The following is a 55,065-nucleotide window of genomic DNA, read 5'->3' as shown; positions in this document are numbered from 1 at the left end:
CCGTAGTGGACGGAGTGGACAATCTGCGCAAGGCAGTCCGTGAACGGTTCCGCACGGGAAGCCACGCCATCAAGATCATGGCCTCCGGAGGGGTCGTGTCCCTGACGGATCCCATCCGGCTGCCGCAGTATTCAGCGGAAGAAGTCCGGGCGGTGGTGGACGAGGCCACCCGGCGCAAGAGCTACGTGGCGGCCCATGCGTATTCGCCCGAGGCAATCAGGCATGCAGTGGAAAACGGGGTACGTTCCATAGAACACGGGAATCTCCTGGACCGGGACACCGCGCAGCTGATGGCCGAGCGCGGGAGCTTCCTGGTGCCGACGCTTGCCGCCTACGATGCCATGAGCAGAAGGGGAGCAGATCTGGGTCTGAACCCCGTATCCCAGGCCAAGAACGCCGAGGTACTTGAGGCCGGGAAGGTCGCTGTGGAACTGGCCCTGCAGGCCGGAGTCAAAGTCGGCTTCGGATCCGACCTGATGGGGGACCTCGAGGACGATCAGCTCGTCGGCATTCGGCTTCAGATTGAGGCGGCAGGCGTCCTGGAGACGCTGAGGTCACTGACCTCAGTAAACGCGGAACTCCTTCAGGATCCAAGCATCGGGGGCATCAGCTCCGGGATGGCAGGCGATGCCGTGATCCTGGATGGCGACCCCTTTGCGGACCCGGAAGTTCTCTGGGACCAGAACAGGCCGAGGACTGTCATCCACGATGGTCGCATCATCCGGTGACCCCCGTTTCCCGCTGCGGAACGGACGCGGGCGGGGCTACGCGGTGGTGTCCGGAATGATGAGGACCGGCCACTCCCGGCGGCTGACCAGGGCCGCGGCAACCGATCCTTCGAGGAGCCTGTCTATCCACGCCAAGGCACCAGGTCGCTCGGCGCCCACGACCAGCAAGGATGCGCCGACGTTGTCCGCCAGACGGCCAAGGGCCTTGGCGACGTCTCCGTTGAGGACGCGGAAGGACCACGACTCCCCGGGCTGTCCGAGGACCGCTTCAAGGTTCCGCAGCAGCTGCCCGGACGGAAAATCGGTCTCTTCTTTCACCACCGGGTCGAGTGAATGCGCCGTCCGGATGCCGTCCGGCTCCCATTCCGTCAGGAAACTGGAGGGGTCTACAAAGGCGCAGACAAGGTGCTGTCCCAGCCCGCTCGCGAGATCAGCGGCCGTGCGGACCAGATGCTCCGGAAACATCCACTCGACGCAGAGCACGATCGGACCGTCCGGCCAGGCCTCATCCGGCACGGGAATGCACACCCTCGGGGGCCAGTGTGCGGGATAGCGCCGGGACGGGCATGGCCTAGTTCCCAGTGAGCTCCGCATGCAGCTTCCGGACCCGGGCCTTGATATCGTCCCGGACCAGGCGCATGCGGTCCATGCCCTCGATACCGCGCTCGGCGGGTTCGTCCGTTTCCCAGACCTCGAAACGGGTGCCGTCGCGGGGTTCCAGTTTGGCTTCGGTGCCCAGGACGATCACGGCATCCACGGCGTCCAGGACCGCGTCGGTGACCGGTTTGGGGTGTTCACCCGTGATGTCGATCCCAAGTTCGGCCAGGGACTCCGCGGCCTGGGCGTTCAATGACGCACCCGGCTTGGTGCCTGCGGAATGGACGGTGATCCCGTCGCCGGCGAGCTGCTTCATGAGCCCGGCAGCGAGCTGGGACTTGCCGCCGTTCTTGCTGCAGACGAACAGGATGCTGGGCTTTTTCGCGGTTTGGGTCATGTGTCTAATTCTTCCTTGTCTGAGCCTGGGTTGTTGAGCAGTGCTGCTGTCAGTGTCTTGACCCGGTCATGGATCTCATCACCGATGATCCGCACGGCCGCGACGGGCAGGCCGGCCGGGTCTGCCAGCCGCGCACTAATCCGTTGCAGGACCTCGGTATTGTCCTGCAGCTGAACGAGGTCAGTTCTCGCCGGAGCGGCCGTGGGCCAGCCCGGTGGGGAACCCGACGAGCACAGGCTCAGGGGCTCCGCAGCATCCGCCGGAGGTTTCAGCCACGAACCCCGCAGTGGCAGCCGGGACGTCGCAGCTGGTGCCGATGTCCGAGGAGCAGACGCCGGTCTCGGGGAGTTCGAGCTGGACGGCGTCGGCCGCTTCCCGGTCCCCGGCCAAGGCCGCGGCGACGGAGCGGACCTGCTCGTAGCCGGTGGCGAGCAGGAAGGTCGGGGCGCGGCCGTAGGACTTCATGCCGACGATGTAGAAGTCCTGCTCGGGGTGGGCGAGCATCTTGCCTCCGTGCGGTTCCACGGTGCCGCACGAGTGGAATTCGGGGTCGATCAGCGGGCCGAGGTCACGCGGGGCCTCGACGCCCGGGTCCAGTTCCAGCCGGAGTTCCCGGAGGATGCCCAGGTCGGGGCGGAAACCGGTGGCCGGAACGACGACGTCGGCCTCCAGGGTGCGGCCGTCCGTGGAGGTCAAGGTGACGGTGCCGTCGGACACTGCAAGGGAGGCGATCCCGAAGCCGGTGTGAAGTTCCACGGCACCGGACTCGACGAGGCTGCGGAGCCGGCTGCCGAGTTGGCCGCGGGCGGCCAGCCCATCGGCGTCGCCACCGCCGTAGACCTTGGCCGCGGAGGCGCCGCGGATCGCCCAGACGATCTTCGTCCCGGGCACCTGGGCTGCGAGCTCGGCGAGGTTGAGGAGGGTGTTGGCTGCCGAGTGCCCAGCTCCGACGACGACGGCCCGGCGCCGGGCGAACGTCTCACGGTCGCGTCCCAAGACGTCCGGCAGGGGTGAGGAGACGTGGTTGGCCACGGCAGCTTCTCCCACGGCGGGCAGGCCCGAGGTTCCGAGCGGGTTCCGGGTGGACCACGTGCCGGAGGCGTCCATGACAGCTGCGGCCTGGTAGTCGCGGACTTCGCCGTCGGCGTGTTCGACCCGGACCACGAAGGGGGCGGTGTCGCGGTTCCGGCTGTGGGTCTTGTCCATGTCCTGCCGGGTCACTGCCACGACGCGGGCGCCGGTGTGGAGTCGGGACGCGATCGCCGGGAGCGCGGCGAGCGGGGTGAGGTACTGGTCGATGAGGTCCCCTCCGGTGGGCAGCGCCGTCGGCTCAGGTGCTTCCCAGCCGGTACGGGCGAGCAGGCGGACGGCGGCGGCGTCGGTGTTGTACTGCCACGGAGAGAAGAGCCGGATGTGGCGCCACTGCTCGATGGCGGCGCCCGCCGTCGGGCCGGCCTCGAAGATGAGCGGCTGCAGGCCGCGCTCGAGCAGGTGCGCTGCCGCGGCGAGACCGATGGGCCCGGCTCCGATGACAGCTACGGGAAGCGTAGTGGTTACAACCATGGTGTCCTCTTCATCCGGCGGGGTTGCGGTCCGGCACCCAACTAGCTCTCACTTAAGGCCGTTTTGAGGGCTCAAAACGGCCCCTGCTGCGAGCTAGTTGGGCAGGCCGGGAGGCGGGGTGCTGCGTGGTGCAGTTCAAGAGTGGGTGGGGTCCTCCACCAGGGCGGTGGCGATGCTGTCCGCGTCCTCGAGCGCGGCGAGATAGCGTTCCGCGTCGAGGGCGGCGGCGCAACCGGTGCCGGCGGCGGTGATGGCCTGGCGGTAGCGGTGGTCGACGGCGTCCCCGCAGGCGAAGACTCCGGTCAGGTTGGTGACTGTGGTCGGGGAGTCGACCTTGATGTAGCCCTCGGCATCGAGGTCCACCTGGCCGGACAGCAGTTCGGTGCGGGGCACGTGGCCGATCGCGACGAAGATCCCCGTGGCCGCCTGCTCACGTGTCTTCCCGGTGACGGTATCGGTCAGGGTGACGCCGGTGACCTTTCCGTTGCCGTGGATCCCGGTGACGGCGGAGTTCCAGGCGAAGCGGATTTTGGGGTTGTCCTTGGCGCGCTGGGCCATGATCCTGGAGGCCCGCAGCTCGTTTTTGCGCACGACGACGGTCACGGTCTTGCCGAAGCGGGTCAGGAACGTCGCTTCCTCCATCGCCGAGTCGCCGCCGCCGACCACGATGATGTCCTGGTCACGGAAGAAGAAGCCATCACAGGTAGCGCACCAGGAGACGCCGTGGCCACTGAACTTCTTCTCCTCCGGCAGGCCGAGCTCCTTGTAGGCGGACCCGGTGGCGAGGATGACCGCGGGCGCTTCATGGGCCTGCCCCGCAGCGGTGACCACGCGCTTGAGGTGACCGGTGAGCCGGACCTCGGTCACGTCGTCGAACACGACCTGCGCGCCGAATTTCTCGGCCTGCTGCTGGAGCCCGTCCATTAGCTCCGGACCCTGGATGCCGCCCGGGAAGCCGGGGAAGTTCTCCACCTCGGTGGTGTTCATGAGGGCACCGCCGGCGGTGACGGCTCCGGCGATGACCAGCGGCTTGAGGCCGGCGCGGGCGGCGTAGATGGCAGCGGTGTAGCCGGCAGGGCCGGATCCGATGATGATCAGCTGTTCTGTACTAACGATGTCGGCGGTGACGACGTCGGCGCTCATGGCGGTCCTCCTTGGGGGCCGTTTACTTGGCGGGGGCGAGGGAGGCGATCAGGTCCTCGATGCGCCCCTTGATCTCGTCGCGGATCGGCCGGACGGCGGCGACGCCCTGGCCGGCCGGGTCTTCGAGCTCCCAGTCCTCGTAGCGCTTGCCGGGGAAGATCGGGCAGGTGTCGCCGCAGCCCATGGTGATCACGACGTCGGATTCCTTCACGGCCTCGGTGGTGAGGACCTTCGGGATTTCGGCGGACATGTCGATGCCAAGTTCCGCCATGGCCTCGACGGCTGCGGGGTTGACCTTGTCCGCCGGGGCGGAACCGGCGGAGCGGACCTCAATCCGGCCCTGGCCGAGGGCGGTGAGGAACGCTGCGGCCATTTGGGAGCGGCCGGCGTTGTGGACGCAGACGAACAGGACGGAGGGCTTCTTGGCGGTTTCGGTGCTCACGGGGTTTCTCCTGGAATCAGTTGGGTGACGGGTGCGTCGCGGTCCGGTTGAGGTCCTGTGCCCGACACGTGCAGCGCTCGGCAGAACATTGATGATGATCGATGCAGAAAGTATCGGACGATAGATTGATGATTGTCAATATTTGCAAAATCGCCTTCACTGCCCCCGTCGGGCATCCCGGCCGGCGTTGGATGAACCGGCGGGACATGCCCCTTGTCCGCAGCGGGAAGGAGTGGGCGGTCAGGGTCGGGTAATCAGGCGGCGAGCACGCGCGGCGCGAGGTCATTGATCCGGTGGGCGATGTCATTGAAGGCGTTTTCGAAGGCTTCCTCGGTGCCCAGGCGCAGCGGATCCGGCACTGACCAGTGCACGCCGCCCAGTCCGGGCAGCTCCTCATGGGCATTGTCGCAGACCGTCACGACGAAGTCCCCGTCCCCTGCCACCTGCTCCAGGTTGCGGGGAGGAAGGTCGGCGAGGTCCACGCCGTGACGCCGGGCGACTTCGATGGCACCCGGGGCGATGCGGTCCGCGGGATGCGTTCCTGCCGACATGGACGGGATTTCGCTGACCTGCTGCCACAGTGCGGCGGCCAACTGGGACCGTGCACTGTTTTTCGTGCAGACGAACAGGACGCGGCGGGCCCCGTGTTCCGCGCCGGGCACCAGGCCCTCCAGGGCGCCGGCGGCAAGCCGGATGTAGCTGCGGCGCCTGTCGGCCTCGGAGCGGTGGCGGGTTGCCAGTCCGGCATCTTCCAGGGCGCGCAGGTGGTGGGACAGCAGATTTGACGGCATCCCCAGCTCTGCCTGCAGTTCCGTGGGGGAGAAGTCGCCCAGGGTCAGCAGGTCAACGATGCGCAGCCGCGCGGGATCGGCGAGGGCGGCATGTTTGGCTGCCCGCGCCCGAAGATCCTTGATTGCCTCAATATTCATTGATTCAATTTTGACTGAGTTAATTCTTTGGGTCAAGCTGTTGCCATGACTTCCCACCAACCGCCGCTGTGGCGTCGTGCCGTCGCTGAACTGCTCGGCACCAGCTTGCTCGTGATGATCGTCGTCGGTTCCGGAATCGCCGCCCAGCAACTCTCCCCCGGCGACGTTGGCCTGCAGTTGCTCCAGAACAGCACGGCCACGGCGCTGGGCCTGACGGTGCTGATTCTGGTGCTCGGACCCGTGAGCGGCGCGCATTTCAATCCTGTGGTCTCCCTCGCCGACTGGATTCTGGGTCGACGCAGCGGCGCCGGGCTGACCCTTCCCGAGCTTGTCACCTATGCGGTTGCCCAGACCGTGGGTGCGGTCATGGGCAGCGTGCTCGCGAACGCCATGTTCGAGGTGGGCACGTCCATCTCTGCCAAGGAGCGCGCAACCCCAGGTCATCTGCTGGGCGAGGTTATCGCTACCGCGGGTCTGATCCTGCTGATCTTCGCCCTCGCAGCCACCTCGCGCGGCGTGCTCGCCGCGCCGGCGGTGGGCGCCTATATTGGGGCCGCGTACTGGTTCACGTCCTCGACGTCGTTCGCGAACCCGGCGGTCACAGTCGGCCGCATCTTCAGCGACACCTTCGCCGGCATCGCACCGGCCTCCGTTCCCGGCTTCGTCGTGGCGCAGCTGGTCGGCACGGCAGTCGGCCTTGGCCTCCTCCTGATCCTGTTCCCCTCCGCGGCCCGCACCGCGGACGACGCCGTTCTCCCGCGCAGTTCCGAAACGGCCAGATCCTAGCCGTCGCCGCCCCTGGCGGGCCGACCCCCCTGCGTCTCCACCCCAACGCGGCATGCGCCCCAGCCACTCCCGCCCGGGGGCTCCCCTAACATTGATGATTGTCAATATCAAGGCATAATGGGTACATGAACTCCCTGCCTATACTCGAGCCGGCCACAGATGAATCCTGCTGCGCCCCGGCAGGAGTGCCTGCCTTGGGTGCTGAGGAGGCGAAGCAGAAAGCCCTGGTCTTCAAGGCCCTGGCCGATCCGAACCGGCTGCGGCTGCTCTCCATCGTCAAGGCTGCCGGAGCCGGGGAGGCCTGCGTCTGCGATCTCACCGAGCCACTGGACCTGGGGCAGCCCACCGTGTCCCACCACCTGAAGATCCTGGTCGACGCCGGCCTGCTGCACCGCGAGAAGCGCGGCACCTGGGCCTACTACTCCCTGGTTCCCGGCGCCATCGAGCAGACGGCCGGCATCCTGGCCTCCCTGTGAGTCGCAATTCGGAGCCCGACCTCACGATCCGTCCGATGCGGGAATCAGACTGGCCCGCGGCCCAACGGATCTACGGCGAGGGAATCGCGACCGGGCAGGCAACGTTCGAGTCCGCGGCGCCGGACTGGCCCAGTTTCGATGATTCGCGGCTCACCGACCACCGCCTCGTGGCGCAGGCGGTCGACGGCGGCGTCCTCGGCTGGGCGGCGGTCTCCGCCGTTTCCACCCGTCCTGTGTACTCCGGCGTCGTGGAACACTCCATTTACGTGTCCGAGGCCGCCCGCGGCCAACGGATAGGATCAGTCCTCCTCCGGTCCCTGATCGCCTCGACGGAAGAGCGCGGCATCTGGACCATCCAGGCGAGCATCTTTCCGGAGAACGAACCGAGCTTGAAGCTGCACCTCGCGCATGGTTTCAGGGTTGTGGGGCGACGGGAAAAGATTGCCCGCATGGCCCGCGGCCCTGCCGCCGGCCAGTGGCGGGACACGGTCCTGATCGAACGGCGCACACAGGCCCTTTAGTTCTTGCGCTGGGGGCACGGCGGGGGCAAAGGTAGTCCCCAAGAGCTGACATTGCGGCCGCGACCCAGGAGGACACCATGAATGCCAGGACTCCCACCACCGAGGACCGGCTGCGTGCCATGTTGGAGAACATCAAGGCAGCAACCGCCAACACGCGCCAGGCGATGGACGCCCCCGGCGATGAGGACTGGGTGCAGGACGGCGAGTCGGATGCTGAGTACCTGCGGGCGATCCAGCGTGACACGATTGCCAGGCTGGACGCCACCGCCCAGGACATCGAAGCCCTGCTGGCCGAGCGCCTGGGCGGCTAGCCGGGAAGGCAACGGCCCCGCCGCACACGGTGCGGCGGGGTCGTTGCGGCGGGTCAGGCAGGCTGGGTGCTGAGAGCGGTCAGCGCCGACAATCTGTCTTCACCCACAGGCTCTTCGGGCAGCATGGGAATGAGGGCGACCCGGTCTGTCAACGTTTGCACCTTCGCGATCTGTTCGATCTCGCTCGCGGCGCGGGCCCGCAGGAACGGCGACTGCGGGTGTGCGGCTGCGATCGAGTTGTTGATGACCCAAGCCCACGGATGGATGCCCGCCCTTTCCAGATCATCCTGCAGAACCTCGGCTTCGAGCACAGGTGTCGTCTCAGCCAGGGTGACGAGGACAACCTTGGTCTGTGCCGGATCCTGAAGCCGCATGAGCGGTGTCACGAACCCCATCGTGCCGCCGACCTGGCGGGAGATCTCGCGGTGGTACGACCCCGTGGCGTCCAGGAGCAGCAGTGTGTGGCCGGTCGGCGCCGTGTCGATCACCACGAAGTGGCGGCGGGATTCCTGGACCACCCTGGAGAACTGCCGGAACACGGCCACCTCGTCCGTGCACGGGGACATGAGGTCCTCGGCCAGCGCCGCGCGGCCTTCGTCGTCCAGGCTCCGGCCCTTGGTCTCCATCACGTGGCTTCGATATTCCTGGATGGCCGCATCCGGATCAATGCGGGAGACTTTCAGGCCCGGGGTGGATCCCTGCAACGTTTCGGTCAGATGGGCAGCCGGATCTGTCGTGGTCAGGTGGACCGGGTGTCCCCGTTTCGCGAGGGCGACGGCGATGGCGGCAGCGACTGTGGTCTTCCCGACCCCGCCCTTCCCCATGCACATCACGAGACCGTGGCCGTCGAGCTCCACTTCGTTCACCAGGGCAGCCAGCGGGGCATCTTCGACCTCGGCGTCCGCCGCCGCGCCGGGCGGCATGCCGGCCCCGGCGGCCGCGAACAAGGTCTCGAGGGCCGGAATACCGACCATGTTGCCCGGCTTCAGATCCAGAACGTCGCGCGGAAGGGCGGCAACCGAGCCGGGCATGGCGGCGACGGCGGCAGCTTCCCGGGCGCGCAGGGCCTGCGCGAGTTCCTCCTCGCCGGCAGCGGGCGGCAGGACGCCGTTGAGGACGACGTAACCCCCGCCGATGCCGATCTCGCCCAGTTCCCGATAGGTTCGCTCGATCTCCGTCAGGGATGATGTCTGCGCGCGGCTGACCAGGACAAGGCGTGTCCGGGCCGGGTCGGTGAGAGCCTGCAAGGCCTTGGCGTACACCTGCTTGTGCTTCTCGAGCCCTGAGAGGGGGCCCAGGCACGACGGATCTCCCTTTCCCGTCTCGAGGAAGTCGGTCCATGAACCGGGCAGTTGCAGCAGCCGGATCGTGTGGCCCGTCGGGGCGGTGTCGAAGACGATGTGGTCATACTCCGCGTAGGCCAGGTCGTCGGCGAGCAGGTTGGTGAACTCGTCGAACGAGGCGATCTCCGTGGTGCACGAGCCCGACAGGCCTTCAGCAATGCTGGCCAGTTCGGTCTCCGGCAGGAGGCCGCGCACGGGTGCGATGATCCGCTCACGGTAGGCTTCGGCGGCCTGCTCCGGGTCGATTTCCAGTGCGGAGAGTCCCGGCACCTCCTGGATGGGCGTGACGTTATTTCCGATGGTCACACCAAAGACCTGACCCACATTCGACGCGGGGTCGGTGCTGACCAGAAGCACGTGCATTCCCGCTCTTGCCAGGGTCAGGGCGGTCGCGCAGGCCACTGAGGTCTTGCCGACGCCGCCCTTTCCCGTGAAAAACACAAACCGGGGCAGGTTCTCAAGGAACTTCACGCCGGAACTTAGCAGCAGCTCGTGGAGCCGCCGCAGCAGCCGCCGGACTTCTTTTCGGTGAGGCCTAACTCCGGGCGCGGGGTCGGCTCTTCTGCCGCTTCGCCGAGTCCGGCGAACGTCAGCAACTGCGCCCTGCTCGGGTAGGCGCCGGTGGCGACGGTGACGCCGTCTACGACAGTGAGCGGCAGGCCCTTGGATCCGACGGTGTGCATGTAGCCGCGGACCGTCTCATCCGTAGCGAAGGCCGTCGGGTCGCTGGCCAGATTGTGCCGCGCGATGTCGGCGCCGAGGCCCTGAAGGTGGCGCACGTTTGCGGTCACGTCCACCAGGGACTGGTCGACGTCGGGGCCGCAGACGCCGGTGTCGCAGCAGAGAGCGGATTCATAGATTCGGATGGCAGGCATGCAGTTCTCCTTGGCTCTTGCGGTGGTTCGATCCAGTGCCGAAACCCTGTGCCGTCCTCATTGAGGCAGCTGTCCAAGGGGATGCGGCTTGCGAACGAGTGCGTCACATTCATCAGTATATTGATATTCATCGATGCATGCTAGCCGGGCGGCGCGGACCGCCTAGTGAACTCCCTGTCATGCAGACTCCGTCGCTCCGTTCTAGACTCGGATCCACGCTCATCCCCGACGAGGAGGTCACGATGGCCGGCGGCAGCCGCGAACCCGGCAGGACGGTGACCTCGAAGGTCCTCTCCATCCTGGAAGCCTTCGAAAAGTCCCGGGGAGCCCTCAGCCTGACGGACATCGCCGAAAAATCCGGGCTCCCGCTGAGTACGGCGCACCGGCTGGTCAACGAGCTCACTGAATGGGGCTTCCTCTCGCGGGAGCCCAACGGCCGCTACCAGCTCGGCATCCGCCTCTGGGAGCTCGCCCAGAACACCGGCCGCCAGCTCCGCGACGCGGCCCGGCCGTACGTTCAGGACCTCTTCTCGCTCACCGGCGAAACCGCGCACCTGGCGGTCCGGGCCGGCCACGAGGTGCTCTACATCGACCGCGTCTACGGCTCCAAACGGGTGCCGCGGGCCTCCCGCGTCGGCGGCCGCCTGCCCATGCACGCGACCGCCGTCGGCAAAGTCATCCTGGCCTTCGAGGAGGACTGGGTCCGCGACGCCTACCTGAACCGGCAGCTCGAGCGGCACACCGCGCACACCCACGTTGACCCGCAGAAGCTGGCGGCCGAACTCGCCCAGATCCGGGAGCAGGGCTACGCCACCACCCTCGAGGAGGTCCGGCTGGGATCCTGCTCGATCGCCGTCCCGGTCTTCCATACCGGCAGGATCGGCGCCGCGATCGGGCTGGTGCTGCCCACCAACCAGGCCGCCACGATGACCCGCCACCTGCCGGTCCTGAGGGGCATCTCGGCGCAGATCGAGCGCGCCACCGCCCGGATCCCGCTGGAAACGCTGCTGGGCAGCAATGTTGCGGGAACGGACTAGGCCGGGATCCCTGCCAGGAACAGGCCCTGCATCAATTGGCTTCCGCTCAGTGGAAGTGAGCCCTGCCATTCCGGCGTGATCGGGGCCACACTGGTGAATAAGAACCCGCGGCATGCAGTGGCGCTGCCGGCGGGACCGAAAACCAAGGAGCCCAGATGTCATCGTCGACTGAAACGGCCGGCCGCTGTCCCTTCGGGCACGGCGCCGAAGCCCCCGCCGGGCACCACGGCTACGAGCCGTTCCAGATGAAGAATCCCTTCCCCGCCTACGCCGAACTCCGGGCCGAGCAGCCCGTCATGTTCGACGAGCGGATCGGCCTCTATGTCGTCTCCCGCTATGACGACATCAAAGCCGTCTTTGAGGACTGGGAGACCTTCTCCAGTGAAAACGCCCAGGCGCCCGTCCGTGAACGCGGCGCCGCGGCCAAGAAGATCATGGACGACGGCGGCTTCACCGCCTACTCGGGCCTCTCCGCCCGCCGCCCGCCGGAGCACACCCGCATCCGCGCCGTGGTCCAGAAGGCCTTCACCCCCCGCCGCTACAAGGCCCTGGAGCCCTTCATCCGGCAGAACGTCGTCGAGCTGCTCGAAACGATGCTCGCGCGGCCGGAACACCGCGGCGACATGGTCAAGGACCTCGCCTACGACGTCCCCACCATCACCATCCTGACCCTGATCGGCGCCGACGTCTCCCAGGTGGACACCTTCAAGCGCTGGAGCGATTCCCGTGCCGCCATGACCTGGGGCGACCTCAGCGACGAGGAACAGATCCCGCACGCCCACAACCTCGTGGAGTACTGGCAGGAATGCCTTCGCCTGGTCCGGGTGGCCCACGAGTCAGGCGGCGATAACCTCACCGCGGACCTGGTCAAGGCGCAACAGGAAGGCGCCGAAATCTCCGACCACGAGATCGCCTCGGTCCTCTACAGCCTGCTCTTCGCCGGCCACGAGACCACCACCACCCTGATCTCCAACGCCCTCCGCGAACTCCTGGCCCGCCCCGAGCAGTGGCAGCAGCTTGTGGAGGACCCCAAGAAGATCCCCGCCGCCATCGACGAGGTCCTGCGCTACGCGGGCTCGATCGTCGGCTGGCGCCGCAAGGCCCTCAAGGACACCGAAGTCGGCGGCGTCGCGATCAAGGAAGGCGCCCAGCTGCTGCTCCTGATGGGCTCGGCCAACCGGGACGACACGAAGTTTGACGCCGGCGAGGACTTTGACATCACCCGGCCCAACGCCCGCGAGCACCTCTCCTTCGGGTTCGGCATCCACTACTGCCTGGGCAACATGCTCGCCAAGCTCCAGGCCAAAATCGCGCTCGAGGAAGTGGCCCGGCTCGCCCCGGAGCTGCAGCTGGAGAACCCGGAAGCCATCGCCTTCCGCGAGAACCTCTCCTTCCGCGTCCCCGAGACCGTCCCCGTCAGCTGGAAGGCCTGAGAAATATGCACAGCAACGAATACATCCAGTTCTTCGACGGCGGGATTGAACCGAAGCTCGAAAACCTTGGCGGCAAGGGCGCTTCGCTGGTCACCATGACCTCCGCCGGCATGCCCGTCCCGCCCGGCTTCGTGGTCACCACCGCCCAGTTCGACGCGTTCATGGAGGAAGCCGGCATCACCCGGGACATCCACGAGCTCCTCGCCGGCCTGGACCCCGAGGACATGGCCCAGGTGGACAAAGTCGCCGCCGCCATCCGCGAGGACATCCGCTCCCGCCAGGTACCGCAGGCCCTGCGTGAACTCACCGTCACCGCGTACGAGTCCCTGATGGCCCGCTTCGAGGCGCCGGTTCCGGTGGCCGTCCGCTCCAGCGCCACCGCGGAGGACCTCCCGGACGCCTCCTTCGCCGGCCAGCAGGACACCTACCTCTGGCTCGACGGCGTCAAGGCGGTCACCGAGCACATCCGCCAGTGCTGGGCCTCGTTGTTCACCTCCCGCGCCATCATTTACCGGCTTAAGAACAACATTCCCAATGAGGGCCTCTCGATGGCCGTGGTGGTGCAGAAGATGGTCAACGCGCGCGTCTCCGGCGTCGCGATCACCATGGACCCCACCAACGGCGACCGCTCCAAGATCACCATCGACTCCTCCTACGGGGTCGGGGAGATGGTGGTTTCGGGCCAGGTCACGCCGGATAACATCATGCTGGACAAGGTCACCCTGGCCGTCGTCTCCGAACATCTCGGCGACAAACATGCCGAACTCGTCCCGGATGCCGCGGCCGGCCGTCTGGTGGAGCGTGAGGTCGACGCCGAACGCCGCGGCCGCCGCAGCCTCACCGATGCCGAGCTCACCGCCGTCGCGCAGATGGCCAAGCGTGCGGAGAAGCACTACAAGTGCCCGCAGGACATCGAATGGGCCCTCGACGCTGATCTGCCGGACGGCGAAAACCTGCTCCTGCTGCAGTCCCGCCCGGAAACCGTGCACTCTTCCAAGCCAGTTGTCCCGTCCTCGGCCATTGCCGGCGGCTACTTCAGCGGACTCAGCCCCGCACCCGCCGCCTCACCCGCTGCCACGCCGCCGCCGGCCGGCAACGCGCCGTCGTCCGCCACGCCGTCGTCCGCCACGCCGTCGTCCGCTTCAGGATTCAGCCTCGGCAGCATCACCGCTTCGCTGCTCAAGCCCTCCTTCTAGACGTTTTGACCCGCTAGTCCGCTCCGTCACCCAGGCTCAATGCTGAGCCCGTATTGAAAGGACCGCCATGTCCCTGAAGTCCTTCCCCAAGCCCTCCGAGCTCCCGGTTCCCGCCGGCGCCGAGGGCTGGGAAAAGATCTACCCGTACTATCTGGTCTTCCAGGACAAGCTAAAGGAGCAGGAGGACGCCAAGTTCTGGTTCTGCGACAGCCAGCACTGGCCTACCGTGTTCAAGCCCTTCGAGACGATCGGCGGCGAGTTCGCGGTTAAGTGCCTGGGCCAGTACAACGCCCGGCACCTGATGATCCCCAACGCCAACGGCATCGAGTTCCGCATCCACCTGGGCTACCTCTACATGTCGCCCATCCCGGTCCCGGCGGACCAGATCGCCGCCCGCGTGCCCCTGTTCGAGCAGCGCGTGGGCCACTACTTCCAGAACTGGGAGCAGCTCCTCAAGCAGTGGCACGTCAAGGTCAAGGGCACCATCGATGAGATGGAAACCATCTCCTTCCCCAGGCTCCCGGACATGGTCCCCATGGAAGACATCCTCTCCGGCAAGGGCAAGGACGGCTCTGAGAAGCTGCTGGAAAGCTACGACCGGCTGATCCAGTTGGCCTACCAGAACTGGCAGTACCACTTCGAGTTCCTCAACCTCGGCTACATCGCCTACCTGGACTTCTTCAACTTCTGCAAGCAGGTGTTCCCCAACATCCCGGACCAGTCCATCGCCACAATGGTGCAGGGCGTGGACATGGAGCTCTTCCGCCCGGATGACGAGCTCAAGCAGCTCGCCAAGCTCGCCGTCGAACTCGGGCTGCAGTCCCACTTTGGTAACACCGACGACGTCGACGCCACCCTGGGAGCCGTCGCCGCCGCCCCCGGCGGGGACCGCTGGATGGCCCAGTACGAGGGCGCGAAGGACCCGTGGTTCAACTTCACCGTGGGCAACGGCTTCTACGGCCACGACAAGTACTGGAACGAACACCAGGAAATCCCGCTCGGCTACATCGCGGACTACATCCGCCGGGTGGACGACGGCCAGGAAATCATGCGCCCGGTCGAGGCTCTGATCACCGAACGCGACCGCATCATCGAGGAATACCGGGACCTCCTGGAAGGCGAAAACCAGGCCCTCTTCGACGCCAAGCGCGGGCTCGCCGCCACCGCCTACCCGTACGTGGAGAACCACAACTTCTACATCGAGCACTGGACCATGGGCGTCTTCTGGCGCAAGATCCGTGAACTCAGCCGCATGATGCAGGCCGAGGGCTTCTGGACCGAACCGGACGACCTCCTCTATCTGGGCCGCAACGAGGTCCGTGACGCCCTGTTCGACCTCGTCACCGGCTGGGGCGTCGGCGCCAAGCCGATCGGCCCCGACTACTGGCCGGAGGAGATCGAGCGACGCCGCGGAATCGTGGACGCGCTCAAGACCGCCCGGCCGGCCCCGGCGCTGAACACCCCGCCGGAATCCATCACCGAACCCTTCACCCGGATGCTCTGGGGCATCACCACCGAGCAGGTCCAGCAGTGGCTGGGCGCCGGAGAAGCGGTCGAAGGCGGCGGCCTGCGCGGCATGGCGGCCTCGCCCGGCGTCGTGGAAGGCCTGGCCCGCGTTGTCACCGACGCGGACCAGCTCTCCGAGGTGCAGCAGGGAGAAATCCTCGTCGCCACCGTCACCGCGCCGTCCTGGGGCCCGATCTTCGGCAAGATCAAGGCCACCGTCACGGACATCGGCGGCATGATGAGCCACGCGGCCATCGTCTGCCGCGAATACGGCCTCCCGGCCGTGACCGGGACCGGATCGGCGTCCACCACCATCAAGACCGGCCAGCGGCTGCGGGTGGACGGGACCAAGGGCACAGTCCAGATCCTCGACGCGCTGATTCCCGATACCGGGGAACCGGAGCTCCAGGTCGCCGGGCCCGGGGCCCACAGCCACAGCCATGTCTGACCAGCGGATGAATGACTCGAACATGCCTGCTGCGGAATATGACGGTGCGGGCCGGCCTGCCCGCACCGTCCTGATCACCGGCGCCGCCGGCGGCCTGGGCCGGGCGTTCGCGCTCGGCTTCGGCCGCCGCGGCTACCGCGTGGCGGTGGCGGACGTGAACCTCGACGGCGCGGAGGAAACGGCCAAGCTGGTCCTGGACACCGGGGCCGAGGCGGCCGCCTTCCTCGCCGACGTCACCAGCCTCGACTCCACGGAGGCCCTCGCGAAAAGCTGCGCGGACTTCGGCAACGGGAGCATCGACGTCGTGCTGAACAACGCCGCCGTGTATGCGGGGGTGACCCGCAGCCCGTTCGAGGACATCGATCCGGCCGAGTGGGACCTGGTAATGAACGTGAACCTCAAGGGGCCCTGGCTCGTGACCCGGGCGGCCAGCCCGTACCTGCCCGAGGGCGGCCGCGTCATCAACCTCTCCAGCGCCACGATCTTCAGCGGCTCGGAACAGTGGCTCCACTACGTCGCCTCCAAGGGCGGCGTGGTGGCCCTGACCCGGGTGATGGCCAAGGAACTGGGCCGCCGGGGGATCACGGTCAACGCGATCGCCCCCGGCTTCACCCTCACCGAGGCCAGCTACGGGCTAATGGAGAATGCCGAGAACTACGGGGTGGACCGGGGCGCCATCAAGCGGGCCAGCCAGCCGGAGGACATCGTTGGCGCGGCGCTCTTCCTGGCCGGGCCGGACAGCTCCTACTACACGGGCCAGACCATGGTGGTCGACGGCGGCCGCCAGTTCATCTGACTCTGCCCTTTTTTGCCAACTTCCCGACTTCAACCCCAAGTTCGTCCCCAAGGAGGACCAATGCCAACGGTTCATTTCACCGACGCCGAGGGCGCCGTCCGCGACGTCCAGGGCAACGCCGGCGACTCCGTCATGGAGACCGCGGTGCGCAACGGCGTCCCCGGCATCGTCGCCGAATGCGGCGGCTCGCTGTCCTGCGCCACCTGCCACGTCTTCGTCCGCGAGGACTGCCTCTCGCAGCTCCCGGCGATGGAGGACATGGAGGACGAGATGCTCTACGGCACCGCCGTGGACCGCGAGGACAACTCGCGGCTGTCCTGCCAGCTTCGCCTCACCGATGAGTTCGAACTGTTCGTCACCACCCCGGAAACCCAGGTATAGCCGTGGGCACCAACGCGGTTGAGCAGGCCGCCCCCGCGGCGGCAGCTGAGGACGCAACGCCGTCGGGCACCCCGGCCCGCACCGGGTTGCTCATCATCGGGGCGAGCCAGTCCGGCGTTCAGCTCGCGGTATCGCTGCGGGCCCTCGGCTTCGACGAGCACATCACCCTGCTCGGCGACGAGGACCACCGCCCCTACCAGCGCCCGGCCCTGTCCAAGGAGTTCCTGCAGGGCACGGTGGAGAGCGAATCGCTGATCTTCCGGTCCAACGAATACTGGGCCGAACACAACGTGGACCTGATCAAGGGCGAATACATCGTCAAGATCGATAAGGAAGCGGACGGTTCCGGCGTTGCCTATTCCTCCTCGGGCGGGCAGTTCCCCTTCAAACGCCTGGCCCTTACCGTGGGCGCCCGGGCCCGGAAGTTGGAAATCGAGGGCGGGGACCTCGACGGCGTGCTGTACCTGCGCAACGCCGACGACGCCCTGGCCCTCAAGGCCCGGGTAGGGGACGCGCAGGATGTCGTGGTGATCGGTGGCGGTTTCATCGGCCTCGAAGCCGCGTCCAGCCTGCAGAAGATGGGCAAGAACGTCACCGTGCTCGAATTCGGCCCGCGGCTGGTGGGCCGCGCCGTCGGCGAGGAAACCGCCGAGTACTTCCTGCAGGCACACCGCGCCCGCGGCCTGGACATTCGGCTCGCCACGAGCGCCAAACGCTTCACCGCGAACGACGCCCCGGGAGGCGCTGGCCGGACGGTGTCCGGCGTCGAACTCCAGGACGGCACCGTGCTGCCCGCACAGATCGTGCTGATCGGGATCGGCGTCATCCCCAACACCCAGCTGGCCGAACAGCTCGGCCTGGCCGTGGACAACGGGATCGTCGTGGACCGCTTCGCGCTGGCCTCGGACGGCACCACGGTGGCGATCGGCGACTGCGCCAACATGCCCAATCCGGTGCCCGGCTCGGCGCCGGGGGAGCGGATCCGGCTGGAAAGCGTCAACAACGCGATCGAACACGCCAAGGTGGCGGCCTACTCGCTCACCGGCCGGCGCGAGGAATACGCCGGCATCCCGTGGTTCTGGTCCAATCAGGCCGACCTCAAACTCCAGATCGCCGGCCTCTGCAATGGCTACGACCAGACCGTGCTGCGGCGCGACGCGGAGCGCGGGAAATTCAGCGTCCTCTACTACCGCCAGGGCCGGATCATCGCCGCGGACTGCGTCAATGCGCCGCTGGACTTCATGGCCGTCAAGAACGCCCTGGCCAAGGGCCAGAATATCCCCGCCGAGGCTGCCGCCGATCCGGCCACACCCCTCAAGACGATCACGACGGACAGCTAGCCCTGCGGCTGGCCGCCCCCGAAGGAGCATTATGACCACCCCCAAGACCCCGGTTGCCGACGCCGGCCGCGCAGCCGGGACTGCCGCCGCCCACCGGGCCGACGCCAATCCCGCGGCTGTTGATTCCGCGACTGCGGATTTTGCCGCCGCCTACCCGGTCCGGCCCGTCCCTGCGCCGGGACCGGTGGACACCGCCCCGATCGCCACGACGCCGGCCGCGCTGGAGGAACTCGACCCGCTGTGGCGTGCCGTGGTGCACGAGACCCGCACCCGCGGCAACGACATCCACCTACCGATCTCCCTCGCCTTCGCCGAGCGGCTCTGCCGGGCCTACCCCGATGCCGACGCCGAGCTCGTACGCGTGGCCACGCTGCTGCACGACACCGGCTGGGCCCACGTGGACGAATCGCGGATCATCTCCGAAGGCTTCGCCGGCGACTGGCGCAAGGCCGCGATCCGCTATGAACACGAAAAACAGGGCTGCGACGTCGCCCGCCGCGTCCTCCCGGGCCTGGGCTACTCCGCCGAGTTCGTGGAGCGGGTCTGCGACATCATCGACGGCCACGACACCCGCCCCGCGGCCCACTCGCTGGAGGACGCGCTGATGCGCGACGCGGACAGGCTGTGGCGCTTCGACCACGCCGGGATCGCCCTGGCATCCTCCTGGTTCGGGATGGACCCGGCCACCTACACGGACAGGCTGGCCACAGAAATCGTGCCCGAACTCATTACCCAGGCGGCGCACGACATGGCCGTCGCGGACCTGGCCCGCTCCACCGCCCTGCTCAAGACGGCGGTGATCCGATGACTGCGGCTACCCATGACGCTCCCGCACTGGCCGCACGCGCTGCACTGACCTTGCCGCACACCCACGTGGACAGCATCTTCATTGACGGGGCCTGGACGCCGGCCCGGGGCACCGGCCGCAACCCGGTCACCGACCCGGCCACCGGCGAAGTATGGGGCTCCGTCCCGGACGGCACTCCGGAGGACGTGGACGCCGCCGTCGGCTCCGCCCAACGCGCCTTCCAGGGCGAGTGGCCGCGGCTCGCGCCCTCCGAGCGGGCCGCCTATCTGGTGCGCATCGCCGAGGAAGTGGAGAAACGCGCCGACGAGCTCTCGCTCACCAACACCCGGGAGAACGGCTCGCCCGTCTCCGAATCCTCCGGCGCGGCAGCGAACGCCGCGGGCATCTTCCGGTACTTCGCGACCCTCGCCGGCTATCTTGAGCGTGATGACGTGCGCGCCTTCCCGCGCGGCGGTGGCGAATCCGTGGTCCGGCGCGATCCCATCGGTGTGTGCGCGCTGATCGCGCCCTGGAACTTCCCCATCAACCTCGTGGTCATCAAGCTGGCCCCCGCACTGCTGGCCGGTTGCACCGTGGTGATCAAACCGGCGTCGCCCACCCCGTTGTCCCTCCGGGTGATCATCGACGCCGTGGCCGCCGCCGGAGTTCCGGCCGGCGTGGTCAACCTCGTCACCGGTTCCGGCCGGCTGGGCGACGCGCTGGTCAAACACCCTGGCGTGGACAAGGTGGCCTTCACGGGCTCCACGCCGGTGGGCCGGAAGATCGCCGCCGCCTGCGGGGAGCTGCTGCGTCCCGTCACCCTGGAACTCGGGGGGAAGTCGAGTGCGGTTGTGATGCCGGACGCGGATCTGGACGCCATGTCCAAGGTCCTGATCCGCTCCTCCATGCGCAACACCGGGCAGACCTGCTATATCTCCACCCGGATCCTTGCCCCGGCCAGCCGATACGAGGAAGTGGTGGACATGGTCACCGCCACGATCGCCGCCGGCAAGCAGGGGGACCCGCTGGATCCCGGGACCGTCTTCGGGCCGTGCGCCACGGAATCGCAGTACCGGACCGTGCTGGAGTACGTGGAGTCGGGGCTGGCCGAAGGCGCCCGGGCCACCACCGGAGGCCGGGCGGCGACCCTCGGCGGCGGCCTCGAAGGCGGGTATTTCGTGGAGCCCACCGTGTTTGCCGACGTCACGCCGGACATGCGGATCTCCCGCGAGGAGATCTTCGGCCCGGTGATCTGCATCCTGCAGTACGACGACGCCGACGGCAGTGTCGATGAGGCGGTTGAGCTGGCCAACAACACCGAGTTCGGCCTGGGCGGCCTGGTGTTCGGGACGGATCCGGAGGCTGCGCTGGCCGTCGCGGACCGGATGGACACAGGATCGGTGGGCATCAACTTCTTCGCCTCCAACCATGCCGCACCCTTCGGCGGACGGCACGACTCCGGCCTCGGCACCGAATACGGCGTCGAGGGCTTGAACGCCTATCTGAGCTATAAGTCGATCCACCGGAAGGCCTGACGCCCGCGCCCACGGGAGGCTTCCCGGGCCACGGGAGCCTCAATCCACGGGACATGCCCTCCCCTGACGCCCAGCGATGGACATAAGCCCACTGTGTCCATTGCTCAGGCCTAGCGCGGGGCATGTCCCAAGTTGGCCGCGGGACATGTCCGTTCCGGGTGCGCGGCGAGGAACCTGTTCATTGCTTGGCAAAGCAGGAAGTCTGGGTAGCGCCGGAGGACATGTCCCCTTTAGGCAGGCGCCAGGGCGGCCCCGGCCATGCACCGTTGCGGTCCGCCACGCGCACCGGGCCGCATAGCCTTGGCGCACGAGGGCCGGGCCTAGAATGGTCACGATGATGTCAGGACATATAGCCGCTGCTAATGGGAAGAACGTGCTGAGCGTCAGCGCGGGCATCATCACATCGGTCTGGTTGCCCGGCTCCATTGTTGACGTCCACGACGCCAGGGACGCCATGCGGGCCGTCGAGCAGATCAGCGGGGGAATCCCGATGCCGATGCTCTCTGAAATGACCGACGTGGAGATCAGCGCGGCGGCCAGGTATGAGTTCGCGCAGACTGCGGGTGTTGTGGCGATTGCGGTGCTCGGATCCAGCACTGTAGACCGAGTAGTCGCGGCGGCAATGAGCCGGCACACCCGGTATCCCCACGAGTTCTTCACGTCCCGGGACGACGCCATGGCCTGGCTGAGCAACTTCGCCGCCAGCGTCAGCCGGCCCGACGGATACACGGACGGCATTTCGGCCCTGACGTGACAGCCGCGGCCGGGTCGTGGTTAGCGTTCGTCAGCAGTGTCCGGGCCGCTAAGCCTTGTCCGCACCTACGCTTTGTCTACAGCGGCGGCGGCCTCGGCTTCCTTGACCTGCCGGTTGGTCGAGGCCCAGCTGGCCAGGAGCCGCAATGCATCCTCTGACGGCGAGCCTGGCTCGGCCGTGTAGATCAGCAGGGACAGCCCGGCGTCGGCCGAGACATCCATCGCCTCATACATCAGATGGAGGTCCCCGACCACCGGGTGGTGCAGGTTCTTGACCCCGGTGTAGTGCTCGCGCACATTGTGCGCTGCCCACAGGGTGCGGAATTCCTCGCTCCTGGTCGAGAGCTCGCCGACGAGGTCGGTCAGCCCGCGGTCATAGGGGTCCCGGCCGGCCTCGGTCCGCAGGATAGCGACGGTGTCATTCGCCGCACGCTCCCAGTCCGGGTAGAAGCTGTGCGAGCGGGCGTCCAGGAAGATGAACCGGGCATGGTTGGCCGGGCGGGCGGCGCCCGCATACATCTCCGAATACAGGGCGTAGCCCAGCGGATTGGCCGCGAGGATGTCCATGCGCCCGTTCCGCACAAAGGCGGGCGCGCTGGTGATGGCGTTCAGCGACAGCTGAACGCTCCGGCGCACGGACTCGGCAGGCCGGGGACGACGTCGGGCCCGGCTCCCCGGGGCCGCCGCCCGGGCCAGATCGAAGAGGTGGGACCGTTCGGCGTCGTCGAGCTGCAGAGCCCTGGCCACGGCTTCCAGCACACCCTCCGACACCCCGGACAGGTTTCCCCGCTCCAAACGGGTGTAATACTCGACGCTGACGCCGGCCAGCATGGCGACTTCCCCGCGGCGCAGCCCAGGCACCCGGCGTTTGGCCCCGTAGACCGGCAGCCCCGACTGCTCGGGCGTGATCTTCGCCCGGCGCGAGGCAAGGAACTCGCGGACCGCGTCTCGATTATCCATGCCATCAACGTTAGGCGCTACGGGCCTCTAAGGGAGACCCTGCCAGTACCCCTATCAGCAGGGACTCCCTTGGGGGCGCGATCCACGGTTTGATGGATGGTGTTCCGTTGAACAACCCCCAACGACGGAACCACCCCCCAAAGACCAACAAGCAGGAGATTCATTGCTCACCGTCAACGCTTACGCATCACCCTCCGCGACCGAGCCGCTCGTCCCCACCACGATTGAGCGCCGCGATGTGGGCCCGCATGATGTCCTGATCGAGATCAAGTTCGCCGGGATCTGCCACTCGGACATCCACACTGTCCGCGGCGACTGGGGACCCCAGTCCTACCCGCTGGTCCCGGGCCACGAAATCGCCGGAATTGTCGCCGAGATCGGCTCCGCCGTCACCAAGCACGCTGTCGGAGACCGGGTCGGCGTCGGCTGCATGGTCAATTCCTGCGGCGAGTGCGTCAACTGCCAGGCCGGCGAGGAGCAGTACTGCCTCTCCGGCAACACCGGCACCTACGGCGCCGTCGACCGCGACGGCACCATCACCCAGGGCGGCTACTCCACCCACGTCGTCGTGACCGAAGACTTCGTGGTCACCATCCCCGAGGGCATCGAGCTCGACGTCGCCGCGCCGCTTCTGTGCGCCGGGATCACCACCTACTCGCCGCTGCACCACTGGGGCGCCGGCCCCGGCAAGAAGGTCGCGGTCGTCGGCCTGGGCGGGCTTGGCCACATGGCCGTCAAGATCGCCCACGCCATGGGCGCCGAGGTCACGGTCCTCTCCCAGTCGCTGAAGAAGCAGGAAGACGGGTTGCGCCTGGGCGCCGACCACTACTACGCCACGAGCGACGAGAACACCTTCACCGAGCTCGCCGGCAGCTTCGACCTGATCATCAACACGGTCAGCGCCTCGATCGACATCAGCTCCTACCTGCAGCTTCTGGCCCTCGACGGCGCCCTGGTCAACGTCGGCGCCCCCGCTGAGCCGCTCCCGGTGAACGCATTCGCCCTCATCGGCGGCCGCCGTTCCTTCGCCGGCTCGATGATCGGCGGCATCCGTGAAACCCAGGAGATGCTCAACTTCTGCGCCGAGCACGGCCTGGGTGCCGAGATCGAGGTGATCCCGGCCGGCAAGATCAACGACGCCTACGAGCGCGTCCTCGCCTCGGACGTCCGCTACCGCTTCGTGATCGATACCGCCACCCTGAACTAGAGGAAGTGCCAGTGGAAATCCAAGCCAAGAAGCCGAGCGTCAAGGGTCCGGGGCACATGTTCAACGGCGACGTCTGGTTTGACGTCATCGCGGCCCCGCAGCCCGAGCCGTCCCGCATGCGCGTCAACGCGGTTCACTTTTCCCCTTGCGCCCGCACGGCCTGGCACTCGCACGCCGTCGGGCAGACCCTGCACGTCACCGAAGGCATCGGCCTGGTCCAGGCCCGCGGCGGCGAAGTGACCGTGATACGGCCCGGCGACACCATCTACACCCCGCCAGGCGAATGGCACTGGCACGGCGCCGCACCGGATCATTTCATGACGCACCTTGCCATGTGGGAAGGCGTCGGTCCCGACAGCGACCAGCCGGAGTCCGAATGGGGCGACCTCGTCACCGACGAGGAATACAACAGCGCCACGTAGCACCCAGTTCCAAACACCGGCGCTGCCATTGCGGGGTCCCTCCACCCACCCGAGGGGCCCCGCAACTGCACGCCCAATCATCGGTGGTTTTGAGCCGGTGGTTTTGAGTAAATGGTCTTGTCGCGGACGACGTGACGCGGATGGTCCCGGCCGGGATCCAGCTACGATCCCGGGGTGGCCGGGACCATCCAGAAACCTGCCACTTCGCCGGCGCCGGGCCCGGTCGTGCGCCGATAGGCCTGGGCGTAGACCGGCCCCGCGGCGAGGTCCACCTGTGCCTGCGTCGCCTTTCCGCAGTCGAGAGCCAGCTCGAGCTTCCCGCCGTCCCGGAGGCCGTCCTGGGTAATCGAAATGTTGCCGGTGGGCGCGCCGACGCAGGCGGCCGTCACCGTGTACGTCCCCTTCGGTAAAGCCTTGACCGCCTTGCGCACCCCGGCGCCGCCGAGCCCGCCGGCGCCTTCCAGGACGATCCCGTCCGGCCGGGCGCCGAGGACGGCCCCGAGGTCGTGAAGGTTGCGGGTCTCCGCCATGGCGAGTTCCGGACCCGCAGGGGACGGCGGCGGAGGCGCCGCGCGGCGCGTCCTGGTGGGCGCCGCCGTCGTATCTCCCACGTCGTCCGAGTACTCACACGCCGCCAGAGCCGTTGCCGCGCCGGCCACAGCCAACAGCAGCGCCACGCCCCGCATCCAATGTCTTCCCCCGCCGCGCAGCTTGCCCAGTGACCTGCTCAGTGACATGCCCCGAGCCTACTGGACCTGGGACCCGCAACGCCGCGGGCGGGTCCCGGGGTGGCCGCGGCGGGACCGCAGTGCTGATCTACTGCCCCGGCGGCCGGTACGACGGCGTCTTGCTGGCTGCTGCGTCAAGATCCTCCAGCGTCATGAGCGGCTTGAGGGTCAGGCTCACGGCACCGGTGGAATTGATCATAAGCGACAGGGCGGCGGCGCTGGCCTGATCGGGGATGTCGAAGACCCCGAGGACGTCGGTGTCCCCGAAGGCGTAGTAGAAGCATTCGAGGGTGCCGCCCACCGACTTGAGGGCTTCGACCACCGCATCACGCCGCTTCGTGCCGCCTTCACGCATGAGGCCCTTGATGCCGTCGCCCACGTAGTTTGCTTCGAACAGATATTTGCTCATGGTTTTCCCTATCCTGTGATGCCCAGGATCTTGGCCTCCGCAGGTGTGCCCGCTACCCGACGATGGATGGTCCGAGGCTGGCCCCAGAGCGGGGCTCTGCCCACATGCTAGGCCTTCCGCCCCCACCCATACAACGGTTCGTTGACGGGCGGCAGCGACGCCTCGGGCAATCCGGCCCTACCGCCGTGCGGGGGACGGGAACATAATCGCCGTATCAACCCTGTACGGAGCATGGAGGTGGTCGACGTGTCTGTTTACACGCTCGGAATTTGGCTGGTGCATCCCGGCCGCGAGAACGATTTTGTGCAGGCCTGGCGGGATCTGGCCCGGAAAACCAAGGAAGATTTTCCCAACGCCAAAGCCGTGCTCATGCACGACCGTGACGTCAAGAACCGGTTCATCAGCACCGGTCCCTGGGATTCCCTGGAACAGATTGAGCAGTGGCGGGATTCTGCCCTGTTCAAGCAGAGCGTCGAGGCAATGAAGGACATGCTGGAACATTTCGAGGCGCGCACCCTGGACGAGGCAGCCAGCATCGGCTGGGATGCCGCCGACATGTAACCTCTCCCGCACGGAAGCCGGCCCGCACGGAAGCCGGCCCGCACGGAAGCCGGCACGCACGGACGCCGGCTGGCGGGCGGCGGGTGGCCGCGCCGGGTGGCTGCGCAGCGACGCCCGTTCCGGCGGACTATTCGGACTGCAGCGCCTCAAACACGGCGGGCAGCAGGACATCGTTCCTGCCCCAGAAGGGGTCGAAAATTTCCACGTACCAGGCATCCGCCAGGACGAGGGCCAGGGTCTCGTTGGTCTCGGCCGCCCAGTCCCTGAGCTGGTCTTCGCCCACCGGCTCTTCGCTGCTACCGAGCACGGTCACGACGGCGTCGTCCTGCACGGTCACGGGGATGGAAGCGGTGCTCGCCTCCCCGGGGGCGTGGACGACCGTCACCAGTTCGGTCCGGGTGGACAACGCCAGCAAAGCCGACGCCGTCTCCGGGGTGCAGAACGCCGTCACGTAGGCCCGCTGCGCGAGTCCTTCGACCTCCACACCCGGCTGTGATTCCTTGGTGAAGAGCCCGTTCCGGTTGAGGCGGGCGAGCTCGCCGGCGATGGCCGTGGTCTCGTCGTCGAACCCGGGCGAGAAGACCCCCGGCTGGTACTGGCTGTTGCCCTCGAGCCAGCGGGCGGTCAGTTCGCCGGCGGCCGCGATGCTGGTGGCCTGCCGCCAGACTTCACGATCAGCGAGGAGCCGGCCGAAGCTGTCCCGTTCGGTCGTAAACCTATCCTCTGCCATTCAGGCCTCCCCTGTCGCGAATTGGGCTGTGAATTGGGGCGCGGGCTGCTCTGCGGGATGTGTTTCGGGCTGTATCGCGGGCTGTCCCTGCGGGGCGTGGTGCTGCAGCAGGAGCGACAGCCGTTCGCAGCTGACCCGGAGAGCCTCGAGTTCGCGTCGGCCGTAGTCCTCGATAATCCCGTTGATCCGCTCGGCGAGGTGCTCGTCGTCGACCTCGAACGCGTGATTGAGCGTGACCATCGTGAGCCCGTCCGCCTGCCGGATCTCCCAGTCGCCGCCGAGCTGCTGGAGCGGTGCTTCCAGATTCAGTTGCTGGAACTCCGCGCGGTTGCGGGCGGCATTAAAGACGCGCCAGCAGTGGCTTGAACTGAGCGAGCCGTTGGACACCACCGACGTTCGGAGCTCGTGCGTGGTGTCGTCGCCGCTGACGCGCTCCGAATAGACCGTCAGTCCGTCGAGGTACGGCCAGTGCGAGGCGTCCCGCAGCATGCTGAAGACCAGGTCCGCCGGGGCGTTGATGCTGAGCCGGTGCGTGGTCCGGTGCGCAATGCGCGGCGTGCTCACTGACAAGTTCACCCCTCCTGCGTCGCGTTGTCTTTCTGCCGGTCTTCTATGCAGGCTAGGCCAGTTGAGCCCCGCCGTGAACAATTCCGTCCCGCCGCGTCACGAAGTGCAATGTGCGGTAACACTGGGCCCTTCCAGGCCCCGCCAGCGGACTCCGGATGAACGGCTGTTACCGCCTGTATCCCTTGGTTTCACCCGGTTTCACGGCGCTTTGACCGGCTTTCGTGGGCCCCGGATAGTTGCTGGCACCAGCACCACCGACAATTACTCTCAAGGGGAAAACATGTCCAGTCTTGCATTCAAATCGGGTGTCACTGTCGCCCTAGCGGCCAGCACCCTCCTGGGTCTTGCGGCCTGCTCCGATCCCGGTGCCGCAGCTGCCAGCGGCACCACGGCGGCGCCGTCGTCCTCCTCCGGTGTCAAGCAGTTCAACCTCTCGCCGCAGCAGGACCGCATCAAGGTCACAGTGGACGCCGCGGCAGCCAAGCTTGTCCCGGACGCCATCAAGAAGGACGGGAAGCTGACCGTGGCCGTGAGCCCGTTCGCGGCGCCGCTGGCCGTCTACGCGACCGACAACAAGACGCCGGTGGGCAACGAGGTGGACATCGCCGTCGCACTGGCCGAGTCCCTGGGGCTGGAGGCGGACATCGTTCCGACCGCGTGGGCCGACTGGCCGCTCGGCGTCGAATCCGGGAAGTACGAGGCCGTGCTCTCCAACGTCACCGTCACGGAGGAGCGCAAGCTCAAGTTCGACTTCGCCAGCTATCGCGAGGACAAACTGGGCTTCTACGCCAAGGCGGACAGTGGCATCACCAAGGTCGAGTCGGCGTCGGATGTCGCGGGCAAACGCGTGATCGTCGGCTCCGGCACCAACCAGGAAGCGATCCTCCTGCGCTGGGATGAGGAGAACAAGAAGAACGGCCTCAAGCCCGTGGACTTCCAGTATTACGACGACGACTCCGCCTCCCAGTTGGCGCTCCAGTCCGGCCGCGCGGACCTAACCTTCGGTCCCAACGCCACGGCAGCCTACAAAGCCGCCACGGACGCCAAGACCAAGCTGGTGGGGCTCGTGGACGGCGGCTGGCCGCTGAAGGCAAGCATCGCCGTCACCACCAAGAAGGACAACGGCTTCGCCGCCGCGGCCCAGGCCGGACTGAACCACCTGATCCAGGACGGCAGCTACGCCAAGATCCTGGACCGCTGGGGGCTCTCCGCCGAGGCCGTCACGACGTCGGAGCTGAACCCGGCGGGCCTGCCGAAGAAGTAAGCCCGCCCCAAGCGTCGATTGCTCCGTAACCGCCCTTCTGCGGGCTGAAAACGGCGGCTACGGAGCAATCGATGGTGACAAGTAATCCCCGCCGGGAACGTCTCCGGCGGGGATTACTTGTGTCTGCCTGATGGTTGGGGCGCGGGCCCTTAGGCCGTGACCGGGCTGGCCTCGACGGCGGCGTCCGTGCGGAGCGGCGTGGCCAGGCCCAGGTTTTCCCGCAGCGTGCCGCCAGCGTACTGCGTCGGGTACACCCCGCGCTCCTGCAGTTCCGGGACGAGGTGGTTGACGATGTCATCGAGTCCGGTGGGAATGAGCCACGGGGAGATGTTGAAGCCGTCGACGGCGCCGGTCCGGGCGTACTCGGCCAGCCGGTCCGCCACCTCGGTGTAGGAGCCGGTGAAGGTCGAGTCGCCCCGGCTGGTTTTGGCCGACACGAACTGGCGGATGGACAGGCCCTTCTCCTTGGCCTCGGCCCGCCACTGGTCCGCGAGCTGGCGGGCCTTGGCGCCGTGGAAGCCGCTGCCGCGGGTTTCCGAGGTTTCCTCCACCACGGGGTCGATCTCCGGCAGCGGGCCGTCGGGGTCGTAGCCCTGCAGCTCCCGGCCCCAGAACTGCTCGAGGTAGGCGATGGCCTGCTGCGGGCCGATCTGCAGGCTGCGGACCCAGGCTTTCTTCTCGAGGGCTTCCTGAGGCGTGGCGGCGAGAATGAACTCGCTGGCGGGCATGATCTTTACGTCATTGGCGCCCCGGCCGGCCCGGAGTGTGCGCTCCACGATGTCGCGACGGAAGTCCAAGGCGTCCTCGAGCTGCGGGTGCGCGGAGAAGATGACGTCCGCCTGGCGGGCGGCGAAGTCCCGGCCCTCCGGGGAATCCCCGGCCTGGAACAGCACCGGCCGGTATTGGGCGCTGCGCGGCAGCCGCGGGGTGACGTCCACGGAGTAGTGCCGGCCGGTGTGGCGCACGCGCCGGACCGCGCCCTCCGCCGACCAGCGGGCCGAGGAAGCCGAGGCCGCGATGGCGGCGTCGTCCCACGCGTCCCAGATCCGTTTGGCGGTTTCGACGAAGGCCTCGGCGTGCGTGTACCGGTCCGCGTGGTCCAGATAGCCGCCGCGCCGGAAGTTGGCGCCGGTCCAGGCATTGTCCGTGGTCACGATGTTCCAGGCCGCGCGGCCGCCCGAGAGCAGGTCCAGGGTGGAGAGCCGGTGTGCCAGGTCTGCGGGGTCGTTGTACGTGGTGTTCTGGGTTGCGACCAGGCCGATGTTTGTGGTCACGGCGGCGAGGGCGGCCAGGGCCGTCTGCGCGTCGGGCCGGCCGGCGACGTCGAGTGCGTGCGGGCGGCCGAGGTGCTCGCGCAGCCGCAGGCCCTCGCCGAGGAAGAACGCCGCGAACAGGCCGCGCTCGGCGGTCTGGGCGATGCGACGGAACGATTCGAAGTCCGTCTGGGACCCGGATTCGGCTGTTTTCCAGACGGTTCCGGAGTTAACGCCCTGGAAGAAGACGCCCAGCCGGAGCTGCCCGGACGGGGTGAATTCGGTGACGATGCTGTGGCTCATGATGGGCTCCTTAGTTTTCCGCGCCGGCGGCGGTCGTTGAGATGCTGCCCGCGGCGCCCGCCGGAGTGCTGGTGGCGGCGTATCGGCTGGCGGGCCGGGCCAGCCCGAGCTGCTCGCGGAAGGTGGCGTCCGGAGTGTTGGGCGCCAGGAGCCCGCGGCGGCGCAGCTCCGGCAGGACCAGGCGCGAGAGTTCCTCAAGATCCGTGTCCAGCACGGCGGGGTGCAGTCGGACGCCGTCGGCCCACGCCAGCACCTCAGTGAGCAGCTCGGTCAGCTCGGCGGCCGTCCCGACGAACCACGCCCGCGGGCTCTCCCACGCGGTGTGGCCGTTCAGTACGGCAAGCCTGTCCGCGGCGGCCTGGCCGCGGGAGTCCAGCACGACGTCGAGCTCGGCAATCAGCGCAGGCTCACTCCTGCCCCGGGCCAGTCCTGCCCGCGTCTCCGCGAGCTCGGCGGCGAGGAGCTCGGGTGCCGGGGCCGAGACGAGGAGCGCATCGGCCGCCCCGGCCGCGACGGCCTCCGGGGTGAGAAGTCCGGCCGGTGCCAACACGGGCAGCTGGCCCTGAAGCGGCCGCGGAATGATCGACGGACCCTTCACGGAATAATTGCCGTTGTCGACGTCGATGTAGTGCAGCTTGTCGACGTCGAGGTAGCGCCCGGTGGAGACGTCACGGATCACGGCGTCGTCCTCCCAGGAGTCCCAGAGCCGGCGGCTGACCTCGATCGAATCGGCGGCCTCCCGGGAGAGACCCGCCCCGCGCACCGTGTCCCGTCCGACGGCGGCGGCATCGGCCGCGCTCGGCGACGCCGCCACGAGCCAGCCGGCCCGTCCGCCTGAGACGTAGTCCAGGCTGGCCAGCTGGGTGGCGATGTGGAACGGCTCGGTGTAGACAGTGTCCACTTCCGGAATGAGCGCGAGGGACCGCGTCACGGGACCGGCGAACGCGGCACGCTGCAGGGCGTTGAGCCGGGCGGTATCATCCGGGCCGGGCTGCCCTGGCAGGGCGGAGTCGGGCAGGCCGGGGTCGGAAAGCGTCGCGGCGTGGAACCCGGCAGACTCGGCGGCGAGCACGGCGCCGCGGAGGCGGTCCGGGGACAGCACGGCGCCGGGCACCGTGCGGGAAGCCCGCCACGCGGCCGGGTGGCTGCCGGCGCCGTCGAGCTCCAGCAGCAGGAGGCCGCGGCCCCGCGGCTGGTCATTGGGGGGAAGAGTGCTCATCATGCGTCCTGACGTTCGTAGGGGATCTGTTCGCCGGCTTCAACCGCTACCGCCAGGCGGTTCTCGGCCGGGGGCAGCGGGCACGTGGCGAGGTCGGTGTAGGCGCACGGCAGGTTCACGGCCCGGTTAAAGTCCAGAGAAACTGTCCCGTCGGGGCCCGGCGCCGCCACGGTGAGCGAGCGGTTGGCAGCGTAGGTGGACTTGCCCGACGTTGCGTCCGTGAACAGCACGGACAGCGTGCCCGGGGCGTGGCCGTTGAAGGCGGTGAGGCTTAGGTCCTCACCGTGCAGCCGGAAGCGGATCTCGCCCGGTGCCGCATAGACGTGGTGGATTCCCTCGACCGCCGCGCCCACCGTAGTGGGGCGCGGTTCGGCGAACGGGACGAATATTCCTTGAATGGAATATTTTGGATCGGGTGCGTAGGCAGGCGTGCCGCGGTAACCCGTGAGCAGCGGATTGAGGGGATGCCGCGGCCGCACCACATAGCGGCCACCGCGCTTGGCGAGCTCGATCACCGTGTGTCCGGCTCCGGCATCCTCCACCCGCAGGTTAAGCCCTTCGCGCTCGGAGATCGGGCCGAGGAACAGGGTGGCGCCGGTGGCGTCCGGGTTCAGCTCCTGCCCGTCCCGGAGGACGCGTTCGCCTGCCCCCAAAACCAGGCGGACGACGTCGTCCTCGATGCTCCACGTGCCGGGCGCGCCGTCCAGGCGGGCGGGCGAGGCGTCGAGCCAGTGCAGATGGGTGACGGCGAGGAAGCCGTGGGGATCGGCGCGGTGACGTTCGTGCGCCCCATGCCAGTCAGCCCACGCGGCCTCGAATGCCCGGTCGGGCGTGCTTCCGGCGTCTGTGGTGCCGGCGTCCCGGGAGCGGCCGGCGGTTTCAGCGTGCGCTGACGTATCAGCGGGTGTAGACATGCGAGCTCCTGTGGGTGTTGTGGTCGGCTGCGACGCGGGCCGCGGCATCGGGTTCGGCACCTGTTGTGCCGGCGGGGCCGGACTCGGGACGCCCCGCGTAGGGGTCCCCGGAGCCCCAGAGTGTGGTGGGCGCGGCGGCACGCACGACCGGAATGACCTCGAGCGCGAACCGCTCCAGAATCTCCAGCTGCTGGTCGAAGGGCAGCGTGGTGGGCAGGGAGATGGACTGGAGGTCATGGCCGTAGAGCGAGTGGTAGCTGAGGATCTTGTCGATCACCTGCTCCGGGCTGCCCACCAGGGCCGGTCCCTCGGCCACGGCGTGGTCGATGTCGCGGTACGGGGAGTTGTTCCCGGGAACGTTCCGGCCGGTCGTAAGGGCCTCGTAGACCGGGCCGAACTGCCGCTTGGCCTCCTGCGTGGTGTCCGCGATGAACACCCCGCCCGCGCCGGAGCCGGAGCCCAGGTACTGGTGGCGGGGATCGTGGCCGTGGCGTTCGTATTCCTCGCGATAGTGGTCGATCAACACCTTGTAGTTTTCGCGCGGCTGGATCGCGTTGGCCGTGAACAGCGGGTCGCCCCACTGCGCCGCCAGGGCCGCAGTGGTCAGGCTGGTGGCCGAACCGTGCCACACCCGCGGCGCGCCGGCGAACGGACGGGGCGTCGTCGTGGTGGGCTCGGTCAGGGCGGGCCGGAAGCGGCCGGACCATGTGACGTTCTCCTCGGTCCACAGCCGGTGCAACAGGCCGTATTTCTCGGCGAGGAGCTCCCACTGATCCGCGAGGTCCAGGCCGAATAAGGGATACTGCAGCACTTCATTGCCCTTGCCGATCACGAGTTCCAGCCGGCCGCGGCTGAGCTGATCGATCGTGGCATAGTCCTCGGCGACCCGTACCGGATCCAGTACGGAGAGCACGGTCACGCCGCTTTGCAGCCGGATCCTGGAAGTGACTGCGGCGATGGCGGCGAGCACCGTGGTGGGGGAGGAGGAGATGAACTCGCCCGCATGTCGTTCGCCGACCGAGAAGCTGTCGTAGCCGAGTTCCTCGGCCCGGCGCGCCGTTTCCACCACCTGGTTGAGCCGGTCCGCGGTGGAGACGATCTCCCCGGTGACGGGGTTTTTCAGGTGCGGGATGATGTCGAGGACCTGGAACCTCACTGTGTCTTCCCTGTCTCTGTTTTCCCTGCGGGGCCCGTCCCGAAGTTTGCCTCGGTGAAGGTCCTGGACTCGGGAAGGGCTTCCTCGGAGAGTCCCCAGCGGTCCAGGACCTTGGCGTAGGAGCCGTCCTTGATCGCGGAGTTCAGTGCGTCCGTGATGGCCGGGGCCAGGCCGTTGCCCTTGAGCGTGGTGGCCGCGACCAGCGTCTCGGACGGCCAGCCGGCGTTGACCTTGCCCACCACTTTGAGGTCGTCGCGGGTGTTTTCCCGGTAGGTGACGGACGGATAGGGCGCCAGGTTCAGATCCGTGCGTCCGGAGGACAGGGCCAGGATGGTGTCGGCATCGGAGGAATAGTACTGCAGCACCGCCGGGGCCTTGCCCTTGGCCTCCAGCTCCTTGTTCCAGGCGATCAGGATCTTCTCCTGGTTGGTGCCGGAGCCCACGGAGATCTTGAGGCCGGAGATGTCATCGGAACCCTTGATGTTGTAGGTGGAGCTCTTCTTGGCCTCGAAGCCCATGTACGCGGCGCGGTAGCTGGAGAAGTCGAAGAGCTTCACGCGGGCGGCGTTGATGCCCACATTGGAGAACACGGCCTCGAAGTCGCCGGACTGCGTCTTCAGGGGCCAGTTCTCCCAGGAAGTGACCTGCACATCCAGCTCCAGGCCCAGCTTGTCGGCGACCAGTTGGGCCAGGTCCACCTCCACCCCGATCGGGGTCTTGTCGTCGGTGGCGTGGAAGGACAGCGGGATCGCGCCCGCCGTCGTGGCGACGGTGAGCTTGCCGTCCTTGCCGATCAGCGCGGGGACCTCCGCGGCCGCGGCCGCGTCCTTCCCGACCCGGACACGCTGCTGGTCCGGCGAGGTGTTGTAGACGACGCCGTTGCGCGCCGCCGTCGTCGCGGGCTGCCCGCCTGACGCGGCGGAAGCGCCGGGATCGGAGCAGGAGGTCAGGGCCAGCGTGCCGGACAGGGCTCCGAGGAGGACGACGGCGGGAAGCGCCGCGGGCTTTCGACGGCGGACGGTGCGGAGGGCGGGACGGATTGCCATGGGTTTCCTTAGATGTTGAAAGCGGGCTCGATCACCTTGGAGAAGAAACTCCGGGTGCGGTCTTCCTGCGGGTTGGTGAAAATCTGTTCGGGTGTGCCTTGCTCCACGATCTGGCCCTGGTCCATGAACACGACCGTGTCGGCAACGTCGCGGGCGAAGCCCATCTCATGCGTGACGATGATCAGCGTGGTGCCGGAGTTGGCGAGCTCGCGAATGACGTCCAGCACCTCGTTGACCAGTTCCGGGTCCAGCGCCGAGGTGGGCTCGTCGAAGAGCAGGATCTTCGGGTCCAGGGCCAGCGCCCGGGCGATCGCGACGCGCTGCTGCTGGCCGCCGGACAGCTGGCGGGGGTAGGCGCCGGCGCGGTCCTTCAACCCCACCCGGTCCAGCAGTTCCAGCCCCCGTTCGCGGGCCTCGGCTTTGGAGAGCCGGGGTTTTCCGGCACGGGGTGCGACGACGGGCGCCTCGGTGACGTTCTCCAGCGCGGTCAGGTGCGGGAACAGGTTGAAGTTCTGGAACACCATGCCGATTTCGGTGCGCTGCCTGAGGATCTCCTTCTCGCGGAGCTCGTGCAGCCTCCGGCCCCGGACCTCGTAGCCCACCAGGGTGCCGTCGATGGCGATGAACCCGGCGTCGACCTTTTCCAGGTGGTTGATGGTGCGCAGGAGGGTGGACTTGCCGGACCCGGAGGGGCCGACGATTACGGCGACTCCGCCGGGCTCGACCGTCAGCGAGATGCCCTCGAGGACTTCCGTGGCGCCGAAGGACTTGCGGACCTTCGTGATCTCAACGAGGCCCCGGGTGGCTTCCCGGGCTGCGGTGGTTTCCAGGGCTTCGTGGGCTCCGGCGGCCGGAAGGACCGAGGTGCTCATCGGGTGCCTCTTTCCTGGGTAGTTTCCCTTGTTGCGGGTGCATGGGTGGCGAGGAACTTGCGGGCCTTCTGCAGCGGGGTCAGGGGCAGTGTGCGGACGGCGCCCTTGGAGTAGTGGCGCTCGATGTAGTACTGGAAGACGCTCAGGACCGAGGTGATGACGATGTACCAGAGCGTGGCCACGAGCAGCAGCGGCAGGACCTGCTGGGTCCGGTTGTAGATCACCTGGACCGTGTAGAAGAGCTCGGAGTAGGCCAGGACGTAGACGATCGAGGTGCCCTTGACCAGGCCGATGACCTCGTTGAAGGCCGTGGGCAGGATGGCGCGCATGGCCTGCGGCAGGACGATCCTGGTGGAGCGCCGCCATGCCGGAATGCCCAGCGCGGCGGCCGCCTCCAACTGGCCCTGGTCCACGGAGAGGATGCCGCCGCGGATGATCTCGGCCGAATAGGCGGCCTGGTTCAGGGTGAGGCCGAGGACGGCCGCGGCGAACTGGCTGATCAGGGTGGTGGTCTGCGCCTCGAAGAAGCGCACGTCCGTGAAGGGGAGCCCTAAGCTGATTTTCTCGTAGAGGTAGCCCAGGTTGTACCAGAGCAGCATCTGCACCAGCAGCGGCGTCGAGCGGAAAATCCAGGAGAACGTCCAGGACACGGAGACCAGCAACGGGGACGCGGAGAGCCGCATCAGAGCCAGGATGAAGCCCAGGATGAAGCCGAGCGCGCCCGAGATCGCCGTCAGCTTGAGGGTCTCCAGCAGGCCGTTCACGATCGACTGCGCGGTGAACCATTGCGCCACCACGCCCCACTCCCAGCGGGGATTCGTGGCCAGGGACCAGGCGATGCCGGCGACGCCGAAGGCGACGACGGCCGTACCGACCCAGCGCCACGGGTGCCGGGCCGCGACCAGCCGGTAGTCGGCGTAATCGGTGGCGGCCTTGCGGGCCGTTGACCCAGTGCCGGGCTGATCGGCGGGTGTCGGGGCGGCGGGTTCCGGGACGTCGTGTTCCAGGACGGCGGGTCCGGAGGATCCGGCGGGTGTGGTGTCGGGTGTGGTTCCGGCACCGGGGGACGCCGGCTCCGGGGCGGACTGCGCCACCGGGGCTGCTGTTGAACTCATGCGCCACCTCGCTTCTTCCAGTTGGTGTGGGGGTTCGGTTGGCTGCCAATCTAGGGCCGCGCGAAAACGGCGGGCAAGGCGCCAAGTTGCATGCGTTCATGCGGGTTCGCACGGCGTCACACGACGAATTATTGCCTCGATTTGCGCCGCGTTACGCGGGGTGAACGGCCGTGACCGGCGCCTCGACCGGCCCCGTTTCGGGTGCCTAGCATGAGGGCTCCGAACCAGACCCAGGAGGCCCTCATGCCAGCGAATTCCCCGTCCGTGGTCCTCATCGGCGGCGGCCCTCGCACGGCCGGGTTGCTGGAACGCCTGGCCGCCAACCGGCAGGAACTCTTCGCCGGCCCGCTTCACGTCCATGTTGTGGAACCCCACACGCCGGGGTCCGGCCGGATCTGGCGCTACGAGCAGGACGCCGGACTGATGCTCAATTCCACCGCGGCAGACGTCACGATGTTCACGGACGCCTCGGTCCAGTGCGAGGGACCTGCCGTCGATGGTCCGGGACTGGCCGAATGGGCCGCCGGGGTCCTGGACGGCTCGATCGCGGACGTGCCGGAGCTCCCGCAAAAACTCCGGGCCCAGCTCGGTACCCTCACCGGCGCCACCTTCCCCACCCGGCAGCTGCAGAGCGTCTACCTCCAATGGTTCTTCCGCCGCGCCGTTGCTGCCCTCGGACCGGAGACCACCGTGACGGTGCACCGGGACACGGCGTCCGCCGTCGAACCCTCACAGGGGGACCCGGAACGGGTCGACCCGGGACAGTTAGACCCGGAGCAGGGCGACCCTGGCGTGGACGGGTACAGCGTCCGGCTGGCCGGCGGCGCGGCGCTGCACGCCGACGTCGTGGTGGCCTCCCTGGGGCACACCGATTCGCTCCCGGACCGCGAGTCTGCCGCCTGGGCCGGCTTTGCCGCCCGGCACGGCGCGTTCCACGCGGCGCCCAGCTACACCACCGACGTCGACTACTCACCGATCGCCCCCGGCCAGGACGTGATTGTCTCCGGCATGGGCCTGGCGTTCGTGGACCTGCTGGTGCTGCTCATGGAGGGCCGCGGCGGCCGCTTCGAGGAACTGCCCGACGGCGGCCTGCGCTACCTGCCCTCCGGTGGCGAGCCGCGGTTGTGGGCCGGATCCCGCCGCGGCGTGCCCTACCACTCCAAAATCACCTCCACCCTGCGCGGTGACGCTGCGGGAGAGCCCAAGTTCTTCACCGCCGGGGCCGTCGAGGCGCTGCTGGAGGCATCCGGCGAGCTGGACTTCCGCGCCCAGCTCTGGCCTTTGATCGCCAAGGACGCCGGCTATGCGTACTACCGCGAGCTATTCACCGGTTACCCCGAGCGGGTCCGGACCGGCTGGGAGGAATTCGCCGAGCGCTTCTCCGCCGCGGACTGGTACAGCCGGGAGCGCCACCGGCTCGTTGTCGAATCCGTCCCCGACGCGGAGCTCCACCTGGACCTTGAGCGGCTGGACCATCCCTTCGAGGGTCGCGTTTTTGCTGGTCTTGCGGAAGTCCAGGCAGCGGTGGCCGCCCACATCGGCCGCGATCTTGAGCTGCGGACCGGGCCGGACCATTCGGAGACGTTGGCCCTGTTCATCTCCCTGCTCAAGTCCTACATGGACCTTGGCCGGCTGGTTCCGTCCGAGCGGTTGAACGCGCGGTCGCAGCGCGAGGTCCAGAGCTGGTGGCACGGCTTCTTCAGCTTCGTCGATTCCGGGCCACCGCCGCGCAGGCTCCGGGAGATGCTGGCGATCCACCGGGCCGGACTGCTGCAGTTCCTGGGCCCTGGGCTGGAAATCGAGGCCGCGGACTACTCGGGCCGGTTCGTTGCCACCTCGGCGCAGTCCAGGATCACGGTGTCAGCGGCGGCCCTGATCGAGGCCCGGCTTCCGGAGCCGTCGGTGCTCCGCTCCGCAAATCCGCTGCTGCGCCAGCTGCACACCTCCGGGCTCGGCACCGAACAGCAGCTCCTGACCGCGGACGGCACCCACGCGACGGGCCGTCTGCTGGTGTCCGCCCACAACGAGCTCATCAGCCCGGTCGGGGAGCGGCGCGAGAGGCTGTTCGGCGTCGGGCCCGGCACCTCCGGCTGGGGCGCGGGGGCCTTCGCGCGGCCCAGGAGCAACGCCGCGCCGTTCCGCGAAAACGACGCCCTGGCCCGGCGCATCCTGAACCTGCTGGCCGGTCATACGGGCAACCACGGCAGCAACCACCACGCGGTGCCGCAGGCCGCCGCCCGCGGAAAGGACCGGCCATGACTCCGTCACCACCGGACCACTCACCCTTGCGCGACTTGCCTGCGGACAACGCGGACACCCCGCCGACCCCGCCGGAGGAGACTCCGCCGTCGAACAAGTCAGCGCTGACAGTCCTGAACCTGCCCATGAGCGATCCCCGAGTCCGACCCCTCTTGGACGAACTCGCGCTCGAATACGACACCCGTTACGGCAACCTCTTTGGCAAGGGAGCCGCAGCGGAGGAACTGAACCGTTACCCGGCCGAGGAATTCGCTGCGCCCGGCGGGGCCCTTCTCATTGTGCGCGAGAACGGCGAATCCGTGGCCGGCGGCGCCTTCCGCCGGCACGGCACGAACACGGCAGAATTCAAGCGGATCTGGACGCATTCGGCACATCGGCGCCGCGGACTCGCCCGCTTCGTCCTCGCCGAGCTGGAGGCATTGGCCGCCCGCCGCGGCTACCGCAGGGTCTACCTGACCACCGGCCCCCGCCAGCCCGAGGCGAAACACCTCTACCTGAACACCGGCTACGAGGCTCAGTTCGACCTCTCCGCCGATCCCGAAAGCATCGGGCCGCTCGCATTCACCAAGGACCTCCCAACCGAAACCCCAAGGTGAACCCCAACGTGGAGCCACTTAGCGCCCGTCCAAGGCCTCGGGATGGGCACTAAGTGACTCTGCGTTGCTTGCTCGTGGCGCAGCCTGCCATGGGCCGGGGAGCGTTGCTTCGGGCTAGAGTTCCACATGGGGTCTACCCCTAGGACGAAGCATTCAGGAGTCGCCACGAAACGGCGGAGAAGCAGCCGGGAGTCATCAGTGCGGCATGGATCCAAGCCCACCATCCGCGACGTCGCAGAGACGGCCGGGGTCTCGGTCACCACCGTCTCCTACGTGCTGTCCGGCCGGTCCGGCGGCACCACCCGGATCAGCGAGGCCACCCAGGGCCGGGTGCATGCCGCGGTACGCGAACTTGGCTACGTGGCCAACCGGAGCGCCCGCGGCATGCGGCGGGGCCGGACGGAGCTGGTGGCCGTGGCCGTCGCGGACCTCGAGGACCCCCGGGACCGCGCCCTCGCCACGCTGCTGGCCGCCATCCTGCCGGAGCACGGCTACCAGGCGGTCGTCCTGCTGGGCGGGGGCTGGCGGCAGTTCATGCTCGCCGGCGGCGCCGACGGCGTGATCCGCACGGGCGCCTCCGAGACCGCCGAAGACTCCGCAGCCATGGCGGAACTCGCCGCCCGCGGCGTGGCCCAGGTGCTCATCACCGACGACGCCGGCGCCGGCGCCCTTGACGCCAACCGAGACGGCATCCCGGATGTTCCGGCGGGATACGACGTCGTGCCTGCGGGATCCGAAAGCCCGGAGGCCCTGGCCGAGCGCGCCGTCACTGCGCTGCTCGGCCGGCTGCGGAGCTAGCAGTAAAGCTAGCCCCGCCTTTAGGCGTTCAGCGCGGCGGCTTCCGGCACGGTGGTCTCCGGTGCTGCGGCGTCCCGGATGGGGCGCCGGGCCAGCCACGCCGCCACGATGGCGCCGGAGATGTTGTGCCACAGGGAGAAGACAGCGGACGGCAGCGCGGCCAGGGGGCTAAAGTGCGCCGTGGCGAGGGTGGCGGCGAGGCCGGAGTTCTGCATCCCGACCTCAAAGGCGAGGGCCCTGCGCGCCCGGTCGTCAAGGCGCCCCACCTTGCCGGCCAGGTACCCCAGGCCGAGCCCGAAGCCGTTGTGCAGAACCACAGCTAGGAACACGATGCCGCCCGCGGCGACGATCTTGCTGGCGCTTCCGGCCACCACGATCGCCACGATCAGCGAAATCACGACGGCGGACGCCCACGGCAGTGCCGGCAGAACCTTGGCCACGACCTTCTTGAGGAAGAGGCGGGCCAGCAGGCCTGCGACAACGGGCAGGAGGACGGTCTTGAGGATGTCCTGGACCATGCCGCCGGCGTCGATGCTCAGGTACGAGCCGGCCAGGAACAAGACCAGCAGCGGCGTGAAGATCGGGGCAATCAGGGTGGACACGGACGCGACGGCCACGGACAGGGCCACATCGCCCTTGGCGAGGAACGCCATCACATTGGAGGCGGTGCCCGACGGCGCGCAACCCACCAGGATCAGGCCCACAGCCAGCTCCGGTTCGAGGTGCAGGGCGACGGCGATCAGCCAGCCGGCGCCCGGCATGATGACATAGTGGGCCACGATTCCCAGGGCCACCGCCCAGGGACGCTTGGCCACCGAGGCGAAATCGGGCGGGGTCAGGGTCAGGCCCATGCAGAACATGATGATGCCCAGCAGGAACGGCACACTGGGCGCCAGGGGTTTGAAGGCTCCGGGGAGCAGGAAGCCGGCAACGCCGGCCACCACGACGAGGATGGGGAAGATCGTCACCGCGATGCGCGCGATCTTTGCCTCGGCCGCGAGGGCAGGATTGAGGGGGACGTCGGCGGCGGTGCCCGCGTCCCGGGAGGAATTCGGAGTTTTAGTTGCCTCAAGCATCCAAGCATGGTGCCACCGCCGTCCGCGGACTGACTACTTCGTGACCACCTGGTGGACAAATATGTCAGATTTATAGCCATTCCGCCCCCGGCGGGGCTACTTGGGTAGGGTTTCATGAGTGGGTGAGCCCAGGACGGCGAACTCCCCACTCCCTCCGGCGCGGTGCGGCGCCCCACAATCATTGAAATCCGAAGGCTGACTGTGCCTTCTTGACCACGAACGGAGCCAGCAATGGCCGTCAAAACTGCCGCAGATGCCCCGGCCTTCACGCCCGAGCAACTGCAATCCGTCCGGGGCGCCTTGAGGTCCCCGCGCCGGCTCAAAACCGAAGTGCTCGGCGGCCTTGTGGTGGCACTGGCCCTCATCCCGGAGGCGATCGCCTTCTCGATCATCGCCGGAGTGGACCCGCGGATCGGACTCTTCGCCTCCTTCACCATGGCCGTCACCATCTCCTTCGTCGGCGGGCGCCCCGCGATGATCTCGGCGGCCACCGGCGCCGTCGCCCTGGTGATCGCCCCGCTCGTGAAGTCCCACGGGCTGGACTACCTCGTCGCCGCGGTGATCCTGGCCGGCCTTTTCCAGATCATCCTGGGCCTGTCCGGGGTGGCAAAGCTGATGCGCTTCATCCCGCGCTCCGTGATGGTGGGCTTCGTCAACGCCCTGGCGATCCTGATCTTCCTCTCCCAGGTGCCCGAGCTGATCGGCGTCCCGTGGCTGGTCTATCCGCTCACCGCGGCAGGCCTGCTGATCGTCTTCGGCCTGCCCAGGCTGACCAAAGCCGTTCCGGCGCCTCTGGTGGCCATCGTGGTCCTGACACTCATCACCGTCCTGGCCGCCGTCGCCGTTCCCACCGTGGGGGACAAGGGTGCGCTTCCGGACTCGCTGCCCTCCCTGTCCCTTCCCGGTGTGCCGTTCACGTTCGAAACGCTGCAGGTGATCTTCCCCTTCGCGCTGGCCATGGCCTTCGTGGGGCTGCTCGAATCCCTCATGACGGCGAAGCTCGTGGACGACATCACCGACACCCGCTCGCCCAAAACCCGCGAGGCATGGGGCCAGGGCGTGGCCAACATTGTCACCGGCTTCTTTGGCGGCATGGGCGGCTGCGCGATGATCGGCCAGACCATGATCAACGTCAAGGCCTCCGGCGCCCGCACCCGGATCTCCACCTTCCTGGCCGGCGTCTTCCTGCTCATCCTCGTGGTGGCTCTCGGCGGCATCGTGTCGCTGATCCCGATGGCCGCGCTCGTGGCCGTCATGATCTTCGTTTCCGTTGCCACTTTCGACTGGCACAGCATCAGGCCCTCCACGCTCAAGGCGCTGCCCAAGAGCGAAACGCTCGTCATGGTCGCCACTGTCGCCGTCACCGTGGCCACGCACAATCTGGCGATCGGCGTCGGCGTCGGCGTCCTGGTCGCCATGGTCCTGTTTGCCCGGCGGGTGGCGCACTTCGTCACCGTGGAGCGGTCCCTGGCGGAGGGCGATGGCGGCCAACTCGCCACCTACAAGGTGGACGGCGAACTGTTCTTCGCCTCCTCGAACGACCTCTACACCCAGTTCGAGTACGCCCTGGACCCTGACCGCGTGGTTATCGACATGCGCGACTCCCATCTTTGGGATGCCTCCACGATCGCCGCACTGGATGCCATTACTGAGAAGTACCGCCAGCACGGCAAGAGCGTCGAAGTGGTGGGCCTCAACGACGCCAGCCTGGCGATGCGCGAGCGGCTCGCCGGAAAGCTCGGCGCCGGGCACTAGCAGGGCGGCAGTGGCGGCTTGCTGGCGTCGGAGTTTCCCCGCCTTCGGAAGTTCCGGCCGGCGTGTTGCGCCGAACCGCCGGCGATTGGCGGCGTCGTGCGTCCAGAGGTGGGGAGATTCGGCGGCGGGTCAGCTTGGGCGCGCCGGTCCGGTGGTGTTGCGGATCACCAGATGCGGTGTCCTGACCAGGTGAGCCGGGGCGTCGGCTCCTGCCAGCCGCTCGACTGCCCTGTCCACGGCGGCAGTGGCGAGGAGGGGCGCGTCCTGGCTGACAGAAGTCAGTTGCACGTAGCTGAGCCGGGCAAACTGGCTGTCGTCATAGCCGACCACTGACACGTCCGCCGGCACGCGCAGCCCTGCGGTCCGGAGGCCCTCGATCACCCCGAGGGCCGACCTGTCATTGAAGGCGATCACGGCGGACGGGGGGTTGTCCCGGAGCGATGCACAGGCCCTGAGTCCGTCTTCCTCGGTGAGGCCGCCCGGAACCACGAAAGGCTCCAGCCCCCGGCGGAGCATTTCGGTGCGAAAGGCATCCCGGCGCTGGTCGGCCGAGACGGCCGCCCCGCCGTCGACATGGACAATTCTTCGATGACCCAAGGCGGCGAGGTGTTCAACGGCCAGCCGGATGCCTGCGTGGTTGTCGCTGCTGACGGAGTCCACTTGGTCTCCGACGTCGTCGCGCAGGAGGCTCACCACCGGTGCCCGGCGTGCAAACCCGGAGAGCTCCTGGCTGCCCAGCGTCGGAGAGATGAGGATCAGCGCCTCGCATCCCATGTCCAGGAGAGCCTCCGCCGCACGCGTTTCCGGCCGGCCGCTGGCAACCGCGCTCAAGGCGATTTCGTAGCCCCGTTCCGCGGCGCCGGCATAGGCGGCGTCGACGATCTCGGCGTGGAACGGCTCTGACGTGAAGAAGCTCAACCCGAGAAGCCTGGTCCGCGCGCTGCGGAGCAGCCGGGCCCGGCTGTCCGGCCGGTAGCCGAGTTCCCGGGCCGTTTCGAGCACCTTCTTCCGGGTGGACTCGGCCGCGCCCGGGGCGCCGCGCATCACGATGGACACCAGGGCACGTGAGACGCCGGCGGCCTCGGCGACGTCCATGAGCGTGGGGCGGCGCTGCTGTTCGGTCATTCTTGCTCCTTGCTTTCAACCAGTCTATAGAACGTTCTAGACATTCACCGGCAGCAGGTGCATCATGGTTCTACTAGAACGATCTACAACCCAGGCTAGGAGTTTTCATGAGCTATCTGCAGCACCCGGTCAGCGACGACCGGCCCGTCCGCGTCGGACTCATCGGCGCCGGCTGGATTGGCAAGTTCCACGCAGAGTCCGTGGCGCACCGGATTCCGGGTGCCCGTCTGGAGGCCATTGCCGATCCCGCCCTCCCCGCGGTCGAAGCCCTCGCTGGCCGGCTGGGAGTGCGCAAAATCAGCACGGACCCGTCAGACGTGATGAATGATCCGGACATTGACGCGGTCCTCATCGCGGCGCCGGCCCGGTTCCATTCGGACCTGATTGCTGCTGCGGCCCGGGCCGGAAAGGACGTGTTCTGCGAGAAGCCGGGTGGCCGGACTATTGAGGAGTTGGACGGTGCCCTTGATGCAGCCGATGCTGCCGGCGTCATTGTTCAGTTCGGCTTCAACCGGCGCTATGCAAACGACTTCGCAGCGGCACGGAAGCTGATTGACGACGGCGCCGTGGGAGTCCCCCAGCTGCTCCGGTCGCTGACGCGGGATCCGGGCACCGCGGCAGGCCTTGCCGCCCCCGAGCGGATTGCGCCGGGAACCATCTTCCTGGAAACCCTGATCCACGATTTCGACACCCTGAACTGGCTGAACCCGGGCGCCGTTCCGGTCCGTGTCCACGCGGTCGCCGACGCGCTGGTCGCCCCTGAGCGGAAAGCAGGCGGACTGCTGGACACGGCGGTGGTGACGGTGACGTACAGCAACGGTGCCATCGCGGTGGCCGAGGCCAATTTCAACGCCCTGTACGGCTATGACGTGCGCGGCGAAGTCTTTGGCTCGGCGGGCATGGTTACTGCGGGCGGGCCCCAGGCGTCCAGCGCGACGAGCTACACCGCGGCCGGCATCGCCTCCTCCACCGTGCGGCTGAACGTGGATCTTTTCCATGATGCCTACACCGCGGAGCTGGCCCACTTCGTCGACGCCGTCAAGGCGCGCCGCGGGAACCAGGCGGCCCCCGGAACCCCGGGCCCCGGCGGCACCGACGCCCGCAACGCCCTGGCCGTGGCACTCGCGGCGATCCGCTCGAACGAGACCGGGCTTCCCGTGGAGGTTTCCTCGATCGCCGAACTGCGGGCCGCCGAGCCCGCGCTCCACGCCGTAGGGCAGGGAGAATGAGCTTCCGCCTGGCCGTTTGCGCCGAGATGGTCTATGGCGAGCTGGACCTCATCGAGAGGGTGCGGCGGATCCACGGACAAGGCTTCGAGGTGGAACTCTGGGATACGCGCGGGCGGGACATTTCCGCCCTCGCCGCGACTGGTGCACGCTTCTCCTCGATGAGCGGCTACTTCGGCGGCAGCCTGATCGACCCCGAAAGCGCCGACGAGGTGGTGGCTTCGGCCGAAAAGCTGATTCCCACCGCGCTGGAACTCGGAGTCGAGCGGATGGTGGTCCACCCGGCCGAGCTCGGGGAAGGCGGCCGCGCCGTCCGGCCAACGTACCGGTCCACGGGCCAAATGTGGCTGACCGGCCTCCGGACCCTCGAACGCCTGGCAGTCCTGGGCGAGAAGCACGGTGTGACGTTTGCGCTCGAGAACCTCAACACCATCTTGGACCACCCCGGCATCCCGCTGGCCCGGGCCAAGGACACCCTCACCCTGGTCTCGGCGGTCGACCATCCCCACGTGAAGATGATGCTGGATCTGTACCATGCCCAGATCGGGGAAGGGAACCTGATCGAACTCGTCAGGGCCGCGCTGCCGTGGACGGGGGAGATCCAGGTGGCCGACGTCCCGGGCCGGTTCGAACCCGGCACCGGGGAAATCAACTACCGCGCTGTTGCGGCGGCGCTGAGGGAAGCCGGCTACTCCGGCGTCATCGGCCTTGAAGCCGGCGCCGTCGGCGGGCAAGGACTGGCTGCAGGCGATGCCGCCCTGGCCGCGTTCCGGGCCGCGTTCCGGGCGGCGTTCGAGGGCTGAGCGCGGCCTGAGCGCGGCCTGATCGCGTGCACCGGGCCGCCCCGCCCCTGGGTAATGCCGCCGCCCCCGCCCTGCGCGAGGCCGCCACTACCCCTGCGTGAGCCGGTAGCGTTCGATCTGCTTGAGCCGCCGCAGCAGGCTGTCGCGCCGGGGGTGGGGGACGGCGTCGGCCGGCTCGGCGGTGAGCTCGATGTGTTCGGTGCCGTACTGCCACAGCAGCAGGTCATCGAGCAGCCGGTCCGGGCCGGGGGAGTAGCGGTGGTCCAGGGCCTGGCGGACCTCGGTGATCCGGTTGGCGCTGAGAAGACCGGCGAGCTGCATGGTCTGGTTGAGCCCGTGGGCTGCCATGAGTTCCGCAGCCCAGCCCCAGTCGTCGTCGACCTTCCGGTCCACGTGCGGCAGCAGAGTCCGCCAGACGTCGCGGATCCGGTTGGGCGTCAGCGGTGCGGCACCCTCGCCCTCCACATCCCAGTAACTGCGGACCTCCTCATAGCGCTCGTGCAGGTCCGAAAAGGCGCTTTCCACGGTTTCCAGCATGGCTGCCGTGGCGGTGAACTGGCGGTCGAAGTGCGGGGTCCAGGCCCGGGGGTCCTCGGCCTTGAAGCGAATGTCGTGCTCGATCTCGCTCCAGGCGTGGGCGAACACCGTGCGGATCTGGCATTCGAAGAAGTAGCTGCCGTTCGGCGGGACATCCGGGTTGAAGACCTGCTGGTAGTCCTTGACGGCCTCGTTTTGGATGGTCCGCAGGATCAGGTGCCGGCTGGAGTAGCCGTAGGTGCCGGACTCGATCGAGCCGATGTCCTTTTCGCGGTCTCCGCGGCAGTCGAAGAGCTGGCGCTGGCGCTTAATGAGGTTGGCCGCCACCGCGTTTTCCGCCGGCAGCTTGGTGATCACGCGGATGCCCACCATGTCGTTCAGGGTCCGGAAGGGGTCCGGGAACTTCAGCACCAGCGGCCCGCCCGGCTCCAGCGGTTTTTCCGTGCGGGAAATCTTCTCGCGGAAGGATTCGACGGTCTTGGTGCGGCCGGTAACGAACAGCGGCATGACCTCGGTGTCCTTGAACATGGTCCGCAGAGTGAGCAGGACCTCCCGGGTAACCAGTTTCAGCGCAGGCCGGACCCGCTCGTACAATTCCACGTTTTCCTGCACGGAATCGCGCAGGCTCGGGTCCAAACGCTCCCAGTTGCTCGCCATGCGTCCAGCTTACGGCGCACCCCCGACGCCGGGCGGCAGGCACTCCCGCGGCCGGGTCGCAGCCACCCCCGACGCCGGCGCCTCCGGGCGGCATGCAGGAGCCCGACCTGCGCGGGGCCGCGCGGCGTCCACTGTAGGCTCAGCACATGGCTGATGTGCGGCGGCGGACTTGGATCGCTGCCGCAGCGACGGTGACGCTGGGGGCAGTCTCCGCCGCCTGTTCACCGGGCCCCAAGGAGGACGCTGTGAAGAGGCAGAAGTATCACTATGGCGAGGACCCCAGCCAGTGGGGCGAGCTTTTCCTCCCGGACGTGGCCGCGCCCAGGGGCGTGGTGGTGGTGATCCATGGCGGCTACTGGCGTTCGCAGTATGGTGCGGAACTCGGCGAACCCCTGGCCAAGGACCTCGCCACGCACGGCATGGCCGCCTGGAACCTGGAGTACCGGCGGGCCGGCAACGGCGGAGGCTGGCCTAACACCTTTGCCGACGTCCTGGCCGGAATCGACAAGCTCGGCGAGCTCGCGGACGAGCACGGGCTCGGCCTGGACCGGGTGGTGGCTCTGGGACACTCGGCCGGCGGCCACCTTGCAGTCTGGGCGGCGGGACGCAGCCGGCTCTCCGGACTCGGCGCCCCGGACGCGGACCGTCAGCTGGCGCGCAGGGCCGACGACGGCGGCGCGGTGCACCTGACCGGCGTCGTGAGCCAGTCAGGGGTGCTGAACCTGGCGGCCGCCGAGCGGCTCAACCTCAGCAACGGCGCGGTCAGCAATTTCCTCGGCGGCTCGTCGGAGAAATACCCCAAACGGCATAAATACGCGGACCCCATGAGTGCGGTGCCGTTGAGCGTGCCGATCTATGCCGTCCACGGCACTGAAGACGACACTGTGCCGTTCAGTCAGTCCGAGACCTACGCCGGAGCGGCCAAGGCGGCCGGTGCGCCGGTGCAGCTGCTCAAGGTGCCGGGCGACCACTTCGCGCTCATTGATCCCAAGGCGCCCGCCTACCGGAAGTGCCGCGAACTGGTGCAGCAGATGCTGGCCTGACATCCGGGCTGCGAGGGCGGGTGGTGGATTTGTGCGGCGGCGGCTCAGACCGGCCGCCGCCCCCAGGGGGCCGAAAGCGCATAGACTGGAGCCCAGGTGCGCCGGGAAGTCTGGTCGGCATAGTTTCGTCGACCCCACTTTGAGGACCCCATGAGCGACCTGCCCCCTTCTCCCGCACCTCCTCGCCTCACCGTCTTCGCCCGCGGCAGCTACGCGGAAGCGCTGCGCATCGGCGAAATCCTCCGCAAGGAAACCGTCGGCGGCGCGCTTCTGGTCGCCGCGGCGGTGGCGGCCCTGATCTGGGCCAACTCGCCGGCGTCGGAAAGCTACTTCGCGCTGCGCGATTTCACTATCGGCTACGAGCCCTGGCACCTGGACCTGAGCCTGGGAGCCTGGGCCGCCGACGGGCTGCTGGCGGTCTTCTTCTTCCTGGTCGGGCTCGAACTCAAACGGGAGTTCGTCGCGGGAGACCTACGGCAGCTGAGCAAATCCGTGGTGCCGGTGGCTGCGGCCGTGGGCGGCGTGGCCGTTCCCGCGCTCATCTACGCGGCCGTCAACGTTGCGGACGCCGAGACCCTGCGGGGCTGGGCGATCCCCACCGCCACGGACATCGCGTTCGCGGTCGCCGTGCTGGCGCTCATCGGTTCGCACCTTCCCAGCGCGTTGCGCATCTTCCTGCTGACCCTGGCCGTCGTGGACGATCTTCTCGCCATCACCATCATCGCGGTCTTCTACACGAGCGAACTCCACCCGCTCCCGCTTCTGTTGGCTCTGCTCCCGCTCGGCCTCTACACATTCCTGGTGCAGAAATACCGGCGGTTCTTCGGCACCCACGGGCTGGCCGCCTGGGTGATCCTGCTGCCGCTCGGCGCCGCAACGTGGGCGCTGGTCCATGCGTCCGGCATCCACGCCACCGTGGCCGGTGTCCTGCTCGGCTTTGCCGTTCCTGTGATTCGCTCCCGGGCCAGCGGCGGTCCCGAGGCCGGCCCCGGCCTCGCGGAGATCTTCGAACACCGGTTCCGCCCGATCTCGGCCGGCGTCGCTGTCCCGGTCTTCGCATTCTTTTCCGCCGGTGTGGCCATCGGCGGCCTGCAGGGCCTCGGCGCCGCCCTGACCGATCCCGTTGCGGTCGGCATTATCCTGGCCCTCGTGCTCGGAAAACCTGCCGGCATCCTGGGCACGACGTGGCTCATCACCAAAGCCACCCGCGCCAGGCTGGACGGCTCCTTCAAATGGATCGACGTCTTCGGCCTGTCGATCCTGGCCGGTATCGGTTTCACGGTGTCGCTGCTGGTGGCCGAGCTGAGCTTCGGGCAAGGCACTGTCCACGACGACCACGCAAAGGTCGGAATCCTCGCGGCCTCGCTGCTCGCCGCGCTGCTCGCCAGCGCGGTACTCCGGATCCGCAACACGCACTACCGCCGCGCGGAAGAGGAAGAAAGGATCGACTCGGACCACGACGGCATCCCCGACGTCTATCAGCAGGGCCATCCGGCAGGCTAGCGCTGCAGGCTAGCCGGGGGAGTAGATTTGGCGGTGGGGCCGAAGGCGACGCCCGGAGCACGTATGATACCCCAAGGGGTATCATTATTGAGCTGGATTAAGCGCGCCGGACCACCGGCGCCCTCGAAAGGAACAGGCATGAAGAGCATTTCCGTCAAGGACCTGGCCGCCCTGGGCGAAGCCACTGAAATCGTCGATGTCCGCGAGGACGACGAATTCGCGGCGGTCCGCGTCCCCGGGGCCAGGAGCATCCCGCTCTCGCGGTTTGTGCAGTCCCTCGACGAGGTTCCGGCCAGCGGCACCATCTACGTCATGTGCGCCGCCGGGGGCCGCAGCGCCCAGGCCACCACGTACCTGGAAGACCAGGGGTACGACGCCGTCAACGTCACCGGCGGAATCATGCAGTGGCAGGATGAGGGACACCCCGTCAACCGGGGCTGACAGCCCGGGAGGGGCCATGGAAGTCATTGTCATCGAGACCCCGCAGCTCGGGGACCGCAGCTACCTGGTCCACGACGGCTCGGTGGCGTTGGCGATCGACCCGCAGCGTGACACGGACCGCATCGAAGCGGCAGCCCGCGACGCCGGGGTCATCATCACCCACGTGGCCGAGACCCACCTGCACAACGACTACATCACCGGCGGCCTCATCCTGGCCCGCGCGCACGGCGCCGACTACCTGGTGAACGCCGCCGATCCCGTGGCGTTCGAGCGCACGCCCGTCACCGACGGCCAGACGGTCCGGGTGGGCGCGCTCACCGTCAAGGCGGTCGCCACCCCGGGCCACACGCACACCCATATGTCGTACATCGTGGACGACGGCGTGAAGCAGGCCGTCTTCTCGGGCGGGAGCCTGCTCTACGGTTCGGTCGGGCGCACGGACCTCGTTGCCGCGGCGGACACCGTCGGCCTGACCCACGATCAGTACGCCTCGGTCCGGCGCCTCGTCGCTGAGTCCGGGCACGACGCCGCGCTGTTCCCGACCCACGGGTTCGGCTCGTTCTGCTCCTCCGGGCCGGCCTCCGGTGCACGGTCTTCCACGATCGGCGAGCAGCTCGCCGCCAACCACGCCCTGACGGACCCCGACGAGGACCACTTCGTCCGCCAGCTCATCGCCAACCTCACGGACCACCCCTCCTACTACGCCCACATGAGCCCGGCCAACGTCCGCGGACCGGGCCCCGCCGATCTGGCAGTCCCCGAATCGCTCGACGCCGCCGAGCTCGCCCGGCGACTGGACGGCGGCGAGTGGGTGGTGGATCTGCGGCATCGTGTGGCCTTCGCCAGCAGCCACCTCAAGGGCAGCGTCAGCTTCGAATACGGCACGGGTTCCAGTTTCACCACCTACCTGGGCTGGGTGTTGCCGTGGGGTGAACCGCTGACCCTCGTGGGCTCGCAGGAGGATATCGAGAAGGCCATCCGCGACCTCTCCCGGATCGGCATCGAATCTCCGGACGCCGCCGTCGGAACCGACCCGCATGCCCTTGCGCCGCAGGCCGCCCTCGCGTCGTACCCCCGCGTGGACTGGGGCGGTGTGCTGACCGGCCGGGCCGCCGGGGACACCGTCCTGGACGTGCGCCGTGCCGATGAATTCGCGGCGTCCCGGGTGGTGGGCGCGGTCAACATCCCGCTACATGAACTGCTGCTGCGCCTTGAGGACGTCCCTGCCGGGAAGCTCTGGGTGCACTGCACGTCCGGGTATCGCGCAGGGGTCGCCGCGAGCCTCCTCCAGCGCGCCGGCCGGGACGTGGTCCACATCGACGCCAGGTTCGCCGACGCCGGTCCCGCCGGGATCGCCGTGGACACCGCCGCCGCCTGAGCCTGAGCGGCCGGGTGGATGCGCAGCCCGGCGTGCCGGGCTGCGCAGCCGCGCCCCGGTCACGCGGGGAGCTGCGAACAGGTGCAGCAAGACACGGCACCGGACCCGAATCTCTGGCAGAGTATGACCATGCTCACAGTTATTGGCGAGGGGCTGGTTGATGTTGTCCAGCGTTCCTCCGGCGTTCAGGCCCATGTCGGCGGCAGCCCCCTCAATGTGGCGGTGGGGCTGGCGAGGCTGGACCATCCGGTCCAGTTCATTGGCCGCTACGGCCGGGATGCCTACGGCGAAGCCCTGGCGGCGCACCTGAAGTCGAGTTCCGTGCTGCTGCCGCTGGCACCCGACGAGCTTCCCACCAGCGTGGCCGCCGCACTGATTGACGACGCCGGCGCCGCCACCTACACCTTCGACCTCGCCTGGGAGCTCCCCGGCGTCGCGGCGCGCCTCCCGTTCCTCCTGCAGGGAACCACGCTCCTGCACACCGGCTCCATCGCCACGATGCTGGCGCCCGGCGCGGCCGGGGTGCTTGCCGCCGTCGAGCATGCCCACCCGTCCGCCACGATCAGCTTTGACCCCAATTGCCGCCCCAGCATCATCCCGGACGTGGACTATGCCCGCGGGCAGGTCGAAAAGTTTGTGGCCCTCGCGGACGTGGTGAAGGCCTCCGATGAGGACCTTGAATGGCTCTACCCCGGAACGGACCCGTTGGACTCGGCCCGCCGCTGGCTGGCGCTGGGCGGCTCGGAGGGGCCGGCCATGGTGGTGGTGACCCGCGGCGGCAAGGGCCCCTGGGGCATCAACGCCGCCGGCGCTGCGCAGTTCGCCGCCCCCGCAGTGCTAGTCGCGGACACCGTCGGTGCCGGCGATTCATTCATGGCAGCGCTGCTGTCCGGAGTGGTGGACCTGGGCCTGGACGGGGCACAGAACCGCAAGGCGCTGCGCGAACTCTCCGCCGAAAGCCTCCGCGATCTCCTGGCCCACGCCTCCCGCGCCGCCGCCGTGACCGTGTCCCGCGCCGGCGCCAACCCGCCCACGCGCGCCGAGCTGGCCCGGATGGAGCTTGGTGGCGTGGGGACCGGCAACGCATAGCAGGCAGTACCCGAACAGCAGGCAGTACCGAACAGCAACCAGTTCAGGAAAGGCAGCCATGACAGCCCACGATCCTTACGCGCCGCTGCCCGACGTCCCCGCTTTCGACGTCAGCAGCGCATCCTTCCACGACGGCGACACGCTTCCTCCCGCGCAGCGAAGCGGCGTCATGGGCGCCGGCGGCAAGGACGAGTCCCCGCAGCTGAGCTGGAGCGGCGCCCCGGCCGGCACCAAGAGCTACGCGGTGACGGTCTTCGACCCGGACGCCCCCACGGCCAGCGGTTTTTGGCACTGGGCCGTGCTCAACATCCCGGCCGATGTCACGTCATTGCCCGCGGGTGCCGGTTCCCGCGACGGCGCGGCCCTTCCGCCCGGCGCGCTCCAGCTGAAGAACGACGCCGGATTCGCCGGCTACGTCGGCGCCGCCCCGCCCAAGGGACACGGTCCGCACCGCTATCTGATCGTGGTCCATGCCGTGGACGTCGAAAAGCTCGACGTCGGCGGGCACGGCAGCCCGGCCAGCCTCGGCTTTGCCCTATTCAGCCACACCCTGGGCCGGGCCAGGCTGACCGGGCACTACGAACAGCACTAGAGGGCCGCGCCGCCGTCGAATTCGCCGGAGACGCTCGAGTTCGCCGGAACGTTCCGGCGAACTCGACACTTTCCGGCGACCCCGGCGCACGGGCCCGCGCAGTTCCACGTCCGGCAGGCGGGATCGGGGCCGCCGCGGCCAACGTAGACTTGCTGTATGCGGCTCGTAGCAAGCGACATCGACGGAACGATCCTCGGCCATGACGGAAAAATCAGCGACCGGACCGTCCGCGCGTTCCACGCCTGCCGCGACGCAGGGGTGGAACTCGTCTTCGTCACGGGCCGCCCGCCGCGCTGGCTCCACCCCCTGCAGGACCAGCTGGGGCATGCCGGCACCGTCATCTGCTCCAACGGCGCCGTGGTCTGGGACCTTGAGGCGGACCGCATGCTCTCAGCCCGTGCGCTGGAGCTGGACGCAGTGTTCGAGGCCCGCCGCATCATACGGCGCCTGCGCCCGACGGCACTGTTCGCCGCCGAAACCCTGACCGGCTTCCACCTGGAACCGGGCTTCCTCAACTCCGGCACAAGCCCGCTGCTGGCCGAATTCACCCCCGCCCCGCTGCACAGCACCCTCACGGCCGACGACTCCGTGGTGAAGTTCATGGCCATCGTTCGCGAGGGCACCGCCGACGAATTCCTCGCCGAGGTGACCCCCGCCGTCGCCCATTTGGCCGCCGCGACGCACTCGGCGCCGAACATGGCCCTGCTCGAACTGTCCCTGCCCGGCGTCAACAAGGCCGTGACCCTCGCCGAATACGCCGCCTCACTGGGCATCGGCCCCGCAGACGTGGTGGCGTTCGGGGACATGCCCAACGACATCGAGATGCTCCGCTGGGCCGGGGACGGTTACGCCATGGCCAGCGGCCACCCCGAGGCAATCCGCGCCGCCGGCCAGCAGGCGCCGCACTTCGACGACGACGGCGTCGCCCAGATCCTCGAGGCCAAGCTCGCGGAACTCGGCCTCCGGCTTCCCTGAGTTCCACTCCCGAACAGCACCCCCGCGGTGACGTCCCGGTCACCGGATTCCCAGCGGGCGGTCAACTGGCGTTCACCTTGGCCTCCTAGGCTGAAGGCTCGCGACAGATCGTTTGACCGATAGTGGGGAAATCATGGCCAAGTACCGCGTCAACAAAACGGACGACCAACCTCTGCATCCGGCGGAGCCGGACCGGCACTGGCGGCAGTTGCGCCAGGGCGACCGCGTCAGCGTCCGGCTGGCCCCGGGTTTCGAGACCGGCGGCCTGGTGGACGCCGTGACGGCCGACCACAGCGTCGTCTGGGTGGACCTCGACGGCGGCCGCGGCCGGACGCTCCTGCACTGCGGCGACGGCGTCGAAATCCGGCCGCACGACTCCTGACGCCAGCTTCCGCTAACGCCGGGTCGCCCATGCCGCGTTCCGCTCAGCCCGCTCCGGATCGGGGTCCCGCGCGGCCGGATCGGGGCTCGGGTACGCTTCAGGAGTGACGAACCCGCACCCCTACTTTGCCCCCGGCGGGAACCCTGACGGCACCGGCGGCGGCCCGGAGCACGCCGTGCCGGGGGACCAGGACACAGCCCGGGCACCCCTCGCGATGGCCCACCGCGGCTTCTCCCTGGACGGGCTGGAGAACTCGATGGCCGCGTTCCGCGCCGCCGTCGACCTCGGATTCCGGCACCTGGAGACCGACGTCCACACCACCGCCGACGGCGTGCTGGTGCTCTTCCACGACAAGACCCTGGACCGGGTCACCCAGGAACGCGGTCGGATTGCCGACTTGCCCGCCGCGGCCGTAGCCCGGGCCAGGATCGGCGGAACTGAACCGATCCCGCTGTTCGAGGAACTCATCGCGGCCTTTCCCGACGTCCGGCTCAACATCGACGTCAAGGACTGGAATTCCGTCGACGCCCTGGCCTCGGCAATCGAACGCCACGCACTGCACGACCGCGTGTTGGTCGCCAGCTTCTCGGACCGGCGGCGCCGCGCCGTGCTTCGGCAGCTGAGCCGGCCGGCCGCGGGCTCTGCGGGCACGGTGTCCAACGCCGTGTTCGTCCTGCTGGGCCCGGTACTGCCGGCGACGCTGATGGGCTTCGTGGCGCGTCGGGCCCTGCAGGGGGTCCAGGCGCTCCAGGTACCAGTCCGCTACGGCGCGGTGACCGTG

General features: G+C 68.3%; 57 protein-coding genes (2 of these 57 only partly in view). 34 read left to right on the top strand and 23 right to left on the bottom strand.

Annotated features, from left to right (window positions below):
- On the top strand, positions 1 to 728 hold the 3' portion of the coding sequence (locus ABD243_RS02535) for a metal-dependent hydrolase family protein (RefSeq protein WP_344361698.1). It extends 472 nt beyond the left edge of the window; the window shows 728 of its 1,200 coding nt (coding positions 473–1,200); its start codon lies beyond the left edge, outside the window; its stop codon occupies positions 726 to 728.
- 36 nt (positions 729 to 764) lie between these two features.
- On the opposite strand, the gene ABD243_RS02530 is transcribed toward ABD243_RS02535, so the two are convergent.
- From ABD243_RS02530 to ABD243_RS02505, 6 genes are all read right to left on the bottom strand, one after another.
- Entirely contained in the window at positions 765 to 1,244 is a 480-nt protein-coding gene (locus ABD243_RS02530; RefSeq protein WP_344361696.1) for a universal stress protein, read from the bottom strand.
- 55 nt (positions 1,245 to 1,299) lie between these two features.
- Entirely contained in the window at positions 1,300 to 1,722 is a 423-nt protein-coding gene (locus ABD243_RS02525; protein ID WP_344361693.1) for an arsenate-mycothiol transferase ArsC, read from the bottom strand.
- A gap of 180 nt (positions 1,723 to 1,902) precedes the next feature.
- On the bottom strand, positions 1,903 to 3,285 hold the full coding sequence (locus ABD243_RS02520) for an FAD-dependent oxidoreductase (protein ID WP_344361691.1): 1,383 nt from the start codon (positions 3,283 to 3,285) through the stop codon (positions 1,903 to 1,905).
- Between the two features lie 135 nt (positions 3,286 to 3,420).
- On the bottom strand, positions 3,421 to 4,428 hold the full coding sequence (gene trxB / locus ABD243_RS02515; protein WP_344361689.1) for a thioredoxin-disulfide reductase: 1,008 nt from the start codon (positions 4,426 to 4,428) through the stop codon (positions 3,421 to 3,423).
- Positions 4,429 to 4,450: 22 nt separating this feature from the next.
- Positions 4,451 to 4,870 (bottom strand): arsenate reductase ArsC, encoded by a 420-nt coding sequence (locus ABD243_RS02510; protein ID WP_344361686.1) that lies wholly within the window; start codon positions 4,868 to 4,870, stop codon positions 4,451 to 4,453.
- A gap of 254 nt (positions 4,871 to 5,124) precedes the next feature.
- A complete protein-coding gene (locus ABD243_RS02505) occupies positions 5,125 to 5,799 on the bottom strand; it encodes an arsenate reductase/protein-tyrosine-phosphatase family protein (RefSeq protein WP_344361683.1) in 675 nt (224 codons plus the stop codon).
- A 45-nt stretch (positions 5,800 to 5,844) separates the two neighbouring features.
- Here ABD243_RS02505 and ABD243_RS02500 point away from each other — a divergent pair, with 45 nt between their 5' ends.
- The 4 genes from ABD243_RS02500 to ABD243_RS02485 all read left to right on the top strand — a co-directional run bounded on the left by ABD243_RS02500 (position 5,845) and on the right by ABD243_RS02485 (position 7,893).
- Positions 5,845 to 6,585, top strand: a complete 741-nt coding sequence (locus ABD243_RS02500; RefSeq protein ID WP_344361680.1) for an aquaporin — start codon at positions 5,845 to 5,847, stop codon at positions 6,583 to 6,585.
- Positions 6,586 to 6,710: 125 nt separating this feature from the next.
- The gene (locus ABD243_RS02495; RefSeq protein ID WP_344361677.1) at positions 6,711 to 7,061 is read left to right on the top strand and encodes an ArsR/SmtB family transcription factor; all 351 of its coding nucleotides are present in this window, start codon (positions 6,711 to 6,713) and stop codon (positions 7,059 to 7,061) included.
- A gap of 35 nt (positions 7,062 to 7,096) precedes the next feature.
- Entirely contained in the window at positions 7,097 to 7,582 is a 486-nt protein-coding gene (locus ABD243_RS02490; protein WP_344361675.1) for a GNAT family N-acetyltransferase, read from the top strand.
- A gap of 77 nt (positions 7,583 to 7,659) precedes the next feature.
- Entirely contained in the window at positions 7,660 to 7,893 is a 234-nt protein-coding gene (locus ABD243_RS02485) for a hypothetical protein (RefSeq protein ID WP_116765379.1), read from the top strand.
- A 53-nt stretch (positions 7,894 to 7,946) separates the two neighbouring features.
- Here the strand turns inward: ABD243_RS02485 and arsA are convergent, their stop codons facing one another.
- Together arsA and arsD are read right to left on the bottom strand one after the other, a co-directional pair.
- Complete coding sequence (gene arsA / locus ABD243_RS02480) at positions 7,947 to 9,707, bottom strand: arsenical pump-driving ATPase (RefSeq protein ID WP_344361671.1); 1,761 nt, start codon at positions 9,705 to 9,707, stop codon at positions 7,947 to 7,949.
- Positions 9,708 to 9,715: 8 nt separating this feature from the next.
- The gene (gene arsD, locus ABD243_RS02475; protein WP_344361668.1) at positions 9,716 to 10,111 is read right to left on the bottom strand and encodes an arsenite efflux transporter metallochaperone ArsD; all 396 of its coding nucleotides are present in this window, start codon (positions 10,109 to 10,111) and stop codon (positions 9,716 to 9,718) included.
- Between the two features lie 242 nt (positions 10,112 to 10,353).
- On the opposite strand from arsD, the gene ABD243_RS02470 reads away from it, so the two are divergent.
- From ABD243_RS02470 to ABD243_RS02425, 10 genes are all read left to right on the top strand, one after another.
- On the top strand, positions 10,354 to 11,148 hold the full coding sequence (locus tag ABD243_RS02470) for an IclR family transcriptional regulator (protein WP_344361747.1): 795 nt from the start codon (positions 10,354 to 10,356) through the stop codon (positions 11,146 to 11,148).
- 155 nt (positions 11,149 to 11,303) lie between these two features.
- A complete protein-coding gene (locus ABD243_RS02465) occupies positions 11,304 to 12,581 on the top strand; it encodes a cytochrome P450 (protein WP_116765383.1) in 1,278 nt (425 codons plus the stop codon).
- 5 nt (positions 12,582 to 12,586) lie between these two features.
- Entirely contained in the window at positions 12,587 to 13,777 is a 1,191-nt protein-coding gene (locus ABD243_RS02460) for a PEP/pyruvate-binding domain-containing protein (RefSeq protein WP_344361665.1), read from the top strand.
- 67 nt (positions 13,778 to 13,844) lie between these two features.
- On the top strand, positions 13,845 to 15,731 hold the full coding sequence (locus ABD243_RS02455) for a PEP-utilizing enzyme (RefSeq protein ID WP_116765385.1): 1,887 nt from the start codon (positions 13,845 to 13,847) through the stop codon (positions 15,729 to 15,731).
- A gap of 22 nt (positions 15,732 to 15,753) precedes the next feature.
- Entirely contained in the window at positions 15,754 to 16,527 is a 774-nt protein-coding gene (locus tag ABD243_RS02450) for an SDR family NAD(P)-dependent oxidoreductase (protein ID WP_344361661.1), read from the top strand.
- 60 nt (positions 16,528 to 16,587) lie between these two features.
- Entirely contained in the window at positions 16,588 to 16,908 is a 321-nt protein-coding gene (locus tag ABD243_RS02445) for a 2Fe-2S iron-sulfur cluster-binding protein (RefSeq protein ID WP_116765386.1), read from the top strand.
- A gap of 2 nt (positions 16,909 to 16,910) precedes the next feature.
- The gene (locus ABD243_RS02440; RefSeq protein WP_344361657.1) at positions 16,911 to 18,248 is read left to right on the top strand and encodes an NAD(P)/FAD-dependent oxidoreductase; all 1,338 of its coding nucleotides are present in this window, start codon (positions 16,911 to 16,913) and stop codon (positions 18,246 to 18,248) included.
- Between the two features lie 31 nt (positions 18,249 to 18,279).
- A complete protein-coding gene (locus tag ABD243_RS02435; RefSeq protein ID WP_344361654.1) occupies positions 18,280 to 19,056 on the top strand; it encodes an HD domain-containing protein in 777 nt (258 codons plus the stop codon).
- The gene (locus ABD243_RS02430) at positions 19,053 to 20,570 is read left to right on the top strand and encodes an aldehyde dehydrogenase family protein (RefSeq protein ID WP_344361652.1); all 1,518 of its coding nucleotides are present in this window, start codon (positions 19,053 to 19,055) and stop codon (positions 20,568 to 20,570) included. The genes ABD243_RS02435 and ABD243_RS02430 overlap by 4 nt, the downstream gene beginning before the upstream one ends.
- A gap of 334 nt (positions 20,571 to 20,904) precedes the next feature.
- Positions 20,905 to 21,324 carry a DUF7793 family protein gene (locus tag ABD243_RS02425; RefSeq protein WP_202615748.1) on the top strand — a complete coding sequence of 140 codons (420 nt, stop codon included), beginning with the start codon at positions 20,905 to 20,907 and terminating at the stop codon, positions 21,322 to 21,324.
- 65 nt (positions 21,325 to 21,389) lie between these two features.
- Here ABD243_RS02425 and ABD243_RS02420 read toward each other — a convergent pair whose 3' ends face one another.
- Positions 21,390 to 22,283 (bottom strand): helix-turn-helix transcriptional regulator, encoded by an 894-nt coding sequence (locus ABD243_RS02420; protein WP_344361648.1) that lies wholly within the window; start codon positions 22,281 to 22,283, stop codon positions 21,390 to 21,392.
- Positions 22,284 to 22,446: 163 nt separating this feature from the next.
- Here ABD243_RS02420 and ABD243_RS02415 point away from each other — a divergent pair, with 163 nt between their 5' ends.
- Entirely contained in the window at positions 22,447 to 23,490 is a 1,044-nt protein-coding gene (locus ABD243_RS02415) for an NAD(P)-dependent alcohol dehydrogenase (RefSeq protein WP_116765391.1), read from the top strand.
- Positions 23,491 to 23,501: 11 nt separating this feature from the next.
- Positions 23,502 to 23,912, top strand: coding sequence for a (R)-mandelonitrile lyase (locus ABD243_RS02410; RefSeq protein WP_344361644.1), 411 nt, complete (start codon positions 23,502 to 23,504; stop codon positions 23,910 to 23,912).
- A gap of 161 nt (positions 23,913 to 24,073) precedes the next feature.
- On the opposite strand, the gene ABD243_RS02405 is transcribed toward ABD243_RS02410, so the two are convergent.
- Positions 24,074 to 24,649 carry a hypothetical protein gene (locus ABD243_RS02405; protein WP_344361642.1) on the bottom strand — a complete coding sequence of 192 codons (576 nt, stop codon included), beginning with the start codon at positions 24,647 to 24,649 and terminating at the stop codon, positions 24,074 to 24,076.
- A 79-nt stretch (positions 24,650 to 24,728) separates the two neighbouring features.
- Positions 24,729 to 25,049 (bottom strand): GYD domain-containing protein, encoded by a 321-nt coding sequence (locus ABD243_RS02400; RefSeq protein WP_091255222.1) that lies wholly within the window; start codon positions 25,047 to 25,049, stop codon positions 24,729 to 24,731.
- Positions 25,050 to 25,295: 246 nt separating this feature from the next.
- Here ABD243_RS02400 and ABD243_RS02395 point away from each other — a divergent pair, with 246 nt between their 5' ends.
- Positions 25,296 to 25,610, top strand: a complete 315-nt coding sequence (locus ABD243_RS02395; protein WP_344361639.1) for an antibiotic biosynthesis monooxygenase — start codon at positions 25,296 to 25,298, stop codon at positions 25,608 to 25,610.
- A 127-nt stretch (positions 25,611 to 25,737) separates the two neighbouring features.
- Here ABD243_RS02395 and ABD243_RS02390 read toward each other — a convergent pair whose 3' ends face one another.
- Positions 25,738 to 26,340: a DUF6919 domain-containing protein gene (locus ABD243_RS02390; RefSeq protein WP_344361637.1), complete on the bottom strand. Its 603-nt coding sequence runs from the start codon at positions 26,338 to 26,340 to the stop codon at positions 25,738 to 25,740.
- Positions 26,341 to 26,904, bottom strand: a complete 564-nt coding sequence (locus tag ABD243_RS02385; protein WP_344361634.1) for an SRPBCC family protein — start codon at positions 26,902 to 26,904, stop codon at positions 26,341 to 26,343.
- Positions 26,905 to 27,187: 283 nt separating this feature from the next.
- Here ABD243_RS02385 and ABD243_RS02380 point away from each other — a divergent pair, with 283 nt between their 5' ends.
- Positions 27,188 to 28,171, top strand: a complete 984-nt coding sequence (locus tag ABD243_RS02380) for an ABC transporter substrate-binding protein (protein WP_344361631.1) — start codon at positions 27,188 to 27,190, stop codon at positions 28,169 to 28,171.
- Between the two features lie 149 nt (positions 28,172 to 28,320).
- On the opposite strand, the gene ABD243_RS02375 is transcribed toward ABD243_RS02380, so the two are convergent.
- From ABD243_RS02375 to ABD243_RS02345, 7 genes are read right to left on the bottom strand one after another with little or no spacing between them, the layout of a single operon-like run.
- On the bottom strand, positions 28,321 to 29,727 hold the full coding sequence (locus ABD243_RS02375; RefSeq protein WP_344361629.1) for an NtaA/DmoA family FMN-dependent monooxygenase: 1,407 nt from the start codon (positions 29,725 to 29,727) through the stop codon (positions 28,321 to 28,323).
- A gap of 10 nt (positions 29,728 to 29,737) precedes the next feature.
- Positions 29,738 to 30,946, bottom strand: a complete 1,209-nt coding sequence (locus tag ABD243_RS02370) for an LLM class flavin-dependent oxidoreductase (RefSeq protein WP_344361626.1) — start codon at positions 30,944 to 30,946, stop codon at positions 29,738 to 29,740.
- Positions 30,946 to 31,860 carry a DUF1684 domain-containing protein gene (locus ABD243_RS02365; protein WP_344361624.1) on the bottom strand — a complete coding sequence of 305 codons (915 nt, stop codon included), beginning with the start codon at positions 31,858 to 31,860 and terminating at the stop codon, positions 30,946 to 30,948. Before ABD243_RS02365 ends, ABD243_RS02370 begins: the two co-directional genes overlap by 1 nt.
- Entirely contained in the window at positions 31,844 to 33,016 is a 1,173-nt protein-coding gene (locus ABD243_RS02360) for an LLM class flavin-dependent oxidoreductase (RefSeq protein WP_344361620.1), read from the bottom strand. Before ABD243_RS02360 ends, ABD243_RS02365 begins: the two co-directional genes overlap by 17 nt.
- A complete protein-coding gene (locus tag ABD243_RS02355) occupies positions 33,013 to 34,062 on the bottom strand; it encodes an ABC transporter substrate-binding protein (protein ID WP_344361618.1) in 1,050 nt (349 codons plus the stop codon). Before ABD243_RS02355 ends, ABD243_RS02360 begins: the two co-directional genes overlap by 4 nt.
- Positions 34,063 to 34,070: 8 nt before the next feature.
- Positions 34,071 to 34,934 carry an amino acid ABC transporter ATP-binding protein gene (locus ABD243_RS02350; protein WP_344361616.1) on the bottom strand — a complete coding sequence of 288 codons (864 nt, stop codon included), beginning with the start codon at positions 34,932 to 34,934 and terminating at the stop codon, positions 34,071 to 34,073.
- Positions 34,931 to 36,049: an amino acid ABC transporter permease gene (locus ABD243_RS02345; RefSeq protein ID WP_344361613.1), complete on the bottom strand. Its 1,119-nt coding sequence runs from the start codon at positions 36,047 to 36,049 to the stop codon at positions 34,931 to 34,933. The genes ABD243_RS02350 and ABD243_RS02345 overlap by 4 nt, the downstream gene beginning before the upstream one ends.
- A 243-nt stretch (positions 36,050 to 36,292) precedes the next feature.
- On the opposite strand from ABD243_RS02345, the gene ABD243_RS02340 reads away from it, so the two are divergent.
- The 3 genes from ABD243_RS02340 to ABD243_RS02330 all read left to right on the top strand — a co-directional run bounded on the left by ABD243_RS02340 (position 36,293) and on the right by ABD243_RS02330 (position 39,702).
- Complete coding sequence (locus tag ABD243_RS02340) at positions 36,293 to 38,308, top strand: FAD/NAD(P)-binding protein (protein WP_344361610.1); 2,016 nt, start codon at positions 36,293 to 36,295, stop codon at positions 38,306 to 38,308.
- 125 nt (positions 38,309 to 38,433) lie between these two features.
- Positions 38,434 to 38,904, top strand: a complete 471-nt coding sequence (locus ABD243_RS02335; RefSeq protein ID WP_344361745.1) for a GNAT family N-acetyltransferase — start codon at positions 38,434 to 38,436, stop codon at positions 38,902 to 38,904.
- 198 nt (positions 38,905 to 39,102) lie between these two features.
- On the top strand, positions 39,103 to 39,702 hold the full coding sequence (locus ABD243_RS02330) for a LacI family DNA-binding transcriptional regulator (protein WP_344361607.1): 600 nt from the start codon (positions 39,103 to 39,105) through the stop codon (positions 39,700 to 39,702).
- Between the two features lie 20 nt (positions 39,703 to 39,722).
- Here ABD243_RS02330 and ABD243_RS02325 read toward each other — a convergent pair whose 3' ends face one another.
- Positions 39,723 to 40,778 carry a bile acid:sodium symporter family protein gene (locus tag ABD243_RS02325; RefSeq protein WP_344361605.1) on the bottom strand — a complete coding sequence of 352 codons (1,056 nt, stop codon included), beginning with the start codon at positions 40,776 to 40,778 and terminating at the stop codon, positions 39,723 to 39,725.
- Between the two features lie 231 nt (positions 40,779 to 41,009).
- Here ABD243_RS02325 and ABD243_RS02320 point away from each other — a divergent pair, with 231 nt between their 5' ends.
- Positions 41,010 to 42,533 (top strand): SulP family inorganic anion transporter, encoded by a 1,524-nt coding sequence (locus tag ABD243_RS02320; protein WP_344361603.1) that lies wholly within the window; start codon positions 41,010 to 41,012, stop codon positions 42,531 to 42,533.
- A gap of 129 nt (positions 42,534 to 42,662) precedes the next feature.
- On the opposite strand, the gene ABD243_RS02315 is transcribed toward ABD243_RS02320, so the two are convergent.
- A complete protein-coding gene (locus ABD243_RS02315) occupies positions 42,663 to 43,658 on the bottom strand; it encodes a LacI family DNA-binding transcriptional regulator (protein ID WP_344361600.1) in 996 nt (331 codons plus the stop codon).
- Between the two features lie 107 nt (positions 43,659 to 43,765).
- Between ABD243_RS02315 and ABD243_RS02310 the strand changes: the two genes are divergently transcribed.
- Together ABD243_RS02310 and ABD243_RS02305 are read left to right on the top strand one after the other, a co-directional pair.
- Complete coding sequence (locus ABD243_RS02310) at positions 43,766 to 44,887, top strand: Gfo/Idh/MocA family oxidoreductase (protein ID WP_344361597.1); 1,122 nt, start codon at positions 43,766 to 43,768, stop codon at positions 44,885 to 44,887.
- Positions 44,884 to 45,687 (top strand): TIM barrel protein, encoded by an 804-nt coding sequence (locus tag ABD243_RS02305; protein WP_344361595.1) that lies wholly within the window; start codon positions 44,884 to 44,886, stop codon positions 45,685 to 45,687. Before ABD243_RS02310 ends, ABD243_RS02305 begins: the two co-directional genes overlap by 4 nt.
- 87 nt (positions 45,688 to 45,774) lie before the next feature.
- Here the strand turns inward: ABD243_RS02305 and ABD243_RS02300 are convergent, their stop codons facing one another.
- A complete protein-coding gene (locus ABD243_RS02300; RefSeq protein WP_116765412.1) occupies positions 45,775 to 46,881 on the bottom strand; it encodes a GTP pyrophosphokinase in 1,107 nt (368 codons plus the stop codon).
- 245 nt (positions 46,882 to 47,126) lie between these two features.
- Here ABD243_RS02300 and ABD243_RS02295 point away from each other — a divergent pair, with 245 nt between their 5' ends.
- The 9 genes from ABD243_RS02295 to ABD243_RS02255 form a co-directional block, all read left to right on the top strand.
- On the top strand, positions 47,127 to 47,924 hold the full coding sequence (locus ABD243_RS02295; protein WP_344361593.1) for an alpha/beta hydrolase: 798 nt from the start codon (positions 47,127 to 47,129) through the stop codon (positions 47,922 to 47,924).
- A gap of 150 nt (positions 47,925 to 48,074) precedes the next feature.
- On the top strand, positions 48,075 to 49,427 hold the full coding sequence (nhaA, locus tag ABD243_RS02290) for a Na+/H+ antiporter NhaA (RefSeq protein ID WP_344361591.1): 1,353 nt from the start codon (positions 48,075 to 48,077) through the stop codon (positions 49,425 to 49,427).
- A 138-nt stretch (positions 49,428 to 49,565) separates the two neighbouring features.
- Positions 49,566 to 49,868 (top strand): rhodanese-like domain-containing protein, encoded by a 303-nt coding sequence (locus tag ABD243_RS02285; protein ID WP_091255568.1) that lies wholly within the window; start codon positions 49,566 to 49,568, stop codon positions 49,866 to 49,868.
- Between the two features lie 16 nt (positions 49,869 to 49,884).
- Entirely contained in the window at positions 49,885 to 51,246 is a 1,362-nt protein-coding gene (locus ABD243_RS02280) for an MBL fold metallo-hydrolase (protein WP_344361587.1), read from the top strand.
- Between the two features lie 129 nt (positions 51,247 to 51,375).
- Entirely contained in the window at positions 51,376 to 52,335 is a 960-nt protein-coding gene (locus ABD243_RS02275) for a carbohydrate kinase family protein (RefSeq protein ID WP_344361585.1), read from the top strand.
- Positions 52,336 to 52,393: 58 nt separating this feature from the next.
- On the top strand, positions 52,394 to 52,927 hold the full coding sequence (locus ABD243_RS02270) for a YbhB/YbcL family Raf kinase inhibitor-like protein (RefSeq protein ID WP_344361582.1): 534 nt from the start codon (positions 52,394 to 52,396) through the stop codon (positions 52,925 to 52,927).
- 156 nt (positions 52,928 to 53,083) lie between these two features.
- Complete coding sequence (locus ABD243_RS02265; protein WP_344361579.1) at positions 53,084 to 53,902, top strand: HAD family hydrolase; 819 nt, start codon at positions 53,084 to 53,086, stop codon at positions 53,900 to 53,902.
- Between the two features lie 133 nt (positions 53,903 to 54,035).
- Positions 54,036 to 54,284 (top strand): hypothetical protein, encoded by a 249-nt coding sequence (locus tag ABD243_RS02260; RefSeq protein ID WP_116765418.1) that lies wholly within the window; start codon positions 54,036 to 54,038, stop codon positions 54,282 to 54,284.
- A 103-nt stretch (positions 54,285 to 54,387) separates the two neighbouring features.
- Positions 54,388 to 55,065, top strand: partial view of a glycerophosphodiester phosphodiesterase family protein gene (locus ABD243_RS02255; protein ID WP_425547108.1) — the 5' portion only. Its footprint extends 174 nt past the window's final position; 678 of the gene's 852 nt are visible here — the first part of the coding sequence; its start codon is at positions 54,388 to 54,390; its stop codon lies off the right edge, out of view.

This window comes from Arthrobacter humicola, from assembly GCF_039531445.1.
GTDB lineage: Bacteria > Actinomycetota > Actinomycetes > Actinomycetales > Micrococcaceae > Arthrobacter > Arthrobacter humicola.
Note: the sequence above shows the minus strand (reverse complement) of the source record. Positions and strands in the feature narration are given on the sequence as shown.

Excerpts from the sequence above, each read along its gene's own strand:
- ABD243_RS02375 (WP_344361629.1), bottom strand. The coding sequence starts at position 29,727 with ATGAGCCACAGCATCGTCACCGAATTCACCCCGTCCGGGCAGCTCCGG.
- ABD243_RS02400 (WP_091255222.1), bottom strand. The coding sequence starts at position 25,049 with ATGAGCAAATATCTGTTCGAAGCAAACTACGTGGGCGACGGCATCAAG.
- ABD243_RS02525 (WP_344361693.1), bottom strand. The coding sequence starts at position 1,722 with ATGACCCAAACCGCGAAAAAGCCCAGCATCCTGTTCGTCTGCAGCAAG.
- ABD243_RS02445 (WP_116765386.1), top strand. The coding sequence starts at position 16,588 with ATGCCAACGGTTCATTTCACCGACGCCGAGGGCGCCGTCCGCGACGTC.
- ABD243_RS02280 (WP_344361587.1), top strand. The coding sequence starts at position 49,885 with ATGGAAGTCATTGTCATCGAGACCCCGCAGCTCGGGGACCGCAGCTAC.
- ABD243_RS02505 (WP_344361683.1), bottom strand. The coding sequence starts at position 5,799 with ATGAATATTGAGGCAATCAAGGATCTTCGGGCGCGGGCAGCCAAACAT.
- ABD243_RS02460 (WP_344361665.1), top strand. The coding sequence starts at position 12,587 with ATGCACAGCAACGAATACATCCAGTTCTTCGACGGCGGGATTGAACCG.
- ABD243_RS02325 (WP_344361605.1), bottom strand. The coding sequence starts at position 40,778 with ATGCTTGAGGCAACTAAAACTCCGAATTCCTCCCGGGACGCGGGCACC.
- ABD243_RS02455 (WP_116765385.1), top strand. The coding sequence starts at position 13,845 with ATGTCCCTGAAGTCCTTCCCCAAGCCCTCCGAGCTCCCGGTTCCCGCC.
- ABD243_RS02310 (WP_344361597.1), top strand. The coding sequence starts at position 43,766 with ATGAGCTATCTGCAGCACCCGGTCAGCGACGACCGGCCCGTCCGCGTC.
- ABD243_RS02300 (WP_116765412.1), bottom strand. The coding sequence starts at position 46,881 with ATGGCGAGCAACTGGGAGCGTTTGGACCCGAGCCTGCGCGATTCCGTG.
- ABD243_RS02260 (WP_116765418.1), top strand. The coding sequence starts at position 54,036 with ATGGCCAAGTACCGCGTCAACAAAACGGACGACCAACCTCTGCATCCG.
- ABD243_RS02425 (WP_202615748.1), top strand. The coding sequence starts at position 20,905 with ATGATGTCAGGACATATAGCCGCTGCTAATGGGAAGAACGTGCTGAGC.
- ABD243_RS02265 (WP_344361579.1), top strand. The coding sequence starts at position 53,084 with ATGCGGCTCGTAGCAAGCGACATCGACGGAACGATCCTCGGCCATGAC.
- ABD243_RS02430 (WP_344361652.1), top strand. The coding sequence starts at position 19,053 with ATGACTGCGGCTACCCATGACGCTCCCGCACTGGCCGCACGCGCTGCA.
- ABD243_RS02370 (WP_344361626.1), bottom strand. The coding sequence starts at position 30,946 with ATGAGCACTCTTCCCCCCAATGACCAGCCGCGGGGCCGCGGCCTCCTG.
- ABD243_RS02470 (WP_344361747.1), top strand. The coding sequence starts at position 10,354 with ATGGCCGGCGGCAGCCGCGAACCCGGCAGGACGGTGACCTCGAAGGTC.
- ABD243_RS02345 (WP_344361613.1), bottom strand. The coding sequence starts at position 36,049 with ATGAGTTCAACAGCAGCCCCGGTGGCGCAGTCCGCCCCGGAGCCGGCG.
- nhaA (WP_344361591.1), top strand. The coding sequence starts at position 48,075 with ATGAGCGACCTGCCCCCTTCTCCCGCACCTCCTCGCCTCACCGTCTTC.
- ABD243_RS02340 (WP_344361610.1), top strand. The coding sequence starts at position 36,293 with ATGCCAGCGAATTCCCCGTCCGTGGTCCTCATCGGCGGCGGCCCTCGC.
- ABD243_RS02520 (WP_344361691.1), bottom strand. The coding sequence starts at position 3,285 with ATGGTTGTAACCACTACGCTTCCCGTAGCTGTCATCGGAGCCGGGCCC.
- trxB (WP_344361689.1), bottom strand. The coding sequence starts at position 4,428 with ATGAGCGCCGACGTCGTCACCGCCGACATCGTTAGTACAGAACAGCTG.
- ABD243_RS02315 (WP_344361600.1), bottom strand. The coding sequence starts at position 43,658 with ATGACCGAACAGCAGCGCCGCCCCACGCTCATGGACGTCGCCGAGGCC.
- ABD243_RS02420 (WP_344361648.1), bottom strand. The coding sequence starts at position 22,283 with ATGGATAATCGAGACGCGGTCCGCGAGTTCCTTGCCTCGCGCCGGGCG.
- ABD243_RS02435 (WP_344361654.1), top strand. The coding sequence starts at position 18,280 with ATGACCACCCCCAAGACCCCGGTTGCCGACGCCGGCCGCGCAGCCGGG.
- ABD243_RS02490 (WP_344361675.1), top strand. The coding sequence starts at position 7,097 with ATGCGGGAATCAGACTGGCCCGCGGCCCAACGGATCTACGGCGAGGGA.
- ABD243_RS02390 (WP_344361637.1), bottom strand. The coding sequence starts at position 26,340 with ATGGCAGAGGATAGGTTTACGACCGAACGGGACAGCTTCGGCCGGCTC.
- ABD243_RS02365 (WP_344361624.1), bottom strand. The coding sequence starts at position 31,860 with ATGTCTACACCCGCTGATACGTCAGCGCACGCTGAAACCGCCGGCCGC.
- ABD243_RS02275 (WP_344361585.1), top strand. The coding sequence starts at position 51,376 with ATGCTCACAGTTATTGGCGAGGGGCTGGTTGATGTTGTCCAGCGTTCC.
- ABD243_RS02465 (WP_116765383.1), top strand. The coding sequence starts at position 11,304 with ATGTCATCGTCGACTGAAACGGCCGGCCGCTGTCCCTTCGGGCACGGC.
- ABD243_RS02285 (WP_091255568.1), top strand. The coding sequence starts at position 49,566 with ATGAAGAGCATTTCCGTCAAGGACCTGGCCGCCCTGGGCGAAGCCACT.
- ABD243_RS02495 (WP_344361677.1), top strand. The coding sequence starts at position 6,711 with ATGAACTCCCTGCCTATACTCGAGCCGGCCACAGATGAATCCTGCTGC.
- ABD243_RS02305 (WP_344361595.1), top strand. The coding sequence starts at position 44,884 with ATGAGCTTCCGCCTGGCCGTTTGCGCCGAGATGGTCTATGGCGAGCTG.
- ABD243_RS02500 (WP_344361680.1), top strand. The coding sequence starts at position 5,845 with ATGACTTCCCACCAACCGCCGCTGTGGCGTCGTGCCGTCGCTGAACTG.
- ABD243_RS02405 (WP_344361642.1), bottom strand. The coding sequence starts at position 24,649 with ATGTCACTGAGCAGGTCACTGGGCAAGCTGCGCGGCGGGGGAAGACAT.
- ABD243_RS02355 (WP_344361618.1), bottom strand. The coding sequence starts at position 34,062 with ATGGCAATCCGTCCCGCCCTCCGCACCGTCCGCCGTCGAAAGCCCGCG.
- ABD243_RS02270 (WP_344361582.1), top strand. The coding sequence starts at position 52,394 with ATGACAGCCCACGATCCTTACGCGCCGCTGCCCGACGTCCCCGCTTTC.
- ABD243_RS02320 (WP_344361603.1), top strand. The coding sequence starts at position 41,010 with ATGGCCGTCAAAACTGCCGCAGATGCCCCGGCCTTCACGCCCGAGCAA.
- ABD243_RS02450 (WP_344361661.1), top strand. The coding sequence starts at position 15,754 with ATGCCTGCTGCGGAATATGACGGTGCGGGCCGGCCTGCCCGCACCGTC.
- arsD (WP_344361668.1), bottom strand. The coding sequence starts at position 10,111 with ATGCCTGCCATCCGAATCTATGAATCCGCTCTCTGCTGCGACACCGGC.
- ABD243_RS02350 (WP_344361616.1), bottom strand. The coding sequence starts at position 34,934 with ATGAGCACCTCGGTCCTTCCGGCCGCCGGAGCCCACGAAGCCCTGGAA.
- ABD243_RS02335 (WP_344361745.1), top strand. The coding sequence starts at position 38,434 with ATGAGCGATCCCCGAGTCCGACCCCTCTTGGACGAACTCGCGCTCGAA.
- ABD243_RS02485 (WP_116765379.1), top strand. The coding sequence starts at position 7,660 with ATGAATGCCAGGACTCCCACCACCGAGGACCGGCTGCGTGCCATGTTG.
- ABD243_RS02380 (WP_344361631.1), top strand. The coding sequence starts at position 27,188 with ATGTCCAGTCTTGCATTCAAATCGGGTGTCACTGTCGCCCTAGCGGCC.